This is a genomic window from Anaerosporobacter faecicola (assembly GCF_012070565.1).
Lineage (GTDB): Bacteria > Bacillota > Clostridia > Lachnospirales > Lachnospiraceae > Anaerosporobacter > Anaerosporobacter faecicola.
In genome coordinates, this window is sequence record NZ_JAAQRO010000011.1 from 57,672 (window position 1) to 115,342 (window position 57,671).

58 protein-coding genes (2 of these 58 cut by a window edge) are annotated in these 57,671 nt (G+C 35.5%); all 58 read right to left on the reverse strand.

Annotation, left to right across the window (positions count from 1 at the left end):
* Window positions 1-693 carry the 5' portion of a flagellar biosynthesis protein FlhF gene (gene flhF / locus HBB17_RS07415; RefSeq protein ID WP_167956859.1) on the reverse strand. Its footprint begins 546 nt before the window's first position, so only the first 693 of its 1,239 coding nucleotides appear in the window; it begins with the start codon at window positions 691-693; its stop codon lies beyond the left edge, outside the window.
* Window positions 693-2,726, reverse strand: coding sequence for a flagellar biosynthesis protein FlhA (gene flhA / locus HBB17_RS07420; protein ID WP_167956860.1), 2,034 nt, complete (start codon window positions 2,724-2,726; stop codon window positions 693-695). Before flhA ends, flhF begins: the two co-directional genes overlap by 1 nt.
* 17 nt (window positions 2,727-2,743) lie before the next feature.
* Window positions 2,744-3,916, reverse strand: a complete 1,173-nt coding sequence (flhB, locus tag HBB17_RS07425) for a flagellar biosynthesis protein FlhB (RefSeq protein ID WP_330588179.1) — start codon at window positions 3,914-3,916, stop codon at window positions 2,744-2,746.
* A 17-nt stretch (window positions 3,917-3,933) separates the two neighbouring features.
* Window positions 3,934-4,704 (reverse strand): flagellar biosynthetic protein FliR, encoded by a 771-nt coding sequence (gene fliR / locus HBB17_RS07430; protein WP_167956861.1) that lies wholly within the window; start codon window positions 4,702-4,704, stop codon window positions 3,934-3,936.
* A gap of 37 nt (window positions 4,705-4,741) precedes the next feature.
* The gene (gene fliQ / locus HBB17_RS07435) at window positions 4,742-5,011 is read right to left on the reverse strand and encodes a flagellar biosynthesis protein FliQ (RefSeq protein WP_167956862.1); all 270 of its coding nucleotides are present in this window, start codon (window positions 5,009-5,011) and stop codon (window positions 4,742-4,744) included.
* A 33-nt stretch (window positions 5,012-5,044) separates the two neighbouring features.
* Complete coding sequence (gene fliP, locus HBB17_RS07440; RefSeq protein WP_167956863.1) at window positions 5,045-5,926, reverse strand: flagellar type III secretion system pore protein FliP; 882 nt, start codon at window positions 5,924-5,926, stop codon at window positions 5,045-5,047.
* A 10-nt stretch (window positions 5,927-5,936) separates the two neighbouring features.
* Window positions 5,937-6,368: a flagellar biosynthetic protein FliO gene (locus HBB17_RS07445; protein ID WP_167956864.1), complete on the reverse strand. Its 432-nt coding sequence runs from the start codon at window positions 6,366-6,368 to the stop codon at window positions 5,937-5,939.
* Between the two features lie 3 nt (window positions 6,369-6,371).
* The gene (locus HBB17_RS07450; RefSeq protein WP_167956865.1) at window positions 6,372-6,734 is read right to left on the reverse strand and encodes a response regulator; all 363 of its coding nucleotides are present in this window, start codon (window positions 6,732-6,734) and stop codon (window positions 6,372-6,374) included.
* A 28-nt stretch (window positions 6,735-6,762) separates the two neighbouring features.
* Window positions 6,763-7,971, reverse strand: coding sequence for a flagellar motor switch phosphatase FliY (gene fliY, locus HBB17_RS07455; protein WP_167956866.1), 1,209 nt, complete (start codon window positions 7,969-7,971; stop codon window positions 6,763-6,765).
* Between the two features lie 4 nt (window positions 7,972-7,975).
* Window positions 7,976-8,953, reverse strand: a complete 978-nt coding sequence (gene fliM / locus HBB17_RS07460; protein ID WP_167956867.1) for a flagellar motor switch protein FliM — start codon at window positions 8,951-8,953, stop codon at window positions 7,976-7,978.
* A 206-nt stretch (window positions 8,954-9,159) separates the two neighbouring features.
* Window positions 9,160-9,675 (reverse strand): flagellar basal body-associated FliL family protein, encoded by a 516-nt coding sequence (locus tag HBB17_RS07465; protein WP_167956868.1) that lies wholly within the window; start codon window positions 9,673-9,675, stop codon window positions 9,160-9,162.
* Window positions 9,676-9,708: 33 nt separating this feature from the next.
* Window positions 9,709-10,518: an OmpA/MotB family protein gene (locus tag HBB17_RS07470; RefSeq protein WP_167956869.1), complete on the reverse strand. Its 810-nt coding sequence runs from the start codon at window positions 10,516-10,518 to the stop codon at window positions 9,709-9,711.
* Window positions 10,511-11,326, reverse strand: a complete 816-nt coding sequence (locus HBB17_RS07475) for a motility protein A (protein ID WP_167956870.1) — start codon at window positions 11,324-11,326, stop codon at window positions 10,511-10,513. The genes HBB17_RS07470 and HBB17_RS07475 overlap by 8 nt, the downstream gene beginning before the upstream one ends.
* A gap of 78 nt (window positions 11,327-11,404) precedes the next feature.
* A complete protein-coding gene (locus tag HBB17_RS07480; protein WP_167956871.1) occupies window positions 11,405-11,593 on the reverse strand; it encodes a flagellar FlbD family protein in 189 nt (62 codons plus the stop codon).
* A 147-nt stretch (window positions 11,594-11,740) separates the two neighbouring features.
* Window positions 11,741-13,207 (reverse strand): flagellar hook protein FlgE, encoded by a 1,467-nt coding sequence (locus HBB17_RS07485; protein ID WP_167956872.1) that lies wholly within the window; start codon window positions 13,205-13,207, stop codon window positions 11,741-11,743.
* A gap of 98 nt (window positions 13,208-13,305) precedes the next feature.
* Window positions 13,306-13,716, reverse strand: a complete 411-nt coding sequence (locus HBB17_RS07490; RefSeq protein ID WP_167956873.1) for a TIGR02530 family flagellar biosynthesis protein — start codon at window positions 13,714-13,716, stop codon at window positions 13,306-13,308.
* A gap of 56 nt (window positions 13,717-13,772) precedes the next feature.
* Window positions 13,773-14,543 carry a flagellar hook capping FlgD N-terminal domain-containing protein gene (locus HBB17_RS07495; protein ID WP_167956874.1) on the reverse strand — a complete coding sequence of 257 codons (771 nt, stop codon included), beginning with the start codon at window positions 14,541-14,543 and terminating at the stop codon, window positions 13,773-13,775.
* Between the two features lie 15 nt (window positions 14,544-14,558).
* Window positions 14,559-15,902 carry a flagellar hook-length control protein FliK gene (locus HBB17_RS07500; RefSeq protein ID WP_167956875.1) on the reverse strand — a complete coding sequence of 448 codons (1,344 nt, stop codon included), beginning with the start codon at window positions 15,900-15,902 and terminating at the stop codon, window positions 14,559-14,561.
* A gap of 86 nt (window positions 15,903-15,988) precedes the next feature.
* A complete protein-coding gene (locus HBB17_RS07505) occupies window positions 15,989-16,753 on the reverse strand; it encodes a MotE family protein (protein WP_167956876.1) in 765 nt (254 codons plus the stop codon).
* A 2-nt stretch (window positions 16,754-16,755) separates the two neighbouring features.
* Window positions 16,756-17,196 carry a flagellar export protein FliJ gene (gene fliJ / locus HBB17_RS07510; protein ID WP_238483700.1) on the reverse strand — a complete coding sequence of 147 codons (441 nt, stop codon included), beginning with the start codon at window positions 17,194-17,196 and terminating at the stop codon, window positions 16,756-16,758.
* Window positions 17,197-17,225: 29 nt separating this feature from the next.
* Window positions 17,226-18,530 carry a flagellar protein export ATPase FliI gene (fliI, locus tag HBB17_RS07515; protein ID WP_167956878.1) on the reverse strand — a complete coding sequence of 435 codons (1,305 nt, stop codon included), beginning with the start codon at window positions 18,528-18,530 and terminating at the stop codon, window positions 17,226-17,228.
* A 30-nt stretch (window positions 18,531-18,560) separates the two neighbouring features.
* Window positions 18,561-19,361 carry a FliH/SctL family protein gene (locus HBB17_RS07520; RefSeq protein WP_167956879.1) on the reverse strand — a complete coding sequence of 267 codons (801 nt, stop codon included), beginning with the start codon at window positions 19,359-19,361 and terminating at the stop codon, window positions 18,561-18,563.
* The gene (fliG, locus tag HBB17_RS07525) at window positions 19,354-20,370 is read right to left on the reverse strand and encodes a flagellar motor switch protein FliG (RefSeq protein WP_167956880.1); all 1,017 of its coding nucleotides are present in this window, start codon (window positions 20,368-20,370) and stop codon (window positions 19,354-19,356) included. Before fliG ends, HBB17_RS07520 begins: the two co-directional genes overlap by 8 nt.
* Before the next feature lie 6 nt (window positions 20,371-20,376).
* The gene (locus tag HBB17_RS07530; RefSeq protein WP_167956881.1) at window positions 20,377-21,975 is read right to left on the reverse strand and encodes a flagellar M-ring protein FliF C-terminal domain-containing protein; all 1,599 of its coding nucleotides are present in this window, start codon (window positions 21,973-21,975) and stop codon (window positions 20,377-20,379) included.
* Window positions 21,976-22,088: 113 nt separating this feature from the next.
* Window positions 22,089-22,397 (reverse strand): flagellar hook-basal body complex protein FliE, encoded by a 309-nt coding sequence (gene fliE / locus HBB17_RS07535; protein ID WP_167956882.1) that lies wholly within the window; start codon window positions 22,395-22,397, stop codon window positions 22,089-22,091.
* 16 nt (window positions 22,398-22,413) lie between these two features.
* Entirely contained in the window at window positions 22,414-22,848 is a 435-nt protein-coding gene (gene flgC, locus HBB17_RS07540; RefSeq protein ID WP_167956883.1) for a flagellar basal body rod protein FlgC, read from the reverse strand.
* A gap of 44 nt (window positions 22,849-22,892) precedes the next feature.
* Window positions 22,893-23,279: a flagellar basal body rod protein FlgB gene (gene flgB, locus HBB17_RS07545; RefSeq protein WP_167956884.1), complete on the reverse strand. Its 387-nt coding sequence runs from the start codon at window positions 23,277-23,279 to the stop codon at window positions 22,893-22,895.
* Window positions 23,280-23,879: 600 nt separating this feature from the next.
* Complete coding sequence (gene codY / locus HBB17_RS07550; RefSeq protein WP_167956885.1) at window positions 23,880-24,653, reverse strand: GTP-sensing pleiotropic transcriptional regulator CodY; 774 nt, start codon at window positions 24,651-24,653, stop codon at window positions 23,880-23,882.
* A 304-nt stretch (window positions 24,654-24,957) separates the two neighbouring features.
* Complete coding sequence (gene topA, locus HBB17_RS07555; RefSeq protein WP_167956886.1) at window positions 24,958-27,036, reverse strand: type I DNA topoisomerase; 2,079 nt, start codon at window positions 27,034-27,036, stop codon at window positions 24,958-24,960.
* A 233-nt stretch (window positions 27,037-27,269) separates the two neighbouring features.
* A complete protein-coding gene (dprA, locus tag HBB17_RS07560) occupies window positions 27,270-28,403 on the reverse strand; it encodes a DNA-processing protein DprA (RefSeq protein WP_167956887.1) in 1,134 nt (377 codons plus the stop codon).
* Window positions 28,404-29,942: a YifB family Mg chelatase-like AAA ATPase gene (locus HBB17_RS07565; RefSeq protein WP_167956888.1), complete on the reverse strand. Its 1,539-nt coding sequence runs from the start codon at window positions 29,940-29,942 to the stop codon at window positions 28,404-28,406.
* Window positions 29,943-30,392: 450 nt separating this feature from the next.
* Complete coding sequence (gene nrdR, locus HBB17_RS07570) at window positions 30,393-30,854, reverse strand: transcriptional regulator NrdR (RefSeq protein WP_167956889.1); 462 nt, start codon at window positions 30,852-30,854, stop codon at window positions 30,393-30,395.
* A 102-nt stretch (window positions 30,855-30,956) separates the two neighbouring features.
* Window positions 30,957-31,202 carry a YlmC/YmxH family sporulation protein gene (locus tag HBB17_RS07575; RefSeq protein WP_330588180.1) on the reverse strand — a complete coding sequence of 82 codons (246 nt, stop codon included), beginning with the start codon at window positions 31,200-31,202 and terminating at the stop codon, window positions 30,957-30,959.
* A 33-nt stretch (window positions 31,203-31,235) separates the two neighbouring features.
* Window positions 31,236-32,018 (reverse strand): RNA polymerase sporulation sigma factor SigG, encoded by a 783-nt coding sequence (gene sigG / locus HBB17_RS07580; protein ID WP_167956891.1) that lies wholly within the window; start codon window positions 32,016-32,018, stop codon window positions 31,236-31,238.
* Window positions 32,019-32,121: 103 nt separating this feature from the next.
* The gene (sigE, locus tag HBB17_RS07585) at window positions 32,122-32,862 is read right to left on the reverse strand and encodes an RNA polymerase sporulation sigma factor SigE (protein WP_167956892.1); all 741 of its coding nucleotides are present in this window, start codon (window positions 32,860-32,862) and stop codon (window positions 32,122-32,124) included.
* Between the two features lie 15 nt (window positions 32,863-32,877).
* Window positions 32,878-33,753 carry a sigma-E processing peptidase SpoIIGA gene (locus HBB17_RS07590; RefSeq protein ID WP_167956893.1) on the reverse strand — a complete coding sequence of 292 codons (876 nt, stop codon included), beginning with the start codon at window positions 33,751-33,753 and terminating at the stop codon, window positions 32,878-32,880.
* 399 nt (window positions 33,754-34,152) lie between these two features.
* The gene (ftsZ, locus tag HBB17_RS07595; RefSeq protein WP_167956894.1) at window positions 34,153-35,391 is read right to left on the reverse strand and encodes a cell division protein FtsZ; all 1,239 of its coding nucleotides are present in this window, start codon (window positions 35,389-35,391) and stop codon (window positions 34,153-34,155) included.
* Between the two features lie 198 nt (window positions 35,392-35,589).
* Window positions 35,590-36,321 carry a cell division protein FtsQ/DivIB gene (locus tag HBB17_RS07600; protein WP_167956895.1) on the reverse strand — a complete coding sequence of 244 codons (732 nt, stop codon included), beginning with the start codon at window positions 36,319-36,321 and terminating at the stop codon, window positions 35,590-35,592.
* Window positions 36,318-36,512 carry a hypothetical protein gene (locus tag HBB17_RS07605; RefSeq protein WP_167956896.1) on the reverse strand — a complete coding sequence of 65 codons (195 nt, stop codon included), beginning with the start codon at window positions 36,510-36,512 and terminating at the stop codon, window positions 36,318-36,320. The genes HBB17_RS07600 and HBB17_RS07605 overlap by 4 nt, the downstream gene beginning before the upstream one ends.
* A gap of 1 nt (window position 36,513) precedes the next feature.
* Window positions 36,514-37,791 carry a UDP-N-acetylglucosamine 1-carboxyvinyltransferase gene (gene murA / locus HBB17_RS07610; RefSeq protein ID WP_167956897.1) on the reverse strand — a complete coding sequence of 426 codons (1,278 nt, stop codon included), beginning with the start codon at window positions 37,789-37,791 and terminating at the stop codon, window positions 36,514-36,516.
* An 82-nt stretch (window positions 37,792-37,873) separates the two neighbouring features.
* Window positions 37,874-39,019, reverse strand: coding sequence for an FtsW/RodA/SpoVE family cell cycle protein (locus HBB17_RS07615; protein WP_330588181.1), 1,146 nt, complete (start codon window positions 39,017-39,019; stop codon window positions 37,874-37,876).
* A 57-nt stretch (window positions 39,020-39,076) separates the two neighbouring features.
* Window positions 39,077-40,438, reverse strand: a complete 1,362-nt coding sequence (gene murD / locus HBB17_RS07620; protein ID WP_167956898.1) for a UDP-N-acetylmuramoyl-L-alanine--D-glutamate ligase — start codon at window positions 40,436-40,438, stop codon at window positions 39,077-39,079.
* A 48-nt stretch (window positions 40,439-40,486) separates the two neighbouring features.
* Window positions 40,487-41,455 carry a phospho-N-acetylmuramoyl-pentapeptide-transferase gene (mraY, locus tag HBB17_RS07625; protein ID WP_167956899.1) on the reverse strand — a complete coding sequence of 323 codons (969 nt, stop codon included), beginning with the start codon at window positions 41,453-41,455 and terminating at the stop codon, window positions 40,487-40,489.
* Between the two features lie 171 nt (window positions 41,456-41,626).
* Entirely contained in the window at window positions 41,627-43,570 is a 1,944-nt protein-coding gene (locus tag HBB17_RS07630) for a penicillin-binding transpeptidase domain-containing protein (protein ID WP_167956900.1), read from the reverse strand.
* A 106-nt stretch (window positions 43,571-43,676) separates the two neighbouring features.
* On the reverse strand, window positions 43,677-45,785 hold the full coding sequence (locus HBB17_RS07635; RefSeq protein WP_167956901.1) for a peptidoglycan D,D-transpeptidase FtsI family protein: 2,109 nt from the start codon (window positions 45,783-45,785) through the stop codon (window positions 43,677-43,679).
* An 8-nt stretch (window positions 45,786-45,793) separates the two neighbouring features.
* Complete coding sequence (locus HBB17_RS07640) at window positions 45,794-46,366, reverse strand: septum formation initiator family protein (protein WP_167956902.1); 573 nt, start codon at window positions 46,364-46,366, stop codon at window positions 45,794-45,796.
* Between the two features lie 33 nt (window positions 46,367-46,399).
* Window positions 46,400-47,335 (reverse strand): 16S rRNA (cytosine(1402)-N(4))-methyltransferase RsmH, encoded by a 936-nt coding sequence (rsmH, locus tag HBB17_RS07645; RefSeq protein WP_167956903.1) that lies wholly within the window; start codon window positions 47,333-47,335, stop codon window positions 46,400-46,402.
* 86 nt (window positions 47,336-47,421) lie between these two features.
* Window positions 47,422-47,850, reverse strand: a complete 429-nt coding sequence (gene mraZ, locus HBB17_RS07650; RefSeq protein ID WP_167956904.1) for a division/cell wall cluster transcriptional repressor MraZ — start codon at window positions 47,848-47,850, stop codon at window positions 47,422-47,424.
* A 325-nt stretch (window positions 47,851-48,175) separates the two neighbouring features.
* Window positions 48,176-49,774: a bifunctional metallophosphatase/5'-nucleotidase gene (locus HBB17_RS07655; RefSeq protein ID WP_167956905.1), complete on the reverse strand. Its 1,599-nt coding sequence runs from the start codon at window positions 49,772-49,774 to the stop codon at window positions 48,176-48,178.
* Between the two features lie 406 nt (window positions 49,775-50,180).
* Complete coding sequence (locus HBB17_RS07660; RefSeq protein ID WP_167956906.1) at window positions 50,181-51,047, reverse strand: cysteine ABC transporter substrate-binding protein; 867 nt, start codon at window positions 51,045-51,047, stop codon at window positions 50,181-50,183.
* A gap of 17 nt (window positions 51,048-51,064) precedes the next feature.
* The gene (locus HBB17_RS07665) at window positions 51,065-51,847 is read right to left on the reverse strand and encodes an amino acid ABC transporter ATP-binding protein (protein WP_274380773.1); all 783 of its coding nucleotides are present in this window, start codon (window positions 51,845-51,847) and stop codon (window positions 51,065-51,067) included.
* Window positions 51,848-52,531 carry an amino acid ABC transporter permease gene (locus tag HBB17_RS07670; RefSeq protein ID WP_167956907.1) on the reverse strand — a complete coding sequence of 228 codons (684 nt, stop codon included), beginning with the start codon at window positions 52,529-52,531 and terminating at the stop codon, window positions 51,848-51,850. It abuts the gene before it with no gap.
* Window positions 52,512-53,171, reverse strand: a complete 660-nt coding sequence (locus HBB17_RS07675; protein WP_167956908.1) for an amino acid ABC transporter permease — start codon at window positions 53,169-53,171, stop codon at window positions 52,512-52,514. The genes HBB17_RS07670 and HBB17_RS07675 overlap by 20 nt, the downstream gene beginning before the upstream one ends.
* A 289-nt stretch (window positions 53,172-53,460) precedes the next feature.
* The gene (gene lgt, locus HBB17_RS07680) at window positions 53,461-54,345 is read right to left on the reverse strand and encodes a prolipoprotein diacylglyceryl transferase (protein WP_167956909.1); all 885 of its coding nucleotides are present in this window, start codon (window positions 54,343-54,345) and stop codon (window positions 53,461-53,463) included.
* Between the two features lie 60 nt (window positions 54,346-54,405).
* On the reverse strand, window positions 54,406-55,503 hold the full coding sequence (gene ychF, locus HBB17_RS07685; RefSeq protein ID WP_167956910.1) for a redox-regulated ATPase YchF: 1,098 nt from the start codon (window positions 55,501-55,503) through the stop codon (window positions 54,406-54,408).
* 119 nt (window positions 55,504-55,622) lie between these two features.
* Complete coding sequence (locus HBB17_RS07690; protein ID WP_167956911.1) at window positions 55,623-56,291, reverse strand: thiamine diphosphokinase; 669 nt, start codon at window positions 56,289-56,291, stop codon at window positions 55,623-55,625.
* Between the two features lie 13 nt (window positions 56,292-56,304).
* Complete coding sequence (gene rpe / locus HBB17_RS07695) at window positions 56,305-56,961, reverse strand: ribulose-phosphate 3-epimerase (protein ID WP_167956912.1); 657 nt, start codon at window positions 56,959-56,961, stop codon at window positions 56,305-56,307.
* Between the two features lie 40 nt (window positions 56,962-57,001).
* Window positions 57,002-57,671, reverse strand: partial view of a ribosome small subunit-dependent GTPase A gene (gene rsgA, locus HBB17_RS07700; protein ID WP_167956913.1) — the 3' portion only. The gene runs 209 nt beyond the window's last position; 670 of the gene's 879 nt are visible here — the last part of the coding sequence; the start codon falls outside the window, past its right edge; it ends in the stop codon at window positions 57,002-57,004.

Genomic DNA, 57,671 nt, shown 5'->3' on the forward strand with positions numbered 1-57,671 from the left:
AGTAGTTTTTCCTACACCAGTTGGTCCAATGAAAAATACAAACTTAGGTTTTTGTTCTCCCAACTCAATTGTCTCTGGTTGTCCTAACTTTAACACAATTTTCTGATAAATGCTAGTCAGAATATTGTCTACTGGAGCCCCTTTTTGTAACGTTGACTCAATTTCACTAATTATTTTATTCGCGAATTTTTCATCTACTTCATTCAACAGCATCTGTTTATAGATTAACTTAATGTATTCATTGTCACTTGAAGAATCTATTTCTTCTTTCTTTTCTTCTTCAGGTTGTACTGTTGGTTTAATCTGCTTTTCTATAAGATTCTGTAAATTATCCAAACGCTTCTCTATTGCAGAGGAATATGTTGATTTAACATCTTCAAAAAGTGTATTGTCTGACTCCCTTTTCTCTTCTGCAACTTTTACGTCAAATGTACTTCCCTTACCTTCTCCTTGTGCGGCATTTTGATTTTCGCTTATTAACTTTTGAAAAGAGGATAATAAACTATCCTCTTCATAATTCACTGTATCATCAACAGCTGCCGTTATTTCAACTTTTGAAGGTTTAAAAAACTTATAGATTCCTTTCGGTTTGATCGTCTTAATGTTAGTCACAATGGCATCTTTGCCTAATTCTTCTTTTGCAAGTAATATTGCTTCTTTCTCTGTTTCAGCTTGAAATTTCTTAATAATCACTACGCTGTCACCATCCCTACTGATTGTAATTCAACATTGGATTCAATTTCGCTATAAGAAACGACAACTAAATCCTTAAAATAATCAGAAGTAAGTTTTTTAAAATACATTCGTACGATTGGAGATGTTATTACAATCGGATTACGACCTAGATTCTCCAATTTCGCTACTTCTTCTTTTACTGAATTCATAATACCTTGTGTCTTTTCAGGATCTAATGTTAAGTATGCACCCTGTTCTGTTTGCTTCACAGAACCCATAATTTCCTGCTCTACTTGAGGATCTAAAGTAACTACACTAGTAGTCTCTCCATTTGGAAAATACTTATTAGAAATTGCACGTTTTAAACTTTGACGTACATATTCTGTAAGAACGTCCGTATCTCTTGTAACAGGTGCATTATCTGCCAATGTTTCAAATATCGTAACAAGATCTCGAATGGAAATTCCTTCATGTAAGAGATTCTGTAGTACTTTTTGAATTTCGCCAACTCCAAGTTGTTTTGGTACTAACTCTGTAATGAGTGTTTCGTTTGCTTCCTTCACATTGTTGATCAGGTTCTGAACATCCTGACGGCTTAACAATTCACTTAAGTTACTCTTAACAACTTCCGTCAAATGTGTTGCTATGATTGAAGGTGGATCAACTACCGTATAACCCAAAGACTCTGCACGTTCTCTTTGATTCTCTGTAATCCAAATTGCTGGTAAGTGGAAAGAAGGTTCAAACGTTGGGATACCCGTGATTTCCTCTTCTACATATCCTGGGTTCATAGCCATATAATGGTCAAATAGAATTTCCCCATCACTTACTGGAATTCCTTTAATCTTAATAACATACTGATTTGGATTCAACTGGATATTGTCACGTAAACGAATGATTGGTACAACACAACCAAGTTCCAAAGCAATCTGCCTACGAATCATAACAACTCGATCAAGCAAGTCACCACCCTGATTTACATCAGCTAATGGGATAATACCATATCCAAACTCCAACTCAATTGGATCAACTTGCAATAAAGAAGTAACATTCTCTGGTTTTCGAATTTCATCTGCATTGTCTTCTGTTGCAGCAACCTCTTCTTCAATATTGCTCTCTTCAATCTTCGCATTAATCATACGACCACAGATAATAAATACAACACCATATGCACAGAAAACAACTACATTCAATGGAGTCGTAATACCCAAGAAGATTAAAGCTCCACCAACCATATAAAGTACTTTTGGTATAGAGAATAATTGCTTAACAAGTATATCGGAAATATCTGCTTCTTTGGAAACCTTTGTTACAAGCAAACCAGTTGCTAATGAAATCATAATAGAAGGGATCTGTGAAACAAGTCCATCACCAATTGTCAAGATTGTATATTTTTCTAAGGCATCTGCAATTGGCATACCTAGTCGAACAACACCCATGATGATACCACCAACAATATTAACTGCCGTGATGATCAAACCAGCTGTTGCATCTCCCTTTACGTACTTCGTAGCACCATCCATCGCTCCAAAGAAAGCCGATTCATCTTGTAACTTCTGACGTCTCTCTTTTGCTTCCGCATCTGTAATGGCTCCTGTATTCAAATCGGCATCAATTGCCATCTGTTTACCAGGCATTGCATCCAAAGTAAATCTTGCTGTTACTTCTGCAACTCTCTCAGAACCTTTATTGATTACCATAAACTGAACTAAAATCAAAATCATGAATACTACTACACCAATTACTAGGTCCCCACCACCAACGAATTTACCGAATGTCTCAACGACATTACCCGGTTCTCCTGATGATAAAATTAACTTAGTTGATGATACATTCAATGATATACGGAAAATCGTTGTGAACAACAGTACAGTAGGGAAACTAGACATATTTAATGCTTCCCTTGAGAACAATGCATTGAATAATATTACCATAGCAGTTGCTATATTAAGTGCTAGTAATATATCCAATATAAAAGAAGGTATTGGTACAATCAAAAATACAATGGCTGCCATGATATATAACCCAAGTACCAAATCTGACTTTTTCATTCACCTAACCTCCTAAACTAAATCTTATTTTTTATTCTATATACATAAGCTAATATCTCAGCCACCATCTGATATAGTTCCTGAGGTATCTCTTGTTCGATTTCAACATTAAAATACAACATTCTGGCAAGAGGTTTGTTTTCTACAATCTCTACTTTATTTTCTCTTGCTACATCTTTTATCTTCTGTGCCATGAAATCAGCACCTTTTGCCACTACTACTGGAGCGGAAGCAGATTCTCGATCATACTTTAACGCTACCGCAAAATGTGTAGGGTTTGTAATAACTACGTCTGCATTCGGTACTTCACTCATCATTCTTCGTCTGGATGCTTCTAACATCTTCGATTTAATCTTACCTTTGACTTGCGGATCTCCTTCTGAATTTTTCCATTCATCTTTTACTTCTTGTTTTGACATCTTCATGTCTTTCTTAAACTTTTTCTTTTGGTAAAACAAATCTGCAAATCCGATCAATAGGAAAAGCATACTAATCTTTAATCCAACATCGATTACCATTGTACCAACTACATTAATTGCCTGAAATAAAGTAAAGTCATATAACTTTAAAATCAAAGGCCATTTGTCCTTTAACGTATTATATACAAGAATCATAATCATGATAATCTTTGCTACGGAAAAAAGCAACTGTATTAATTTGCTTTTTGAAAACATATTCTTAAATCCTTTTAATGGATTCATTTTACTTAGTTTCGGTCGTAATGGTTTCTTTGTGACTTTCCACTTAATCTGAACTTTATTAATCAAAAATCCAACCACCATACCAACTAAAAAAATTGGTAAGCCAATAAGAATAATTGACTTAATCCCATAATTTAAAATAGATAAGATAATATTTTGAGACATATCATCTTTGACAACTACGGGAATATTGTTAAAAACCTTTGGAAATATTTCAATAAATTTCTCTCCAATTGTCCCTACATAAACTTTCAACACCAAAAATAAAGACATCAGCATAACCGCTGTGATTAATTCGGTACTTTTTGCTACCTGTCCTTCAGACCTCGCTTTATTTAACTTTTTAGGCGTAGCATCTTCAGTCTTTTCCCCACCTTCATCATTTGCAAACAACTGTAAGTTGTATGGAAGCAATATGGGTTTGACTGTCTTTATCTTATTCTCTTCTATATCATTTTTATCTTGCAACCTTGTAAACCTCTGCATCATAGTCCACTACTATCCCATCATTCTACTAGATTACCTACTACCATCTGAATTATCGTTTTCATTTCTGAAAACAGAAAATCCGTTACTTGAGGCATTAATCCCATAACCAAATACAGAATAAACAATCCCACAAAAACTTTTAGCTGCATACCTATAACGAACATATTCATCTGAGGTGCTACTTTCGCCAATATACCTAACACAATATTAACAATCAAAATAGTAGCAAATACAGGAAGAATGATTCGAAAACCGATAACAAAATAATCTGTTATAAACTTTAATACATTATCATAAAGTCCTGACTTAAATACCGTATGACCCAACGGTATCAAAGTAAAGGTATCCATTATTGCTTTAAACAGATGTAAGTGTAGATCACTAAGTAACATGATTAACATAACAATATATGTATATAGATTTGCAGTAATCGTTGTTTGAATTCTTGATACTGGATTTAATTCCATAACCATAGAGAAACCAATCTCCATATCAACCATTTGTCCAGCAAAATTTAATATATACATACACATGTTTGCGCTAAAACCAATTAATATGCCTGTTATCAATTCTCTTGTTATCAAGATTGCATAATCTAATACGCCTGTGTATTCTAGTCGAGCACTTGGCATTGTACTGAATATGATAAGAGCCATAAATACACTTAATCCGACTTTAACTTTTCTAGGTACACTGGTTAGACTAAGAAAAGGCGCAGTATATATAAATCCTGATATTCGCACTAAAATTAATAAATATACTTCTAAATCCTCTACTGCAAAATTCATATCATCTCATCCTACCTAGTTATACCGTGCATCCCATTTATTTTATATACGTTCCGAAATTAGAGAATAATTCATACGTAAAGTCTACAATATTCTTAAAAATCCAAGAACCTGCTAACATGATCACCATAAAGATTGCAATCAGTTTTGGAACAAATGTCAATGTTTGTTCCTGTATAGATGTAATCGTCTGAAATATACTTACGATTAAACCTACAATCAGCGATACAAGCAACATTGGTGCAGAACACTTAATGATTACTAATAGTGTCTGTCTCGCTATATCAATAACTACATCTACATTCATAAAACACCTCTTCACCAAACATGAAATCTATCGTCAATAGAACGTCTTAACTACATTGCCAATAATCAAATTCCAACCATCTGCTAATATAAAAAGCAAAATCTTAAATGGCATAGAAATCGTAGTTGGTGGTAACATCATCATACCCATTGACATCAGCGTTGACGCAACAACCATATCGATTACAATGAATGGAATGTACAATAAGAATCCAATGATAAATGCAGTTCTTAATTCGCTGATCATAAATGCTGGAATTAATACTGAGTTTGGTATATCATCTAACTCATATACCGTAATATTGGCCTCCCCTAAGTTCGCAATATCCATGAATAACTTAATATCCTGTGGACGATCCTCTAACTGTTTGTACATAAATTCACGTATAGGTTCCATTCCACGCTTGAATGCCTCTTCCTGCGTAATTTCCCCTGCAGATAATGGTTTGATTGCTTCATCATTGATCTGAGTAAAAATTGGTCCCATAATAAATACCGTTAAAAACAAGGATAATCCGATTAAGACTTGGTTTGGTGGTGATGTTTGCGTTGCTAAGGCTGTCCTAACAAAATGTAATACGACAATTATTCTTGTAAATGAAGTCACCATCAATAGCAAAGAAGGTGCAATAGATATAATTGTTAAAATTATTACAATTTTTAAGGTAGACGCTACCCCATTCCCTTCTCCATTGGTAGAGAGATTTAAGTCAAATCCCAGTGGTTCATTACCAGATGAAACCTTTATATCAGAATCACTTGACTGATTAGCTGTTTGACTATCCGTTTGACTACTTGTCTGACTACTTGCCTTAACTGGTACAGAAAAAACCAGAATGACGATAGACAGAACAAACAGAGCAACAAATGAATTTAGGATTGCTTTACCAACTTTATTTTTTTTCTTTGTGCACATCTTTCAACCTCTATACATCATTCTTATCTTTTTTTGTCTCTTTTTTAGTCTTTTCATCATCGATCGCTTTCATATTTGTATTTGGTTTAATTTTCGCCAATATCTCTTTAAAGGAAGGTGTTTCACTCACGCCTTCATTTATCTCTAATTTGCTTCCATCAACCTCTGTCAAATACTCAACATGATCCTTTGATACAGCTATAACAATATACTTATCTGAAATTTTCAAAATCTGTACATACTTTGATTGGCTTAATCGCAATGTTTCAATAACTGTAATATTGCGATTTTTTGTTGTCATTCCAACACCAGTTTTTCCAATCCACCTTGATGTAAAATAAGCCAATACCAAAATTAGTACAAACACCACTAATAGTCCAAACAGTTCTGCAATATTTTCTATCGTAGAACTGCCTTGGAATAAATAAATATATGATCGCATATATTAGCCTATCGCTTTTTTTACTGCTTCGAGTACACGATCTGCTTGGAATGGCTTAACGATGAAATCTTTTGCTCCAGTTTGAATGGATTCAATTACCATTGCTTGTTGTCCCATTGCTGAACACATGATAATATTTGCAGCAGGATCCATTGATTTAATTTTCTTTAACGCTTGGATTCCATCCATCTCAGGCATTGTTATATCCATCATTACTAAGTCTGGTTTTGTTTCATTATATTTTTCTACTGCTTTTGCGCCGTTTTCTGCTTCTCCAGCAATTTCATAACCATTCTTCGTTAAAATGTCCTTAATCATCATTCTCATAAAAGCTGCATCATCACAAATTAAAATTCTCTTCGCCATTTTTACCTCTCCTATCTATACTTCTCTTCTATTTTATGATTTCTGTCACTCTGATACCAAAGCACTCTTCAATTACAACGACTTCTCCTTTAGCAACAAACTTGCCGTTTACTAATACATCAATTGGCTCACCAGCAAGTTTATTCAATTCAATAATTGTTCCAGGGGCAAAGTCTAAAATCTCTTTAATTGATTTGTTAGTTCTACCGAGTTCAACGGTAACCTCAAGAGGTACATCCATGATCAAATCAATATTCTCCTGTCCAGGTAATTGGGCAGCAACATTGTTAAATGGCTGGAATTGTGCAGGCTGAACATTAATATCCTGCATAGGCATCATCTGACCCATATTAGGCTGCATATAAGGCATCTGTCCTTGATACATTGGAACAGTTCCATAACCTGGCATAGGTTGATTCATCATTGGTTGTTGCCCCATCATCGGTTGAACTGGAGGCATCTGTTGCATTTGTGGTTGAACCTGTGGTGCTGGTTGTGGTTCTGGTGCATTACTTTGTACGTTGCTTTGTTCATGTGTATCTGCATTAGATCCTGACTCAGAGAATTTCTTATATAAATCTCTTGCAAAATCAAATGGATACAATTGCATAATCTGACTATCTACCAAATCTCCGATTTCCATCTTAAATGCAACTTTTACAAATGGATGCTTTAAGAAATCAGAAATCTCAGATTCATCAATTGTACTATTCAAATCGACAAGACTAGCAACTGGTGGGCTGATATCCACTTTCTTTTCTAACATAGAGGAAAGAGATGTAGATGCTGAACCCATCATTTGGTTCATTGCTTCACCGATGGCACTTAAATGTAAGTCAGATAATTCACCTGCTACATTGGTTCCATCTCCACCCATCATTAAATCTGTAATAATCTTTACATCTGATTCATTCAGAATCAGAATATTGTTTCCATCTAGACCTTCTTTATATGAAATCTGTATGAATACACATGGTTTTCCAAATTCCTGAGATAATTCTTCCCATGTAGAATAGGAAACAACAGGAGTTGTAATCACTACTTTATTGTTTACCAAGGTAGACAATGTTGTAGCCGCAGTCCCCATGCTTATATTCGATATCTCTCCTACTGCATCTTTTTCATCAGCAGTCAATGATTCCGATGAACCTGAAGCAGTATTATTTGCAGAAGAATCATCATTATCAATGCTACCTAGCAACGCATTGATTTCTTCTTGCGATAACATACCATCCATACTGTTACTCCTCCCTAATAATTGATGTTAATCTTACAGCATACGAATCCGAAGAAGCTCCCGGAAGTGCAGTAAATTTTTTTATATTACCAACATAGATATCTAGTTCTTCATCGACTTTGGTATTCAGTCGAATAATATCACCATTCTGAAGATTAAGGAAATCATTAACCGATATCATACTACTACCAAGTACTGCTTTAATTGGTATCTTCGCTTTTTCTATAGCAATTTCAATAATATCTTGATATGCCTTATCATCTTTCACTTGCATTGTAGAGTACCAATACTTCGTATTCAACTTGTCGATTACCGGTTCTAAGCAATTGTAAGGTAAACAAACATTCATTAAACCTTCTACATTGCCAATTCGGATATTCATTGTTATGATCGACGTCATTTCACTTGGTTGAATAATTTGAGCAAATTGAGAATTAGTTTCAATTCTTTCTAGTCTTGGTTCTATATTGATAACATTTTGCCATGGCTCGATCAACAAATTCGTACATATATTAAATATTCTCTCGATAATTATTAACTCAATTTCTGAAAAATCTCTTGCTTTTTCAAGAGGTAACCCATTACCACCAAGCATACGGTCTACAATAGCATAACCAAGATTTGCCGCTAGCTCGATAACAATGTTTCCTTCTAGTGGAGCAAAATTAACAATACCTAATAGTACTGGATTTGATAATGCATTGGAAAATTCGGAGTATGCAGCTGCTTCTGAGTTCATAACTTCTACCTGAACATTCTTTCTCAAATAGGCAGGTAAGTTTGTTGAAAGCAATCTACCATAATGTTCGAATATAATCTCTAAAGTACGTAGATGTTCTTTCGAGAATTTTGATGGTCTTGCAAAATCATAGTTTTTAATTTGCTTCTCGCCTGTGTCTTTTATCTCATCGGCATCTAATTCACCACTACTTAACGCAGCAAGCAAATTATCTATCTCATTTTGCGATAAGACGTCACCCATTGTTTCTCACCTCCTAGGTGATATTATAGTCATAGTAAATCCAGAAATTTTCAATATAAAGAAATGGTTGTCGTAAATTTCTACATTCTATTACAAAAATTATCATAAAAAATAATTATAACTAATAATATCACATTTTTCGTTTAATATAAAGTAATAAATTAGTATTATTTAAAAACTGCTTATAGTAAATTATAATTAGTAATTTATTGATATACTAAACTACCAAAGGCAATATCTTGCACTACTTTATCACCATATTTCTCATTCAACATCTTTATGATATTTTCTTTGATCACATCTTCATTTAATTTTGCTTCGTCTTTTGTATAGTTACTGAAGCTTTTACGAATAATATCATATACATTTGAAGTGGAAGCTTCGATATTTTTCTTTACTTTAGAAAAATCATCTACACCTTTATAAAGAGATATCGATATTTTACTAACTACCGCATATCGTTCTTTAGAAGAATCGGAGTCTTTCTTTAGATTGATAACTAATTCTTCATCTAAATCATAATTCTCCAAATCATCGACTGTAATTACTTTTTCATTGCCATTCTGTGCTTCCAAATCTAAATTAATGATTTGTGCAACTTGATCAATTAAATTATTCGTCTTGTTGACATTTGGTACTACTGAAAAAACAATAACTGCAGTCAGTACTAAGTTAACGATAGATAATGCTAAAATAACGATTGTTAAGATGTTTCTTTTCATACATGTCACTCCCTATTTGTAATATAGTAATTGTTACTTGCTTAATTCATTATATATCTTGATTTCCACTCTTCTATTCTTTGCCCGTCCTTCTGGTGTATCATTGGAAGCAATTGGGTCAAACTCACTTCTACCAGAAGCTTCAAGAGTGGAAGGATCCAAGCCCTTTTTATCTGTTAAGTAATTCCATACAGATATTGCTCTTGCTGCAGATAAATCCATATTATCTGCATATTTAATATTACTTGATATCGGAACATTATCTGTGTGACCTTCGATCTTAATCAAACAATCACTATATTCCTTAAGGATATCTCCAATTTTATTTAGAATAGGAAGTGCTTCTTCTTTAATTTCAGCTACTCCTGAATCAAATAATACGGAACCGCCAATTGAGAGTTTAATATATTGATTTTGTCCGTCAATCTTGACATCAACTTTCTTATCGATATTATACTTCTCAGTTAACTCGGTGATTTCATCATACATTTCCTCAGAAATTTGTTTTCTTTGCTCTTCCAAATACTTCATAGGATCTGTTTCATCTGAATCAACTTCTTCCTCCGCTTCATAACCCATCTCTGAAATGTAATTAGACAGCTCATTTAACTGGCTTACACCACTGGATATTAATTGGCCTTCACCAATTGCGGATCCTCCACCACTGAAGATACTAAAGGAATTATTCAATGATGCTACCAATTGTTCATATTTATCTTCATCTACGGAAGACATGGAGAAAAGTAAAACGAAGAAACAAAGCAATAGATTCATCAAATCACTAAATGTATTCATCCAAGCAGGAGAACCTTTTGGTGGATCTTCTTGCCTCTTTCTAGCCATTTACTTCACCGCCCTCTTCTTCCGTCATATCATTTCTCATTGAAGGAGAAAGGAAGGATTTTAATTTTTCTTCAATAACACGAGGATTTTCACCTGCTTGAATGGATAATAGTCCTTCAACCATGACTTCCTTCGTCATAACTTCTGTATCATTGTTTAATTTTAATTTAGATGCGATTGGTGTACAGATCCAGTTTGCCAGCAATGAACCATACAATGTCGTAATTAAGGCTAAAGCCATCTGTGGTCCAATGGAACTTGGATCATTCATCTTTTTCAACATGTTAATAAGACCGACCAAAGTACCAATCATACCCCAGGCAGGACCCATTGTGGCCAAATCTTCCCAGAATGCTATTGTCTTTTTATGTCTTCCTTCAATCGAAATTAATTCTGTCTCCAGAATACTACGTACTAATTCAGGATCAGTACCATCTACAATTAATAATATACCTTTCTTTAAAAACGCATCTTCTATATTATTCGCTGCTTCTTCCAAAGCCAGTAAACCTTCTTTACGTGCTATATTGGATAACTCGATAATCGTTGTAATTGTTGCAGATTCATTAGAAGGTAATATCTTTAATGCTAATTTAAAACTCTTTAAGTTGTTTAAGAATGATTTGATGCTTTTTGAAGCTGTAAATACAGCCATGAATGATCCACCAAATGTAATCAGCATGGAAGGATAGTTAATAAAATCACCTACTCTTCCCCATAATAATCTCATATTATCTTCATCAAATATAATACCAAATATCAATAATATAAAGGATACAATTAAACCGCCTATAGTTGCTATATCCATATCACCACCGCCTATTCTATGTAATTATTTATGTGAAAAGTTTATACTGTAATAAACTCTATTGTTCTAGGTTAAAAACTAAATTTTAGCATATATTTTTCTTTTAAAATCAATTATGCGATCATTGATTTTTTCCATCTTCTCTGATACAACAAATTTTTTCCCATTAGTCAAGGTTATTACTGTATCTGGAGTTTCCTCTACCGTTTCAATTAGATCGCAATTAATCGAAAACCTTACTCCATTCAATCTAGTTAATTCAATCATAAACGTCCTCCTTGTTTTCTTTACTTAAAGATAATCCTGCTCCTTACAGCAAGAAGCAGGATTATCTTGTAACTCTGATTCTTCCCTGAATCTTGTAAAAACTTATTTATTTATTCTATTCCATCTATGATTTTATACTATCCGTTACTATCTCTTAAGATTGATCAATTCCTCAAGTAATGTATCTGATGTTGTTATTATTCTTGAGTTTGCTTGGAAACCTCTTTGTGTTGTAATCATGTTCGTAAACTCGGAAGAAAGGTCAACATTTGACATTTCCAATACACCAGTTGAGAACTTACCACCATCGGCAGTTACATCAACACCTTTTCCGTCGAAATCGCCAGAGTTTTGTGTTGCAGCAAATAAACTTCCACCAATCGCTTCCAAACCAGCTGGGTTTGAGAAACTAGCTACGGCAATTTGACCAAGTAATTTTGTTGTACTGTTATCATATGAACCGTAAATCTTACCATCTTGCTGAACAATTACACCAGACAAGTTTCCTACTTTTCTACCAGCACCTGTATTTGCAAGACTACCTCTACTAGAACTGATGCTACAAGCACCTGTTGTAGAGTATTGTGTAATAGAAGAACAATCGTACTTAATCGTACCTTCCTTACCAAATAAAGAAGAACCTTCTACTGGAGGAGTTGCTGTTGGTGCAGCTGCTACGTCAGATGCAGTCTTTAAAACAAGATCTAACGTATTAGTTGTAGTTCCCGCTGCAGCACCTGTTGCTGTAGTAGTCATAAAAGCACCTGTTACTGGATTAAAGGAAACGGTTGGTGCTGTTCCTGTCGTTTTTAATTGTTTTGTTGTAGCATCATACGTATATGTTGATCCTCCAAATTGAATGGAATTAATCAAGGAAGTATCTTGTACAACCGATTTACCCGTTGCATTTGAAGTAATATCCAATAGGTTCATTGTATACTTTTGTTCTGTAGCAGTTGAAGTAGTTGAATTCAATGCAATCTTAGCTGTATATGCATTACCAAGATTATCATAGAATTCAGAACTTATGATATAACCATCTCCAGCTAACGTACTATCTGTTTTATCAATATTACCTTTTAATGTACAATCTGATGTTGCTTCTGGAGGAGTTGATGCATTCTCAGGAGTTTGAATTGCAATCTTACCTACTGTATCTTGTTTAATCTTGTTTGGATCATCCGGATCGGTTGACCAACCCATTACATAGTATCCAGTTTCTGTTGCAAGGTAACCTGCTCCATCAATTGTAAAAGAACCATTCTTTGTAAAGTAATTTCCATTTCCATTATTAACAATGAAGAAAGAATTACCAGTGATCATTAAGTCTGTTGCATTATCTGTTCTTTGTGAACCACCTTGTGTAGTCATTGCTGCGGTAATTGATGCTAAAGAAGTACCTAAACCAATCTGTTTTGCATTGGTACCAGCTGTTCCCGTTAATTCATTTGCACCACTTGCATTTTGTGTTGTTTGATAGAATATATCTGAAAATTGAACAGTACTTGCTTTAAAACCAATTGTATTAACATTTGCAATATTATTACCAATAACGTCCATTTTTGTCTGGTGAACTTTAAGTCCAGAAACACCAGAGTAAAGTGATCTCATCATAATACATTTCCTCCTTAAATTCGCATGTTTCGCAATTTGGTATTCCAATAACTTTATCTGTCATTCAAAAGTTATAAGCCTCCATTAAGGTCCAGCTTTTATGCGATAACAGCTCCATCAATATTCGTGAATATCTTGTTTTCATTTTCTGTAACCGCTGTTACTACTGTGTTGCTTGGCACATTGACGATGAATGCCAAACTGTCAATCATAACAAGCGATTCTTTTATGCCTTTTTCTTGTGCTTTTCTTGTGCCATCTTCTAAACGTTGTAGGACTTCTCCTGACAACTCAATATTCCTGCTCTCTACTCTCTGATTTGCATGCTTTGAGAATTTTAATGTAACTTCATATGTATCGCTACTTGCTTCATTCTTTTTGCTTTCAAGTAAATCAGAAAAGGATACGGAATTAGCTGAGTTTGTCTGATCGAAATTCGTTTTCCGTTTTTGAAGATATTGATTCGTAATCTGCCCAATAGAAGCATATTGACTATTTCTGATATCCATATCTTATCACCTCACCCAGAGAAAAGTTCCATCTTATCTCTAAACTACGAAATCAATTAGGTTGTACTACCTGAATCTTTACTTGCATCAGAGCCACTTGTATCTTCCACAGGTTTATTAACAACCGTAACTGTAACTTTATTCGATGCTGTTGTCTCAATTGTGTTATTGAAAGATACAGAAACACGATAAGTTCCTTCTTTTAAGTCTGCAAAAGCTTCTTTCTTAATTGTCATAACACCATTTTCAATACGAATAAATTCCTCATTGATTTCATTGCCATCAATTGATACGATTGCTTTTGATGCAGAATAATTACCAAATCCTAAGCTAATCTTAACCGTTGCATCTTTTGGATCTGCGATATTATATGAGATATCCGTATCGGCTACTTGTGGCAACTGATTCATATAATTTTCATCAATAACTGTATCAAGATTTTCTGCAGCATATAATTTACCAGCAATTGAAAAATATGCTTTTCCATTCGTTACTGTTACAAAGTCAACGGTACCACTATAATATGTTGTATTACCAATGGAATCCTCTGATTTCATAATGACATCTTTACCTACCAAACCAAAAGCTTGGGAGTTTGTCATTGTTGTTCCAAGATTCTGCAATTGTTCCAATTGAGAGAATGTTGCTAACTGCGAAACAAACTCTGTATCCGTAGATGGATTCAATGGATCTTGGTATTTCATTTGTGTAACAAGTAATTGTAAGAATGCATCTTTTCCAAGTGAGTTACTATTTGCTGTGTCTGATGTCAACGACGAAGTCTTTTGTAATACCCCATCCGTAATTGAACTTACTAAATCTGCCATAGTTGTTCCTCCTTGTTAAGCACTATAATCGATGCTGTTACCATTCTTTTGCATCATATCAACTTTCAATTCTTCTTCCTCTGAATAATCACTTTCAGAAAAATCTAAATCTGCTAAATTGATATTTCTCTTTTTGCTTGATGATTTCTGTTGTTCCTTATTTCCATCTGTAAAATCATCTTGAGAAAATGGGAAATTGGAAACGGTTACTTCAACTGCATCAACCTTAATGCCTTGTTGCGAAAAGTTATCTTTTAATGTTTGGATCTGGCTTTCCAAGGCTTCTTTAGCAATATCATTTTGCACGGTAAACTGTGCAGTTAATACGCCTTCTTTTTGAGCCACAAGTAAATTAACTTTTCCTAGACTTTCTGGATTCAAATGCATCTCCATGCTCGTTTGCTCTGGTTTGATTACTACTTTAATCTGCTCAATTACTTGATTCGCTATATCTCGTAGTTGTTGTACCTGAACAAGTTCATCACCAAAACTCTCTACTGTTGTAGATTTTGCGATATTGTTTACAATTGTGGCTGCATTTGCTTGTTCTATTGCACCCTCAGATTTCTGTTGTTGTTGATCCGATGATTGAGTATCTGCATCTGTCGAATACTTTTCTACTTCCACTTTGATATTCTGTGTTTCTGCATTTGTATTCGTCTTCTCTGCATTCTCATTCACAACATCATCTTCTGTGTTTGTTTGAACTTCTGCAGTCCCTACAACTTCTTCTTTTGCACCAGTTTCTACTTTAGGTGCAGTAAGTTGTTCTAGGTATTGATTTACCTCTTCATTCGTAAGACCATAATCCTCCAACTTCACATCATTCATCTCTGTAATTAATTGACTGAATTGATCTGACAGTTGCTGATCTGTCAACATCTGCGTTGGATCTGTCAATCCATTTACTTCCATGAATACTTGTGCTAAATTACTAGGTTCTAATAATTGAAGGTAGTCTAATCCAAGTGCTGTCATAATTGATTCAAGCTGTTCCTCCGTAATATCAAGGTTCTCCATAAGAATATTCTTTATTTCTTTTGTTGCTTGATCAATCTTATCTGCAATTGGATTTTTCTGTGTTGTTTGTGCTTCTGTCTTCGTAGCACTATCTTTCTTTGATGAATTAACAACCTTTTTGTCTGCATCTTTTGATGTGTTTTGCTCTAAGTTGCTCATCTTCGATGCATTCTCAGATTTTTTATCAACTGCAGCACTTGTCTTTTTATCATCTTGCTTTGACTGAAGATTGGTATCCATTACATCTTGAAAACATGTGCTCTTTGCATTATTTGCTTTTGCAGAAGCCTGATACGTTGTCATTGTAGATATTTGCGACATTACTTCACTTGCTTTCATTCTTTTCCTCCTTTCATAGTTTGTTATATATCTAAAATAGATTTTCAAGTGAAATCTACTCTAGTATCAAATTCATAGGAGATTTCCTATTCCTCTTCTAATGTAGAAAGTCGTTTTACAACTTTTGCATTAAATAAAGGATCCATTTCATTCATAATTGCAGCACTTTGAGCAGGTTTCATTGCCTTAAGTATCTGACAAACTAATTTAATATCGCCTGTCATCTCCTGCATTGTCTCAGCAGCAACCTTTGCATCCATCTTTGCAAATCGATCTGCTTGTTCTTGTACTAATTCATCAGCAGCTAACTGTTCGCATACCTGACGATAGATCTCCTCTGCATTAGCAGGATCAATCTGCTCATAAAATTTCTTATATTCTTCAATATCCGGTGCCTGTTTTGCAAATACAACTTCTTCGTTGAACTCTTTCAATTTCTTTTCATAATCAAGTTGATTATCTTCAAACACCTGTAGTCTTGCAACTTCTGCTTGTAGATCAAGAATTGTACTATTAGTTGTTGAACTAGACGTTTGGCTTAATTCCAATTGTCTTTCTAATTCTTTAATTCTCGCATTTGCTTTTGCGATATCGCTATATGCATAGTCATTCTCTTCTGCAATTTGTTCATCGGATACATCTGGTAAGATTTTATTAACAATCGGTACATCTTTTAATATAGGACGTAACACACCCGAACCAAATCCACCAACATCGAATTTAACTAATAAAGCAAAGATCGCAAGCCATATTAGAACAATAAGTACAGCAATAAGTACTGTAACAATTCGACTTCCGCCTTTTTCTTCGTTATCCAGTTCAATCTCATTTCCATTATTGTTTTTTGCCATACTTAATCTTCCTCACTACTTACCGTATTATTGTTATATTTGAAACTAACTAACTCATCAACTTCCTTATTTTCAATGGAATTTAGTTCTTTTTTGAACTCTTCAAACTCATTTTCTTTAAGTTTTTCATGAGTTTTTCGATCAACCATAATTTCGGTTAGCCTGACCCTTACAGCTTCTAATTCATTTTCTGCTCTTTTCACTACAAGAATCTGTATTTTTATCTTGTATTTCATTGTTTCAACTGCATTTTCATACCATTTTATATTTTTGATATCCAGTGCAGATTGAACTCTCATTTTCAGCTCATTCTGATAACTGTTCTTCTTTTCTTGAAGAAGTTTCAGCTTTTCTTCTTCTTTTGTTAACTTCTGCATTGCCAAAGAAAACGCCGTCTTCTGTTGCTCTTCTAATTTATACTTAATATCTAGTATATTCTGCATTGTATAAAGGAATTTGGCCACTTGATCACCTATTCTTCAAATATATTGCCTAGCAAAGAGACAACTTCGTTAAACTCATACTTTTCATCTACATTCTGCATTAAGAATCCATTAACAGCATCAATCTTTTCAATTGCATAGTCAATATTCTTATTGGAACCTGATTTATATGCACCTATATTAATTAGATCTTCCGCTTCACTATAAGTTGCTAGTACATTCTTAAGTTTTCCTGCATTCTGTTTGTGTTCTTTTGTTGCTATTGAACTCATAACACGGGATATACTCTGTAAGATATCAATTGCAGGATAATGATTTTTATGTCCTAACTTTCTAGATAAAACAATATGACCATCTAGAATACCTCTCGCCGTATCTGTGATTGGTTCATTGAAATCATCACCATCTACCAATACAGTATATAGACCTGTGATTGATCCAACATCGGAATTACCCGCTCGTTCAAGAAGTTTCGGCATTTCAGAATATACACTTGGTGGATATCCTCGGGATACTGGTGGTTCTCCAGATGCAAGTCCAATCTCACGTTGTGCCATTGAAAAACGTGTTAAAGAATCCATCATTAATAGAACATCTTTCCCCTGGTCTCTAAAATACTCAGCAATTGCTGTTGCTGTTTTTGCAGCTTTATTACGAATTAATGCTGGTTTATCTGATGTTGCTACAACAACGATCGACCTACGCATTCCTTCCTCACCTAAATCTCGTTCAATGAATTCTCGTACTTCCCTTCCACGTTCTCCAATCAATGCAATCACATTAATATCTGCTTTTGTATTGCGGGCGAACATACCAAGTAACGTACTTTTTCCAACACCACTACCTGCAAATATACCAATTCTTTGTCCCTTACCAACCGTAATCAATCCATCAACCGCTTTTACTCCCAGTGGTAGTACAGAATCAATAATCTTTCTTTTCAGTGGGTCAGGTGGCTCCGCAGCTACAGGATAAGACTTGCCTGTATATAGCTGTGTCCCATCAATCGGAATTCCTAAACCATCTAAAGTCTTTCCAAGCAGATCATCACCTGCTTGTACTTGCAATGGTTGATGTGTACTTTCAACCATACTTCCAATTCCAACACCTTCGACATTCCCATATGGCATCAATAAAATTCGATTATCCCGGAATCCTACTACCTCCGCCATAATTTTCTGTGTTTTGTCTTGCGAGGTAATCACACACAAATCATTAAGATTTGCACTTGGACCAATCGATTCAATTGTAAGACCAACAACTTTAACAACTTTTCCAAGTCTTCGCTCATACTTTCGGTCAAGCAATTCCGTGTATTTATTAAAGTCTATCATGCTCAATTGATTACCTGCTTTCCTCTAATTCTATATTCCTGCTAACATACGTAAATCAGTAACTAAGTTCTCTAACTGTGCATTCAAACTACAATCAATTACACTCGTATCTGTTTCGATAAAACATTGGGATTTTTCCAACTTATTATCAATCACAACTTCAACGATTGCATTTTCTTTTAACATTGCTTTGATTGCGTCAACTTTTGTCTTAACGTACTCATAATCTTCTCTTGATACACGAATACAGTAATTTTCATCATTGGTATTATCATCAAGTGCTTTCTGAATCAAATGCAAGATTACTGATTTATATTCAGATGAAACAACACCTGTTAACTTTTCTAGCAATTTAATAAGAATACTTGTATATTGTGGTTCGATTGACTGCAAAAATTTTTGTTGTTCTTTTGCATTATCTTGAATTTGTTTTTTTAGATCTTCTTGCAGTTTTCCAATCTCTGCTTTTCCATCTTCATATCCTTGCTGATAGCCGTCTTTCTTTGCTTCTTCCACAATTTGATTTGATTCAACCTGTGCAGCATGAACAATGTCTGCGGCTTCTATTTTTGCTTTTTCAAGAATCTCATCTGCTTCTTTCTTTATTGCCTCCATATCAACCTGCTCTATCTGGCTGACTGGCATAGCTTGTAGACCTGGAACAAAATTGTCCAAGCCTTCCTCAGCTACTGTATTCTGATCCACATTTAACACTTCAAGATGATCAAAACTTAGAGGTTTAAAATAAGGAAGCTTAGAGTCAGAGTCGATAATAATCTTCTCTTCTTTATCATAGTTAACGTAATTATACTTTATTAAATTACTAGACAACGATCTCGTCACCTCCGCCTCTGGAGATAATTATTTCACCAGAGTCTTCTAACTTACGTATGATATTAACAATCTTCTGTTGTGCTTCTTCAACATCCTTCATACGAATTGGTCCCATAAAGTCCATATCTTCTTTAATCATGGCAGATAAACGTTTTGATAGGTTATTAAAGATAACCGTTTGGACTTCTTCTGTAGATCCTTTCAACGCAACAGCTAATTCATTATTATCAACTTCTCTAAGTACTCTCTGGATTGACTTATCATCAAGAGAAAGAATATCTTCGAATACAAACATCTTTCTTCTGATTTCATCAGCAAGTTCTGGTTCTTCAATTTCAAGAGTTTCCATAATATGTTTTTCAGTTCCACGATCAACTGTATTTAAGATTTCTACGATAGAATCCACACCACCAACAATCGTGTAATCCTGATTTACTAAAGAAGATAACTTTCTTTCCAATACTTTTTCCACCTCTTTGATTACATCTGGTGATGTACGGTCCATCTGAGCAATACGTTTTGCTACATCTGCTTGCTTATCCGGAGCAAGAGATGATATGATTGCTGCTGATTGATTTGAGGACAGATAGGATAAGATCAAAGCAATCGTTTGTGGATGCTCGTCTTGGATAAAGTTTAATAACTGACTTGCGTCTGTCTTACGAATAAACTCGAATGGACGTACTTGTAAACTTGCAGTAAGTTTTCCAATAACATCTCTCGCTTTATCTGTACCAAGAGCTTTTTCAAGAAGCTCTTTTGCGTACCCAATACCACCTTCGGCAATATACTGTTGCGCAAGACAAATCTCGTAAAACTCATCTAATACTTCATCTTTTACACTTTGCGAAATGCTTCGTGTGTTGGCAATTTCAAGTGTCAATTGTTCAATTTCATCTTCTTTTAAATGTTTGAATATATTAGCTGATTTTTCTGGTCCTAAAGCGATTAGTAAAATTGCAGCCTTTTGAACGCCTGATATTTCACTATTTTTTTGTGTTGCCATACACGATCACCCCCAATCATCGTTGAGCCAATTTCTAAGCAATTGTGCAACTGCTTCTGGATTCTCATCGACGAATTTCTCTATCATCTTTCTAGTTTCAGATTTTTCACTGAACTCAATATCTTCAAGTGTTTGATTTTCTTTCGTTGTAGCTAATAATTGCTCAACTGAAAGTTCTGGTTCCTGTTCTGTAACTTCCACAGGTGCCGTTCCTTTGAATACAACAAATAATAATAATGCTACAATAAGAACAAATAAAATAATTGCAAGATAATTCGTAGCTTTCGATTGTCCCTCTTCTGTTGCTTGGAATACTGGAACTTCGAATGCTTGTACACTTATGGAATTTGATGAGATTCCTGTTGTGTTAGCTACAGTAGTAATGGTATCTTCATCAACCTCTAATTTTGTTCTTGTATTATTCGCTTTAACATATTCATCAAATGACATATCATCAAGAAGACCTTGATTTTTCAAATCCTCTTCTTTATAAACTACATACTTCGTTAGGATAATTGCAATCGAAGAATCTTCAGGAACAATAGCCCCTACTTCTTTCTTCGTATTCGTTGATCGTTCATTTGGCAAATATTCAATCTGAGAAGTTTTAGTTGATGAATCAGAACTTGTAGAATCACTTGTTAAATAATCTGTTCCGTCATTAGAATCCGTTCCAGGAACTCCACCTGATGAATTTGTACCAGTTGACTCATAATTATAGCTTGATTTGTATACACCTTGTTCTTGTCCTTCAGCTGGCGTATATTCATTCTTCAACTCTTCTACAACATCCATATCCAATTTTAGATTAAGACCAATCTCTGCATCGTCATATCCTAATTTCAACATCATCATATAAATGTTATTTGATATAGTTGCATTTAATTTTTCTTTATATTCAAAATTCGTTTTAAAATTGCCTACTGAATACAAATCGCTTGTACCATTAAACAATACATTTCCATTTTGATCTGTAACTTTAATTTTTTCTGTTGATTGATTTCCAATGGCAGAAGCAACCATCATTGCAATTGCTTCAGCTGAAGTTGTACTGAAATCATCATTTACAGTAAGTAGTACACATGCGGGTTTTTCTTTTTCATCTTCAAAGATTGTATATGAACTTGAAGAATCTCCTATGTATACAACCGCATCTTTCACGCCTGTCATATTCTCTCGAATAGAACGTGCAATATCATCTTGTAGGTAAATTACAGCTTTTAAATCTCTCTCACTCTGTGTTGTCGTAATACTTGTATCAAACAAATCATCTGTTGTCATTCCAGTCGTCATTACGTCCGCAGATCCTAATTTCAATAACGCATCCGTATACTTCTTCTCGTCTACATAGATTGTTAATCCATCATCTGATTCTTTATGAGCAATTCCATCTTCATCAAGCAAAGTAACTATTTCATTTGTTTGTTTTGTATTCTCACAATTCGTCAGTTTTTTCCATGTTGTACGAGATAGCATGTAAACTAGTATGACAATCGTTAAAAACACAGCCAAGACAACACTAATAATCAGTGTTTTCTGTTTGCTCGTAAATTTGTTCCACGTTTCAAGTAACGTGGTAGGTATTTTTTTTAATCTTTCTACCATCGTAACGCTCCTCTAATCACCCTTACCTAATATGAGTTAATAAGTTTATGGGTTATTTTCTTTCTAATATGAGCATAAATCTTATGTCACACTATAAGACTCAATTTTATCCGCTAAAATTGCATATTCATAATTTCTTTGTAAGCCTCTAAAACTTTATCTCTCACTGCAACCGTATATTGTAAGGATGTATTAGCTTTTGTCTGAGCTACCATTAAATCAAGTGCACTGTCAGAATAACCCAAAGAATACTTTATCGCTTCCTCTTCTGCTTGGTTGGATAATGTATTCGTTTCATCAATCATGTTTAACGCAGACTGGAACAAGTTTTCAAAACCTGTACCTTTGCTTGTCTTCGTAACCGCACTTGTACTCGTCGTACCTAGCACACCCGAAATACCGCTTATTGCATTAATATTCATCTCGTAAGCCTCCTAATTATTTACCAATTTCCAACGCTTTGGATTCCATCGCTTTTGCCCCATTGAAGCAGGTGATATTCGCTTCATAAGCACGGCTTGAATCAATAAGATTGGTCATCTCAGTTACTGTATCAACATTAGGATAGCTCACATATCCATCTTCATCTGCATCCGGATGAGAAGGATCATAAACCTTTCTCATTGGCGTATCTGTATCTTCTACAATCTTCGTGACTTTAACACCATTGCTAGAAGCTAGCACATTCTTTAAAACACCACTAAAACTTCTCGTATCTTTTTCCTCAAATACTACTGTTTTTCTAACATATGGTTTTCCATCAGCACCACGAGTAGTGTTTACATTCGCGATATTCTGAGAAATAATATCTGTTCTCAATTGCTGTGCTGTCATACCACTTGCACTTACGTTCATTGCATTAAATAACGACATGCTATTCCTCCATCCTAGGTTCATTATCTATCTATTAATTGCGATTACTTGCCCATCGCGATCTTAATTGCACTAAAACCGCGTGTCATATAATCTACCAACGTATTATATCTTAATTGGCTTTGTGCATAATATGAACTTTCCGTAGAAATGTCAACATTATTTCCATCCAACCGATAACTCAAATTTGCATTATCAGTATATACTCTACCGTTCAGAACTGATAAATTTGTATTCGCTACTTTTGAATCCAAACTACCGCCCCCTGCTAATTGTGAAGCTAATATTGATTCAAATTGCACATCTTGTCTTTTGTAATTTGGTGTACTTACATTTGCAATATTATTTGCGATAACCGTGCTTCTCAACTTACTAGCCGTAGCAGCTTTCTCAGTTATGTTGATGTAATTGTATGCATCTGATAATATCATTTCCTTACACTTCCTTTCAAAGCATCTCTTATAATAATTATATAGATTTTTGTCAAAAAGACAAGTTTTATTTCTTTCTTGTACAATTTGAAATATTTCTTTGTTCTTTTCTAAAAATCCTTTATTTAAGCCATTTGTCGACTATAATCTGTTTTATTTGCTCCCTATATTTAAAGTAAATAGGATTATTTTACTAGCTTATGTGTATTTCTTCGACCAAACATCTATTTTTTCGATATTTACAAGCTTTTTTCTTCTACAAATAATTATAGTATTAATAAGTATATATATTCAACCCTTTTTTTTATAAATATAAACTTTTTTTATTTTGTAATTTTCAAAAAATTTATTTTATCCCCTTTCGTTTTCATACAATTTCTTTTAGAGCCTTTTCTTATGTACTCCAAGGATCTGTATATTGGTGATCCTATCACATTTTACTATATTCTCTCATGCCAAATGCTTCTCATTAACTATACTTTAACGCAAAAAAGAATTTGCATTCTTCAATGCAAATTCTTTACATAGTGAATGAATTCGCAATAAACAATTCTATGTATCTAAGAAAGAATCCCCCGCGATTTCTATCCATTCTACTCACTATTTATATTTTAGTTTTTTAAGTTCATCAAAAACAACGTCATTGAGAACTTTAATATACGTGCCTTTCATTCCAGATGATCTTGATTCGATAACACCGGCACTTTCAAACTTTCTAAGTGCGTTTACGATAACTGATCTCGTAATCCCAACGCGGTCAGCAATTTTACTTGCTACTAGAATTCCTTCATTACCATCTAATTCTTCAAAAATATGTGTAATCGCTTCTAGTTCAGAAAATGATAATGTACTGATCGCAGATTTTACAATCTGCACTTTTCTATGTTCTTCTGCATTTTCTTCATTTACAGAACGCATCATCTCTAATCCAACAACGGTTGTTCCATACTCACTAAGAATAATATCATCAATGATATATTGTGAATCATTCTTATATAGGAATAAGGTTCCTAATCGTTCTCCTGCAATCTCAATTGGAGTAATCATTGCCTGATAATCATTAATGTTTTCAAATTCAAAACCAAGCGTCAATAGATTCACATTTTCTTTGGTAGATAATACATTGAGTAACCTTTCATTTAACAAATTATCAATATGACCACCAACACTATCTTTGATCAATTCCTTAATTTCTTTGAAATCATTGCGATTCTTAATTCCTAGAACTTTTCCTTTTTTACTTATAACCAATATGTTAGATTCAAGAATCTCACTAAGCACATCACAAATATCATTAAATACAACTTTATGTGAATTATTATTGTGAAGTAACTTATTAATTTTTCTTGTTTTATCTAATAATTGCACGCTCATATTGTCAGCCCTCCTGCTTTTAATTACATAAACTCAAAACCCTAACATCACGTACTTCATTGTAAATAGTGAGATTCCTTTTCAACATTACACAAAAATCTTCTAACAAAATTCGGCCACATTCTCAAAAACGTCAGTATTTAATTCACTATTTACAGAATTTTTCTTGATAAGCCAAGTTTATCATACATTTTGAATAAAAACAATAGTTGTTTGACAATTATAGCACAATTCTTTTAAATAATACTGATTTTATATAAAAAAATAGTATTTATTAATAATTATATGGTATTAGTTATTACCATTAATCTTCTTTTTTCTTTTCCTTCTGTTTTGTGAAACCGCAAGTTTCGCCAAGACAAACCAAATTATTACCTCGTTCAACCATGACATTGTCGCATTTTGGACATTTCTCATTGGTTGGCTTTTGCCATGTCATGAAATCACATTCTGGATTGCTTTCACAACCATAGTACTTTCTTCCTTTTTTCGTCTTACGGATTACTACTTCTTTGCCACACTTTGGACAATTTACGCCTATTTTCTCTAGATACGGTTTCGTATTACGGCAATCTGGAAATCCAGGACAAGCAAGGAATTTTCCATGTGGTCCATATTTAATTACCATGTTACGTCCACATTCCTCACAAACTACATCAGTTACTTCGTCTTCTATCTTGATCTTCTCAAGCTTTTCTTCGGCATTTTTTACAGCCTCATCTAAGTCAGGGTAGAAATTACTTACAACAGTCTTCCAATTGACAGTTCCTGTTTCTACACAGTCCAAAAGCATTTCAAGATTGGCTGTAAAGTTAACGTCGACAATTGTAGAAAATGCTTGTAGCATAATTTTATTCACAATTTCACCAAGTTCTGTAACATATAGATTCTTATTCTCTTTTGCCACATAACGTCTTGCAATGATTGTTGTAATCGTAGGTGCATACGTACTTGGACGACCAATTCCCAATTCTTCCAACGTCTTAACCAAAGAAGCTTCTGTAAAATGTGCAGGTGGTTGTGTGAAATGTTGTTTTGAATCCATTGTTTCCAGTGATAATTTTGATTCCGCATCAAGCGATTTTGACAAACTGTTATTTTCTTCTTTATCTTCTTCTGTACTATATACAGATAAGAAACCGTCAAACACAAGCTTAGAAGCACTCGTAGTAAAACGATATCCATTTGCTGCAATTTTTACAGAAGTAGTCTCATACTTTGCAGGTTGCATACGAGAAGCAATAAATCGTTTCCATATTAATTGATACAAACGGAATTGATCTCTGCTTAGAGACTCTTTAATGATTGTAGGTGTCATCTCTACATAAGTAGGACGTATTGCTTCATGTGCATCTTGGATTTTTTTCTTAGAATTCTTGTTCATATCCTCTGCTGCAACATATGTCTCACTATATTGTTCCTTAATGAAATCTTTTGCACTTGCATCTGCTTCATCTGAAATACGTGTAGAATCTGTACGCAAGTAAGAAATCAAACCAATCGTACCATGTCCTTTTACGTCAACACCTTCATACAATTGCTGTGCAATACGCATTGTCTTTTGTGTTGAATAATTAAGTACTTTAGCTGCTTCCTGCTGCATTGTACTGGTAGTAAACGGCAATGGTGCTTTTTTAATTCGTTCTCCTTTTTTTACATCTGTCACACTGTAGGTTGCATTCTCCAGCTTTTTAATGATTTCATTCATCTGCTCTTCCGATTCTATTTCGAGCTTTCCTTTTTCATCTCCATAGAATTTTGCAACAAGTGGTTTCTTTTCGCCAGCGATTTTAAGAGTCGTTTCCAATGTCCAATACTCTTTTGGTATAAATGCATTGATTTCCTCTTCCCGATCACAAATAATGCGCAACGCAACAGACTGTACTCTACCAGCACTGAGACCACGTTTTACTTTTTCCCATAAAAGTGGGCTGATTCGATAACCCACCATACGGTCTAACATTCTTCTTGCTTGTTGGGAGTTTACAAGATTCATATCAATGGTTCTTGCTTGCTTTAAAGAATTCTTTACCGCATTTTTTGTTATTTCATTAAATGTAATTCGATTCGATAATGTATCATCAAGTTTTAACGCTGCTGCTAAATGCCAAGATATAGCTTCTCCTTCACGGTCAGGGTCAGTTGCAAGGTATACTTTGTCTGCTTTTTTTACTTCCTTACGCAACTTAGCTAGAAGGTCTCCTTTGCCGCGAATTGTTATATATTTAGGTTCAAAATCATTCTCTGGATCAAAACCCAATTTACTTTTCGGTAAATCTCTTACATGACCGCTCGAAGCCAACACTTCATAATTTGAACCAAGAAATTTTTTTATTGTCTTTGCCTTAGCAGGTGATTCAACTATCACGAGATATTTTGGCATATAATCACTCCTTTAATTATTAAGCAAATCTGTATACGCCCGTACATATCAACAGATTTATTCCTTGTTATCAACAACGTCAATACCAATTATCTCCTCTGTATTACCGTGTCTAAACTTAACATAGCATACACTATTTTTTCATACGTTTCAAGCACATTATTATTTTTTTTCATATTTTGGGTATAATTACTATCTCAAAGTCATCGTATTCACTTTCTATAAATGATATGCTAATGATAAGCAAATGCTACCAATCTTATATAATAATTCGTTGAAATCTCTTTCACAAATTCCTTCGTCTGCAAGACAAATAAGATTTCCATTACCTTTGTTATTGAATAACTCGTCCGTTCCAACAGTTGTTCCAGATGAATCGGTTCAAAATCCAATTCTTTTAGTATGCATTTTTCTTCTTCCGTTACTTCCTCATCCAACAGGATCATTTGTTGTTTACTTTTCTTTCTTTTCTTTTGCAGATACGGATAACGCACACTTAGTTCTTCGATGATGTCTTCCGCAGATTGTACTAGTTTTGCCCCATTCTGAATTAGTCTGTTGCATCCTATAGATAAGGGATCCGTTATTTTTCCTGGTATAGCATAGATATCCTTCCCCTGCTCGAGACCACTATCTACTGTAATCAGTGTTCCACTTTTTTCTTTTGCTTCTACCACAACAATACTGTCAGAAAGACCCGCAATAATTCGATTTCGAATTGGAAAATGGAACGGGATTGCTTGTGAATGCATCGGGTATTCTGACAATATTCCTCCATGCTTGCTAACCTCTTCATAAAGGTATTCGTTTTCTTTTGGATAGCAATGGGAAAGTCCACTTCCAATTACGCCATACGTCCTTCCTCCGGCTTCTAACGCTCCTTTATGTGCATACCCGTCAATTCCTTTTGCTAACCCGCTGATGATCTGAATCTTTCTTGTAGCAAGTTTTTTTGCTAACTCTTTTGCAATTGTAGCACCGTATGCAGTACATGCACGTGCACCAATGATAGCTACACATGGTAAATCCAATGCTGGCGTATCTCCCTTATAGTACAAAAACCAAGGTGGATCATACATCTGTTTTAATTGTGTTGGATATGCTTCATCCTCTGGTAGAATAAAGTGCGCACCTACCTTAGACAGTTTCATATACGCATTATATTCTGTTTCCTCTTCATATGGCTCCATCATTCGTTTTTTTGCTCGCTCAGATATCCAAGGGATCTGGGTAATCTCCTCCTTGCTCAGCCGATATAGTTCCTCTATGTTTCCATAATATAAGAGGAGTTTTCTCGTTTCTCCATAGCCAATCTCCTCTTTTTTTGACCAAGCATACCACATTAGTCTTTCCCGTTCTGTTATCATCTATAGATCCCCCCAATATTTCTTGTCCAAACTACGATAACTGATTGCTTCGTATAAATGCTCTTTTCGTATTCGTTCTTCTCCTGCCAGATCTGCTATTGTTCTACACACTTTCAGAATACGATGGTATGCTCTAGCACTTAAATTCAATGTTGAGAATGCATTTTCTAATACCTTTTCTTCTTCTCTTTCCAGTCTGCAATATTTCTTGATCTGTTTTGCATTCAGTAGCGCATTATAATAGATTCCCGCATCTTCATATCGTTCCCTTTGCAACTTCCTCGCTTGAAGAATTCGCTTCTGTATAGAAGCTGATGATTCCCCCTGAACCGTATTCGTCAAATCTTGGTATTCTACAGGACTAGTTTCTACACATATATCTATCCGATCCAAAAGTGGACGCGATATTTTCCCCAAATATTGTTTCACTTGTTCAACGGAACAACTACAGCGATTTCGATCTGGATAATACCCACACTTACATGGGTTTAATGCCGTTACAAGCATAAAGTTCGCTGGATAAGTATAGTTTCCCTGTAATCTCGTTATCGTAATATTCTTTTCTTCTAACGGTTGTCGTAATACCTCCAATGTTCTTGTTTGGAACTCCGGTAATTCATCCAAGAAAAGCACACCTCCCGAGGATAGGCTAATCTCTCCTGGCGTAGGTATTCTTCCACCACCTACTAAAGCAGTTGGCGTGATCGTATGGTGTGGAGAACGAAATGGACGTTGTTGGACCAATACTTGATCTTCTCCTAACATCCCTGCAATACTATATACTTTTGAAATTTCCATACTTTCGTTCCATTCTAAAGGCGGCATAATACCAGGAATTCGTTTTGCTATCATTGTTTTACCCGCTCCAGGTGGACCGATTATCGCTATATTATGCATGCCTGCTACAGCAACTTCTACAGCACGCTTCATTAGTTTTTGTCCCACCAAATCTGCAAAATCTTCTGTTTGTATCTTCTCGGTAGTAGCAAATAAAGTATCCACATCTACAAAAGTTGGTTCAATGATTCGACCCCCCAATAGGTATTCAACCGCTTCCTGTAACGTTCGAACGCCAATAACATCAAGTTCAGATACAACTGCACCTTCTTTGGCATTATCATATGGAAGAATAAATCTCTTAAATCCATGTATTGCGGCGGAATATGCAATGGGTAAAACTCCATTTACTCGTTGCAGATGACCATCAAGACTTAACTCTCCGACCATCATACAATCTTTCACATTTTCTTGAGGAATATAGCCAGATGCGACTAGAATCGCGATTGCGATAGGAAAATCAAATGCAGTACCTTCTTTTCGAATGTCTGCAGGCGATAGATTAATTGTGATTCGTTTTGGCGGAATCCGAAACTCTGAATTTTTTAAAGCAATTCGTACGCGTTCCTTTGCTTCTTTTACTTCTGAAGCCAAAAAACCCACCATATCAAAACATGGTAGTCCATCACTGACATCTGCTTCTACTTGAATCGGTATACCTTCTATACCATGGGTAGTAGCACAAAATGTTTTACTAAACATAAATATGATCCTTTCTCTCTCTTCAAGACTCAAGAACCATTCTTTACCAATATATCACATATTTCTCAGTATGACAAGATTCGTTCGCATTTACTCTTTCGCCCTTCAATTTCTCTAACTTCGTTTTCGTTTTGCATGTCCTTTCAACAGTCTACAAAGTGTCGTATTATCAATTTACTTGATGACAATGAATCAACTCGTCCAATCAATCTCTTTTCCCAACTGTACGTCCATAGGTTGTCATAAGTAATCAAAACATTGGCCAACCAATAGGAACTAGTATAGAACAAAGTCTGCTTTAGCTGACATCTACCTTATGTGCGAGTGCGTATCCCTCGGAGGGTTTATTTAGTAGGAAAGTTGGAGGACTTTCCCAATATATAAAAAAGACTACATAACATGTCAAAGCACATTACATAGTCCTCTTAATTCATCATTCTACTAACTTCCTTATTCTTCTTTATTATCAAGAATCTTCTTCAGTTCGTCCATAAAGGTATTCACATCTTTAAATTCTCTATATATAGAAGCAAAGCGTACATATGCTACAGGATCTAATTCCTTTAGCTTATCCATAACGATCTCTCCAATTAAACTACTGTTAATCTCATTTTTATCCAAATTGAATATGGTATTCTCAATGTCATCCACCACTGCTGTTATATTATCTACAGAAATTGGTCTTTTATGACAAGAACGGAATACACCTGCTTCAATTTTAGAGCGATTGTATGGTTCACGGTTCAAATCTTTCTTGATCACCACTAAAGGGATTACTTCTATCTTCTCATAAGTCGTAAAACGTTTCTTGCATTGATCACACTGCCTCCTTCTTCGAATGGAGCTGTTATCATCTGCTGGTCTAGAGTCTATTACTCTTGTATTCTCTTCTCCACAAAATGGACACTTCATAAAAGTCCCCCCTCAATTACACATTTGTCATAGTTTTAATTATAGTAATTGATTTTATTATGTCAAGAACTTTTCGTTTAAAACAGCATTTGCCGGCATTTATCAATATTTGCATCCGACCAAGCAGCGTTCTTCATCAACATCAACTAAGATTACATCTGATCCTATTTGTTTCACACATGCAATATCAATAATATACTCGCTTTCTCTACCAAGGATTCCCCAGATCTTACATGGACCAGGAACAATCAAACATCGTATCTTTGCTGTACAGGAATCGAAATCAAGGTCACATACATATCCAAGGCGTTGACCATTCCTACAGTTTATTACCTCCTTTTCTTTCAACTCACAGAAACGCAAACGAATCGCCCCTTTGCTTTATTTTCCTACCAGATAATTCTTCATATTCTTAAGTGCAGTTTTTTCTAGTCGGGATACTTGTGCTTGTGATATGCAGATTTCATTTGCAACTTCCATCTGTGTCTTACCTTCAAAAAAGCGGAGCTTAATAATATTATTTTCTCGATCGGATAATTTACTCATTGCTTCTTTTAAAGCAATCTCTTCTATCCAATTCTCTTCTTTATTCTTTTTGTCACTAATCTGATCCATAATATACAAAGCATCTCCACCTTCTGAATATACAGGCTCGTATAAAGAAACGGGACTTTGTATCGCATCAAGAGCAAATACAATATCTTCTTTACTTATACCAATTTCATTGGCAATCTCACAAACAGTTGGCTCTTTATCATTTCTTTTCATCAAAGCTTCTTTTGTATAGATTGCTTTGTATGCTGTATCCCGTAACGAACGACTTACTCGTATACTATTATTATCACGCAAATACCTTCGTATCTCACCTATGATCATGGGCACAGCGTAAGTACTAAATTTTACATTTTGTGTAACATCAAAATTATCGATTGCTTTCATTAATCCAATACAGCCAATCTGAAATAAATCATCCACGTTTTCATTGCTATTGGAAAATCGTTGAATGATACTTAACACCAATCGAAGATTTCCCCTGATATAGAGATCACGTGCTTCTTTATCCCCTTTCAGAATTCGCTCAAAAAGTTCTTTCTTTTCTTCATTCTTAAGTAAAGGTAATTTTGCTGTATTAACACCACATATTTCAACTTTGTAAAGAGCCATTTTTCATTAACCTCCACATCAAATATATACATAAATGATGTGCTAATTACTGGCACTTTATACTTATTATATTTTTCATTATTTAGTACTTTTTACCATCATTCTATTCTAGTCGAACGATTTCTTTCTTTAGTCGTTTCATAATCTTTTTTTCCAACCTAGAGATATAGGATTGGGATATTCCTAATAGATCTGCAACTTCTTTTTGTGTCTTCTCTGCACCATCTTTCGAATTCAATCCAAACCGTAACTGAACAATAACACGTTCCCGTTCACTTAATTTTTCCAATGCTTTATTCAATAGTTTTCGGTCGACTTCATCTTCAATATTCTTATAGATGATATCTTCATCTGTTCCAAGAATATCCGAAAGAAGCAACTCATTTCCATCCCAATCCACATTCAATGGCTCATCAATCGAAACTTCTAATTTCGTTTTATTATTTCTACGTAAATACATCAAAATTTCGTTTTCGATACACCTAGAAGCATAGGTTGCTAACTTAATATTTTTATCTGGCTTGAACGTATTGATTGCTTTAATTAACCCAATCGTTCCAATAGAAATCAGATCCTCGACACCAACACCCGTATTATCAAACTTCTTCGCTATGTACACAACTAAACGCAAATTATGCTCGACCAATATCGATTTTGCTTTTGCATCATCGTCTGTTCCCAATTGCGAGATAATATCTGATTCACGTTCTGTATCCAATGGTGCAGGTAACACTTCCGCACCACCAATATAGTGAATATCGCCTCTTTGCTTAAATATAACATTGCGAAAATCTGGTATTACTCGAAATTGAAATTTATTTGGTATTGATACCTTTAACAACATGCTCCATTCCTCCCGCTATAATAATTCCTTGTGTAAGATTACATGATACCCATTATCCACCGTTAGTTTTCCCTGATAAATTGCAACTGTTATATTCGGATTATGTATGACGGTTTCTTCTTTCAGAATATTAACTTCATCAAATACGATCCCTGGTAAGATTCCTTCCTCCGTTCCCACAGCATGATAAGGAATCCATTTTATCTTTACAGCATAACGGTCAATATTCTTATGCTTCGCGTCACAGGAAAAGCATTCTGCATAATCAATTAACTCTTCAGGTAGTATTTCTTTAATTCCCGCCATATCAGCAATAACAACAGGTTTCATTGATATTGGCTCTCTCAATTGATTTCCTGTATCCAAAAAACCCTTACAATTTATCTTTTTGTCTCCAAATACCAACTCCACATCATAGAACAACTCCCTTGTTCCTTTCATCTGCTGTAATACCTGTTTAAATATATGGATAAAACCACTTGCGATACCAAATAAAACAAATAAAAAGGTAAGATCAAGTGCTTTTTTCGGCAATCCACGTATAAACTCTGTAAGATAATATCCTACGCTCGTATAGTAATAGAAATAATTAAGGATGCCTCCTACTAAAAAAGTAATCGCATAGTACATGAAGATATCCTTGGCAAGTGATTTTACCGTTTTGTATCGAAATGCAATACATAGCATTCCACCTGCTATTATAATTCCTATAAGTATAGCCGATACACCAGAACGAAAAATCGGTATGCAAATGCTTAGACAAGCTCCCAACCCGCCTAGTACCGCCGCCAAGATTTTTCGACCTCTTTTACTCTCCCGTTTTACTATCTTTTGCATCATTCCAAGAAGCAAGTAATCCATAATAAGATTTACTCCAAATACTACATCCATGTAAATCTCAAGTCTCAATGTTCACCCCCACCTGTTATTCAAATTCAAATACCGAAACGACGTGATCATCTCACGCACTCAGTGATTTTATTATACCTCACACTTCCTATGTTTTTTGTCACTATTTGGTTATTTTTTCCATTTACTTTTCATCATAGTGGAACACAATCCTACAGAATATAGGCAGATACAACATAATAGGAAAAACTTTTTGTATATATGTGTGTTTTTCCCATGTTTCCTGTTGTTTTAGAATACTTTTGAAGAGTAAACAGAGAAGAGCTTGTTATTCGCATAAGCGATAACAAGCTCTTCTCTGTCTTGTATGTTCAAAAATCATGTGCAAGCGATATCCTTAAGCACATGATTTTTGAACCATCTCCTAATAAGGAGCTATATTTATTTACGATTTTTCTTTAAAAATTCAGGAATCTTGATTCCTTCATGATCTGTATCTTGTGATACTGGTCTCGTATATGTTTGTGTAGGTCTTGTTGCCGCAGTCTGTGATTGTAATTGCTGCGTATGTGATAACGATCCAGTTCTTTGGAAACTTGTCGTATTCGTTGTTGTAGAGCTTGTACTACTATTCATTCCTGTTCCAAACTTAGGAGCTTGTGTTGTTGTAGTCGTACGATTTAAACCTTGATTAATAAAGGATGGTGCCTTCACTGGTTCTTTTTGTGAGGATTCTTCCAACCCTGTAGCAATTACCGTAATTGTACATTGATCTGGAGTCGCTTCATCATACATTGCACCAAAGATAATATTCGCACTTTCTCCTGCTAATTCTTGAACATAGGTAGCTGCTTCATTTGCTTCAATCAAACTAATATCTCCAGATATATTGATGATTACATGGGAAGCACCTTCGATCGTTGTTTCAAGTAGTGGACTAGTGATTGCCTGTTTAACAGCTTCCACACATTTGTCATCGCCATGTGCAACACCGATTCCAATATGTGCAACACCTTTATCTTTCATTACTGTTTGCACATCGGCAAAATCTAGATTAATTAAACCAGGAACATTAATCAAATCGGTAATACCTTGAACACCTTGCTGAAGTACTTCATCTGCCTTACGTAACGCATCAGGCATCGTTGTTCTGCGATCAACAATTTCAAGAAGTCGATCATTTGGAATAACGATCAATGTATCTACATTTTCTTTCAAACGTTCAATACCAGAAATGGCATTATTCATTCTTGCTTTTGCTTCAAATTTAAAAGGTTTTGTTACGATACCAACGGTAAGGATTCCTAGTTCTTTTGCAATCTGAGCTACAACAGGAGCTGCACCTGTACCGGTACCACCACCCATACCACAAGTAACAAATACCATGTCTGCACCCTTTACGATTTCCGTAATGTCTTCGACATTTTCTTCAGCGGCTTTTGCACCAACTTCAGGTTTAGCACCTGCACCTAAACCTTTCGTAAGTTTTTCACCAATTTGTAAACATGTAGGTGCCTTACAAGTTTTTAAATGTTGGTTATCTGTATTAATACAGATGAATTCAACTCCCTTAATGTTTTCTTCTATCATTCGATTAACAGCATTATTGCCAGCACCACCAACTCCAATGACAAGTATTTTCGCAGTTGAATCAGATTCGTTCGTTCTTATTTCAAGCAAGGTACTTCCTCCTTTATACTAATATCAATTTTCATAAAATAAAATCACTCCCCTAGGCGATTCTATTAATCCCCCTTAAGAAATACGCTATGCGTATGCTTTGCGCCATGCTATAAAATTACTTACAATGATAACATCATAACTATATAATATAATATCTTTTCTGAATTAAATAATCAACCCTTAATTAAAAGAAATTTACTTTGTAATCTCAAAATAGGTCTTTTTTCCTGTTGTGAAATCTTCCATGTGTAAAATACCTTTTTTTCCCTCAATATTCGGCAGCATATTCTTTAATTCGGCAACAGTTTCGTCATACATATCACGTTTTCCAAGTAGAATCTTAATGTCATCGTTATACATAACAACCTCGTCATCTGATTCAAACTGGATCGTATCAATTGTAATTTCGTATTTATGTATGAGCCTAGTCAAATCTTTGATCACATCAAAAAGCTTGTCCTTTTGAATGGCTAATTTCTTTGTTAGAATCATTTCATTAAAAGAAAGACCCGTAACAATTGGGATTCCCTCATAGCGTTCATTCGAACTATCAACAATAATTCCATCCTTATCAAAATACATATAATCTCCAAGATATTTGATACAACCAAAGATCGCTTTTTCATATACATGTACCTTAAGTGTGTTAATACTTGTGAGCTGTACGTCCATGTATTCAATAAATGGAACATCTTTTGGTTTACCGTATTTGTATTTTAAATAGAGATATAAACTATTATTGTATTTTGTATCTGCTTTCAATATATCTTTGATTTCTTCCTTCGAATACCGTTCACAACCAACAACAGTGATACTCTTGATCTTACTCATCTGCAAGAAGATTGCGATTCCTGCAACCAAGACCAATAGTAAGATTCCTATGATCTTTTTCTTTATCTTTCCTTTTCTTTTCGGATCGTTTTTCATACTTTATCACCATTTTCTTCATCTTGTTTTTTCAAACATATTCTATTTTCCCACCATAAGATGATTGCTTTCTTATGGTGGGTTGTTTCTATATTAATGAATACGTTGTGTTCGACTACATTCTGTTCATTTACTATTATTTTCTTTTTTATATTTTCTTTCCTTTTTACTGTTACGTTTATTGCATTCATGTTATTCCTGATCTGCTTCCTCTTGCCTATATAGAATATTTGCACCAAGCTTCTGCAAATCTCCACAGATATCTTCATATCCTCTTTGTATATATGAAATGGAATGAATATTGGTTACGCCTTTAGCAACAAGACCTGCAATTACAAGCGCAGCTCCACCACGTAATTCATAGGACCGTACCGCCGCCCCCTTTAAAGCATTCACTCCACGAACAATCGCGACTTTCCCATCAATCTCTATATTGGCCCCCATCGCTAATAATTCTTTCACCACTTTATATCTTGCTTCAAAAATATTCTCAATCAAGATACTATTTCCTTTCGCAATAGACAATGCCGCCATGAATGGTGACTGTAGATCCGTTGGGAATCCTGGATACGGTTTTGTTCTCAATAGATCATAAGCGTTGGGTCTAGCTTTCTGATTGATTAAAATTCCTTCTGGAGTAGCTTTCGTTATGCACCCCATCTGATCAACGACTTGAATTACCTCCTCCATATGCTCTTTGACAGCCCCACGCAGGAAAACCTTTCCACCAGTTGCTGCTACTGCAGCCATATACGTGCCTGTCACGATTCGATCTGCTTTCACTGTAAACTCACTATCATGTAAATCTGCTTGTTTCACACCTTCTACAACAAGTGTATCCGTTCCAATTCCTTTAATCTTTGCTCCCATATTCTGAAGGAATCGGCACAGTTCTTCAATTTCAGGTTCTTTGGCAACGTTATTAATACATGTTGTTCCTTCTGCAAGAACTGCAGCTAATAGGATATTCTCCGTTGCACCTACACTAGGGAATGACAAATTCACTTCATTTCCCTGCAATTTGGTTGTCATACATGTAAGTAATTCATTCGCTTCCACGATATCAACATTCAATCGTCTCAGCCCTTTCACATGCAGATCAATTGGTCTGGCACCTATCGTACAGCCACCTGGATAGGAAATCGTAACAAAATGTTGCCTTCCTAACAAAGGTCCTAACAGAATGATGGACGATCGCATTCTCGAAACATACTCATCTGGTATACGATAACTATTCAACTGTGAAGCATCTACGATTAAAGTAGAATGTTCCTTCTTTACTTTACAGCCAATACATTCCAAGATTCGAATCATACATTCTACATCAGAGATAATCGGACAATGGTGGATTGTTGTAACACCATTATGCAACAAACTGGCAGCCAAAATAGGAAGTACCGCGTTTTTCGACCCCTGTATTTCAATATCACCGTGAAGCTTTTTGCCTCCAGTAACCTGAATATAAGTCACAGCGCACACCCCTAACAGTCCATAAATATAATATATTATATGACCTGATAAAATATGTGTGCAAAATGAAAAACATTCCCTCTTATCTTTCGTTTCTAATCTGGTTGGATACACTAAGTGCCACTCCAATCTCTGCTAATAATACCGATACCGATGTTCCACCATAACTAATGAATGGAAGTGGAATACCTGTGGAAGGAATGGAATTCGTTACAACGGCAATGTTAAGAATTACCTGAATCGCAATATGTGCTAATATACCAACTGCGATCAACCCTCCAAATAAATCAGGTGCATTAATAGCGATTATGAACAATCTCCATAACAGGAGTACAAATAGCAAAATGACTGCGATTGCTCCGAACAATCCTAGTTCTTCGCAGATAATTGTAAAGATCATATCATTGTGTGCCTCTGGTATAAAACCAAGCTTTTGCATACTTTCCCCTAGGCCGGTACCAAAGATTCCTCCAGATGCAATCGCAAACAGTCCTTGCAAAATCTGAAATCCCTTTGGATGTGTTTCAACATTTCTCCATACATCCACACGCTCACTTCGATACCCTACTCCGAATACATAGAGCGAACCAACAAGGACACATATAATTCCTACCACGATGAAATACAGCTTCTTACGACTGGCTACGAAACATACCGAAACCATAATACCAGCAATTACGATTGCAGTACTTAAGTTTTCCTTGGCAATCAATCCAAGCAATGGTGCCATATAGACTGCCACACGAAAGAATCCTGTTATTTTATCCAGTCTTCTTGGGGCAAGATTTACCACATATGCAACAAAAAGTATGGTAGCGATCTTAGAAAGATCGGACGGTTGGAATGATATGAAGCCAAGATCAATCCACCGTTTTGCACCTTTTACTTCTCTACCAAAGATAAGAACGGCAACCTGAAGTCCTACAGCACCTATGTAGATTAATGTAACCAAACGAACTGGTAAACCTAATACTCTTTTCAAAAAGATTCGATAATCAATCTTAGAAATTATCAGCATGGCCGTGATTCCCAACAAAACTGCTAATGCTTGTTGTTTCAAAAAATGCGTCTCATCACCGTACATTCTTTGTGCATTAAATGAACTTGTACTGTATATCATTACCAACCCAAAACAAACAAGAAACAAGGTTAGAAACAGTAAACTATAATCATAATAGCTATGCCTTTTTCTCTTTTGTGTCATTCTTCTATTTTCACTTTGTGCCACTTTCTATCCTCCTGCCTTTCTCGTTTTGAGTCTTTCCCAGAACAGGAATCAGCAAAACTATTCTTCGATCTTATACACTAATTCTTTGAAGATTTCTCCTCTTTGTTCAAAGTTCTTAAACATTCCCCAACTAGCACAGGCTGGTGATAATAAGACTGCTTCTCCAGGTTTCGCTTCATCTATACAAATTGCCATTGCTTCTTCGAACGTATCTGCAAATACATAATCTGTAAAGCCACATTCTCTTGCTGTCTCTGCAATCTTTTCCTTTGTCTGCCCAATCAATACTAACTTCTTAACTTTCCCGTCAAATGCTTCAATCCACTCTTTGTAATCCGAATTCTTATCATAACCACCACCGATCAACACCGTTTTTGTTGACATCGATTGTATTGCCTTAATTGCTGCATCCGGATTGGTTCCTTTGGAATCATTATAGTACTTTACACCACGTTTTGTTGTAACATATTCTATTCTATGTTCTACCGCTTCAAATGCACAGATTGCTTTCTTAATGACATCCATTGGAACATCCAGTGAAATCGCAATCGCAACTCCTGCCATGACATTTTCATAGCTATGTTTTCCAATTAATTTCAAATCATGAACGTTGCAAATCAACGTCTCAATTCCATCAAAACGGCTAAATATCTCTTCTCCTCTTAGAAAGATTCCCTCCTCTAGTTCTCGTTCCGAACTAAAGTAGATTACATGAACATTTAACTTTTTCCCTACCTCTCGAAGAATCTCGTCTTCATAATTCAATACACATGTATCATATGGGGTCTGATTCTTTGTAATATTAACTTTAGCTTGAATGTATTTCTCCATTGTATGATGTCGGTTCAGATGATCTGGTGTTATATTCAAGATTGCACTAACAGATGGTCGAAAATCCTGAATGGTTTCCAATTGGAAACTACTCATCTCCGCTACTGTAACAGAATCATCCGTTGTCTTCGATACCGAACTGGTATATGGAATACCAATATTTCCAACAACAAACACCTTCTCAAAATACGCTTTCATTATCGCACCAGTCAATGCAGTTGTAGTCGTTTTGCCATTCGTACCAGTGATTGCTGCAACATGGCCTTTTTCAAATTGATATGCTAATTCAATTTCACCCCAGATCACCACTCCCGTTTTACGAATTTTATTCACGATTGGAAGATCCGTTGGAACTCCAGGACTAATGACCATAAGATCCAATGTACCAATTACTTCATCGGATAAATCTCCTGTTATGATGGTTACACCTTCTGTATTACCAAGGCGTTTTTCTACTTCTTCCTTAGCTAAGTCCGCATTCGAATCAAAAAGAATTACATTCGCTTTTACTTTTTTCAATAGATTGGTTGCCGCAATTCCACTTATTCCTGTTCCCATAACTAATACATTTTTATTCTCTAATTCCATACTTTTCTCCCATCTGTACAAGACTATTTGCCTGTGTACTTAATATATTTACATGGCACCAAATGCTATGATGCAAAGGATTGCTGTAATTATTGAGAATACAGCAACTACCCTTGTCTCTGACCAGCCACACAATTCAAAATGGTGGTGGATTGGCGCCATTTTAAAGATTCTCTTGCCCCCAGATAATTTAAAATACAGTACTTGAATAATCACTGACAAGACTTCCACAAAATAAATTACGGCTACGATTCCTATATATAAGGGCATCTGTAACACGAATGCAGTGGAAGCTACAAAACCACCCAAAGCAAGAGAACCAGTATCTCCCATAAAAACTCTAGCTGGATATACATTATAAATTAAAAAACCCAATAAGCTACCAGCAACAGCACAAGTTATTGGTGATATCCCACTATTTTCTCCGATTGGAGCAATCATAGCAACAACAGAAAAGAATGTGGCAATTAACACCGTCACACTGGATTCTAATCCATCAAGTCCATCTGTAAAATTAGAACCATTTACCGTACCTAGCATGATAAGAAAGAACATCGGTATAAACATCCATGAGCTCTCTACCATCTTTCCTCCCGAAAAAGGGATGAGTACTGCTGTTCCAATTTCTGTGTCATTCATTAAGTAATACCCAAAAATAGCAGTAACAGTAATCTGTCCTAACATCTTTTGCCATGCACGTAAGCCTAGATTTCGCTTCATAACGATCTTGATGTAGTCATCTAAGAATCCAATTAACCCGAAGCCCAATGTCACAAAAAGGATTGGGATTATATTGGGGTAATCTTTGATATAGAATAAGCATGTGATTACAATACTGACTAGTATTACGATACCACCCATTGTAGGAGTTCCCGATTTTTTCTGGTGTGACCTAGGTCCTTCATCACGAATGTATTGCCCAAATTTCAGTCTTCTTAGAAATGGAATTACAATTGGGCACAATAGAATCGTTATTACAAACGACAACAGTACCGGTAATACTATTATAGTATTCATGCCATTCACCTCGTATTTTCATACGTATATCTTATATTTTCAAGCTTCAAGCATAAGAACACAAGATCACAAGATCACTTGTATACTCTGTCATTTTCCTTATAGACTTTCAGCCAGAAGTTTGAGTCTTCTCTATAATTTAGCAGACTCGCCTAACTTATTAATTATAATCTAATCAAGATATAGAATCAAGTCACTATTTTTGTTGACTTGCTCTCCCTCTAGTGGAAATTGCTCCGCTACGGTATCGCCTTCCCCTATATAGTATATTTCACCGAATTCATATATTTTAATCAGTTCTGCTACCTCTTCTTTTGTTTTCCCTAAAAAATTCGGTACCTGAAAACTTCCAATTTCGAATTTCTCCTTTTCCTCTTCTGAATAGTTTTCTTCAATTCCTAGATAAGGAAGTACATTGCTGAATACATCTGCAATTACAGGAGCTGCTATTGTACCACCATAATAAATTCCTGTTGGTTCATCAATTAAAACGATTGCAATTACTTTTGGGTCATTGGCAGGGGCAAAACCAATAAAGGATGAGATATACTTACCGGTTCCTCTTGGTAATTTTTCAGAAGTTGCTGTTTTTCCACCAATACGAAATCCGGGAAGGTATGCATTCTTACCACTTCCATCTGCTACAACAGCTTCTAACAACTGTTTCATTGTCTCTGACGTTTCTTTGGACAATGCGCCTTCTTTCACATCATACTGTAGTTCCTGTACATAACCAGTCTCTGGATTCGTAACGGAAACACCAAAATGGGGAGTGATTAATTTACCTCCATTAATGATAGCGCTAGCAGCACGTAACAATTGAAGTGGGGTAATCTGAAAGGATTGCCCGAATGATATGGTGGCAAGTTCCACTGCTTCAATATCTTCTATTTTATGCATGATCGAATTTGCTTCTCCAGGTACATCAATTCCTGTTCGATTGAACAAGCCAAGTTTTTTAAAATTTTTATATAAATTTTCTGCACCAACTCTTGCCCCAACTTCCATGAATACTGGGTTACATGAATTCATTATTCCATCCACAAATGTTTCTGCTCCATGTCCGCCTACCTTATGACATCGAATCTTTCGATCCTCTACAATCTTATAGCCCGGACAGAAGAAATTATCTGTTAGTTTTACCACCCCTTCTTCCAACGCAGAAGCTGCGATTACTGTCTTAAATGTAGATCCTGGCTCATACGTATCACTTATGCATGGATTTCTCCACATCTCGTTCAATAAATCATTTTTCTCTTTATCGGTTAATGTGTCTGTGTCCACCCCCGTTTGCACTGTCAAAGTATAAGGGTCATTAAGATCAAATTCCGGATAGTTCACCATAGAATAGATTTCTCCATTCTGTGGATTCATCAAGATCATCTTCACACTTTTTGCTTCTTTTTCCTCCAGTACCTTTTTTGCAGCTTGTTCACAATACTGTTGGATGTTTACATCGATACTTAATGTCAGATTATTCCCTGCAATGGGTTCCACACGATCTTCTGCTGCATTTTCAATCTCTAATCCCTGTGCGGTGGTCAATGTTAAAATTGTACCATCAATTCCTTGCAGTACTTCATCATAATCTACTTCCAATCCGATAATTCCTTGATTATCACTACCGGTAAAACCGATTACTTTGGATGCCAGCGAACCATATGGGTAATATCTTTTATAATCCTCATCAACCATTACTCCATCTAAATCAAAATTACGGATCTTATCTGCCGTTTCTTTGTCTACATTGGATTTGATTCTTTCAATAGAAGAAACTTTTTCTACACGTTTTCTTACTTTTTCTTCACTTAATCCCAATGTTTCCGATAACAGGCGAATTACTGTCTCTGGGTCTTTAATCTGACTATGGATTACGGAGATCGTACAAACTGGTTTATTAGACGCAATTTCAACTCCATTTCTATCATAGATGATTCCTCTTTCCGCCTTGATTGGCCGTTCTCTTTCGTGCAATTGTTGTGCTCGTACGCCATAATAATCTGCTCGATATACCATAATATATGCAAGACGAACAATCAACAAACACGCGATCAACATTATAATTGTATAAACAACAAAAATATTTCTCCGATTATAGGTTCGATTGGTTGCCATAGTTAACCCTCATTCTGTTATTAATTCATTGTATTACTAATAACAACGGGTTATTCCTATAGAAAGATAGGTCGACAGCGTTTTAGGGCACCGTCGACCTATCTAGTTATTCTACACCTTCCTCGTCCGTATCTTGGTTCTGATTTGATTCAATTTCTTTCTTGATTTGCTCATCTGCACTGTCATCTAAGAAATTGTAATTTTCAGTATCATTTTCCTCATCTGAATCTTCATTGGAAGACTCGGAAGAGGTGTCTTCTTTCTTCGTCGATTCTTCTTCCGTTTGAGCCGCATCTTCTTCTGTATCTGTCGTATCATCTGCTGTTTGTGTTGAAGCATCGTCTTTCTTACTCTTGTCATCAGAAGCTGTTTTAGCATCATCTGTACTATCTTTTAAGATTCCAAGGAAAGGAAAGATTTCATCCATAATATCATGAGATAATTTTAATGCATAACTGCTTTGTGCTTGGTTTTCATCATTTACTTCATCAACGATTGTATAGATTACCACTTGAGGATTATCATATGGTGCATATCCCAGAAAGGATACCAAGTAAACCCCTTCTTCACCCGTATGTTTCTCTGCTGTTCCTGTCTTTCCACCAATGGAATACCCTTCTACACCAGCAACTTTTGCTGTTCCTTCTTCCACTGTATTATACAGATAGCGACGTAGCAAATCACTTGTCTTCGTACTGATCACTTGCTTCGATAATACTGCATCTTTCGTTTCAACCGTAGCACCCTCTGCATTCTGGATCTTATTCACAACATGCGGTGTATAATAATAACCACCATTTACAGTAGCACACATAGCAGACGCCATCTGTACCATTGTTACGGTTAAACCTTGACCAAATGAAGTTGTAGCAAGCTCAAATGCGTTCAATTGCTCTTCTGCAAATGTCTGTCCTTTTTCTTCTCCCGGTAAGTCAATTCCTGTCTTTCTACCGAATCCGTAATTTGTTTGATATTTCCAAAGTGTTTTTCTACCCATTTTAGCTGCCACTTGCATCATAACGTCATTACACGATTTCATGATTGCTTCTTCAATAGTAAGATCGCCATGCCCACTTCTGTTTACGCATCGAATCGGCTTTATTCCTTCTACAATTGTTTGTTTTCCATCACAATAATAATGGTCTCCATCTTCCACTATATCTTCTTCTAGTGCAGCCGCCATGACAAATGGCTTAAAAGTGGATCCTGGTTCATAATTTTGTGCGATTGCAAAATTCTTCCATATATCATAAAGCGCATTCAGTCGTTCTTCTTCTGTCATGGCTTTGATTTCTTTTTTGGTATAATATTTTGTCAGATCAAATGGATCATTCAAATCATATTGTTTATCAGAAGCCATGGCAAGAATCTCCCCATTATTGGGATCCATAATAATAACAGCTGCATTCTTCGCCCCTATATCCTTCATGAATTTATCAATATGTTTTTCAACGATTGTTTGAATATTCAGATCAATGGTTGAAACAACGGTGTCCCCATCTACTGCTGGTTTTACTGTACGCTCCAGATTTAACTCATTATCAAAATACCCGTATTCTCTACCATTAGTTCCATTCAAATACGAATTATAAGTCTGTTCAATTCCCCAATTCCCCACATTTCCAGCAGAAGTAAATCCAATGATATCACTTGCTGCTGTGTTATTCGGATATATTCTCTTATATTCTTCTTCAAACCATACCCCTTGAATCTTACTACCCTTGGCAGCCATTGCTTCTTCAAAATCTTTAATTTCACTATATTCTAATTGTTTTAATAAAACCGTATACTGATTCGTCGGTTTATCGGTTAAGATTTGATTAACCTCATCATAATTAACATCAAAATATGTAGTTAATGCTTGCAATGTTGGTTCTCGGTATGGGGTCGTTTTCGCACCGTCTACTGTTTTTGTTTCTAATATAGTTTTCGGATCAAGGATCAAATTATATACTTTTATTGAAGTTGCCAATACGGATCCATTTCGGTCAATGATATCACCCCGACGATAAGGTATAACACTGCTGCTATATGTTTGCTGTGACAACACCTTTTTTGAATATCTCTCTCCATCTTCATTTCGTAAATATGTTAATCGAACAACCAGTGCTAATAATAATAGCAAAACGACACCAAACACAAGCAATGTCTTTGCCTGCATCTGGTGCGTAAACTTTTTGATTTTCTTCGCTTTATTTCGTTTTCCTCTAATCATAACGTCACCTACTTAACATCTTCATCACTTGGGATTTCTTCGAACTGTTTTACATAATCACTCTTTTGACTATCATACTTGATTACTTGATCTTTTTCTGGGAATACCATGCCTAATTCTTTCGTAGCAATTTTGTAAACATAGCTCAAATCGTAGGTTCTAGAGATTTCCTCCATTGCAGCATTGTTATCCTTCTTTAACTTGATTACTTCACTTTCCTTTGCTGCAATACTCTTACTGAGAGCGGTCATATCAGCTTGTACTCGTATATATTGGATGCACACAAAGAACGTCAATGTTACGGCTCCTACAAGCAAAAGTAAGGACACCCCATCCATCGTCTTCGTCTTCTCTCTTCTACGTTTTGCAGCTCTTTCTCTTCTCTTTCTCTCTTGATAAGTCTGCTGTTTTCTTCTTCTTTCTTCTTCGTAATCATAGTCATCATAATCGTCATAATCACTTTGATCATTGTAATCTGGGACAGCTTGCAATTTTCTTGCAGTAGTTCCATCAACGTAATGGTCTCTTTGATAGTACCTGTCTTGCACGTTTTTTGTTCTTTTTATTTGTTGTCGTGCCATTTGTCCATTCTCCTTCCCAGATTTTTTTATTCACTAAATTCTCTCAAACACTCTCAATTTCGAACTTTTTGACCTTGAATTTTCTTCCAATTCTTCTTCTGATGGAATGATTGGTTTTCTTGTTATAACTTTACCCTTTGATTTTTTCCCACATACACAAACCGGAAAACTTGGTGGACAGGTACATGGATTTTCATTATTCCGATATATACTTTTTACAATACGATCTTCTAATGAATGGAACGTTATAATACAAATTCGTCCTTCTGGATTTAATAGATCAATCATATCATTCAAGGTATCATTGAGCACTTCTAATTCTTTATTCAATTCAATACGAATCGCTTGAAATGTCTTCTTAGCTGGATGCCCTGTATTCATACGAACTTTCATCGGTATTGCCGCTTTGATTACTTCCGTTAATTCATCCGTTGTTTCAAGTGGCTTACTCTCTCTTGCTTTCACGATATGCTTTGCTATGTTTTTCGCAAATTTATCTTCTCCATAATCTCGAATGATTCGATAAAGATCATATTCGCTATAGCTATTCACGATATCTTTTGCTGTCTGTTCATTCCTCTGATCCATTCTCATATCTAGTGGAGCATTCTCCCGATATGTGAATCCTCTCTCTGCTGTATCTAACTGGTATGACGATACCCCTAGATCTAACACGATCCCATCAACTTTTTCGATTCCAAGTTCTTGTAATACCTGACGCATGTTACAGTAATTACTTCTTACAATTGTCACTGTATCACCAAACTCTTTTAGTCGTTCGGATGCTGCTTCAATTGCTGCTGCATCTTGATCGATCCCTATGAATCGTCCTCCCTTATCGAGCCTTTTGCACACTTCATAGGCATGTCCACCACCACCAAGTGTTCCATCCACATAGATTCCACCTGGCTTAATATGCAAGCCATCAATTGTCTCTTCTAACAACACTGATTTATGTTTAAATTCCATCCTACGACCTCCATTTCGCTGATGATTGCATATCTTTATCTCTTCTTATTATTTCTGCACATTGCAAAGCTTATGATTACGTATTTTTAAAAACTTAATCCAAATTCCGACATGTGTTCGGCTATTTCATCCATATTTTCGTAAGTGTTGTTGCTTTCCCAACGTTCCTTACTCCAAATCTCGATCTTATTCAGCACACCAACGAGTACTAAATCTTTATCCAGACCTGCATGCTCACGTAATTTCTGTGGTACAAGGATTCTTCCCTGCTTGTCCACTTCACAGCTAGCTGCACCAGCCATAAAGTAACGCTGCAATTGTCTTGCTTCTTTTGTTCCAGGAAGTCCTTTTAGTTCATTCACGAAGTTCATCCACTCTTCATTAGGGTATACAAATAAACACCCATCAAGTCCGAGAGTCATAACAAACTCGTCACCGAGTTCCTCTCTGAATTTGGCGGGAATTATAATTCTGCCCTTGGCATCAATTGTATGATTATGTTCACCCATAAACATATAACACACCTGCTTTCGTGTTTCATCAGCAAAGAGAACGTCTGATCATTGGAATTCGCCTTCTTTTTGTTGATATTGATACCACGAAGTGAAGAATGGAACCACTTTTTCACCACTTTGTACCACTTCACACCACTTTGCACCACTTATGATGTAATTTTATCTCATTATTGGGATTTAATCAAGCATTTCTACAAACAAAAAGACGACAAATTATGGTATCATAATTTGTCGTCTTTTAATTAGTACAAGATATTGTACTTATCTTGACATATATTTATTTTAATACAAGATATTGATTTTTTATAAAACAAGTACTTTAGTCCTATTTTGCAATAGAAACTCTAGGGCTTTCTTCATCGATCTTCTTAATTCCATCAGATCCAATCTTTGAGATATAATTAATCAAAGCTTCATCTAACGCAGAGAATTCATTTACTACAGGTTGTGCTAACATTGTATAGTCATCTCCACCTGTTGCCATGAAATCATTGGTTGCAACAACAAAGCTATCTGTATCTTTGATTGCTTTTCCATTTTTCGTAATTGTAACAATTCTGCTACCTTTTGGTGCTTCTGGATTGTAAGTAACTTCAATACCTGCAACTTGTGCAATACAAGCTAATGATTGAATCTTACCATCTACCATTTCAGGTAATCCGTGTTCAATTGCTTCTTTTAATTCTTTTCCAGTAACTTTCACTGTTACGATATAGTTACCAAATGGTAATACAGTAATTGCTTCTCCCTTAGTAATATCACCCTTATCAATGGAGGCACGAATTCCACCACCATTGGTGATTGCTACATCTGCTCCAGTTTCATTCAACATTGCTGATGTGATCAAACGAGATAGATTTGTTTCCTGTGTACGAACATATTCTCTTCTACCTTCTAATTCAATTGGTGTTGAAGCTACTACTTGATTTAGAATTGGTTCCTGTGCAGCGGTAATACTGTCAATAACAGATTGCACATATTCGTTGTTCGTGATCATACTTGCATTGTAATCGCTTGCTTTGAAAGATGATGCTTGTACATCAACATTCTTATATTGATCAATCGTAATTGTTACCATACCAGCAGTTTCAAGATACTCTCCAGTACTTGTGATTAACGTATTATTTACTTTATGGTAATCACCTAATTGGCTATGGCTATGTCCATCAATGATCAAATTAATTCCATCAACTTTTGCTGCTACATTGTAGCTTTCATTAGCACCACTTGCTTCATCAATTCCAAGATGCGCAAGACATATTACAACATCAACGTCTTCTTTATTACGTAATTTCTCAACAACAGATTTTGCTGTTTTAACAGGATCAGCAAATTTGATTGCTGAAACGTTCTTTGGATTTGTCTTGTATGCTGTTTCTGGTGTAGATAATCCAAATACACCAATTTTTACATCATTTACTTTGTATGTTATGTACTCTTTGTAGCCAGATGCAATTTTTCCAGTTTTCTTATTCAATACATTGGCACCTAATAATTTAACGCCTGCATCTTTTGCTAATTTTGTTGTTGTAGCAGAACCATAATTAAAATCATGATTTCCAGCTACCATTGCATTGTACCCTACTGCTTTTAATACTTTTGCAATGCTTTTTCCTTGCTCTAAAGTTGCAAAGGATTGTCCATGGAACGTATCCCCTGCATCAAAAACGAAGACACGATCTGCATTTTCACGATTGTTATTCACTAAAGTTTTAAACTTTGCATACCCAAAACGTGACAACGTTCCATCACTGTTTGTTGCTTCGTTATACCTAGAATGGACATCATTGGTGTGAAAAATCTTAACAACCGTATCTTTATTCTCTGTCTTTGTTTCTTCTGCAAATGCAGTACCAGGTAATAAAGTTACTACCATCATGACGCTCAACAGTAATGCAAGCAACTTCTTTGATAATTTCTTCATACTTTAAGAACCTCCCTACTAATATGTTGTTCGGTAATCAGAGATCACCCTTTGTTAATAAAGGGTCAAAATAAACTATTAACCCACACATTATTATATAGGTACTCTTCTTTTAATTCAACACAATATATGAAGATTTTTCATAATGAAAATCATTTCTTAATAATTAATGGTTATTGCACACATAACCTGGTTACACTAAGTAATATTTGGTAATTTTCTTCACGTTCGCACCACTAATCAAACGATGTCCAGGTTCGCTATTACCATATTCGAATCGTATTAGAATCTGTATTTTCTTACACAACTATGATAAACACGCTTTGCGAGTTTATCAAGTTATCGCGGCAGTCGCCAAGGTCTCAAGTAAACTTGGACTTTGGCTTGTTGCTCGCGTAATTTCCTTCTATTCGTTTACTTCTCCACTTTCTACCACAAGATTATCTGCATTAGCCGCATCTCCATAAACTGGTTTTAATGTCTCTTCATAGTTTTTGTGGAAAAATTGTTCTTCTCCTAATGTTTTAATCTCCTCATTAAGCCAATTTAATAATTCTGTATTTCCTTTTTGCACCGCTGCAGCAATTGTATCTTGATTTCCAAGGGCATCAACACCGACGCTATACCCTTCGTTTTCCAATGCCCACGCTAAAACTTCTGTATTATCGGTTGACATTGCATCTCCTCTTCCATCTAACAATGCATTGTAAGCATCACTATATTGGTCAAACTTTAGAAGTTTAATATCTGGATAGTTTTCTGAAAAGTAAGTTTCTGCTGTCGTACCTTTACTTACAATCAGTGTTTTCCCATTCAGCTGTGCTGCATCTGTAATCAAGTTCTCCTCTGGTGATACAATACCTAGCGAAACTTTCATGTAAGGCAATGCAAAATCTACTTGTTTTGCACGTTCCTCTGTTACTGTGAAATTCGCTAATATAATATCCACCTTTGCAGAACGAAGATATTCTACTCGACTTGCAGCTTCAACAGGAACATATTCCACTTCTACACCAAGATCATGTGCGATTCGATTTCCATAATATACATCATATCCTTGATAAGTCCCATTTTCATCTACATAACCAAATGGCTTCTTATCAGAAAATACACCGATTACTACTTTTTTGCTGTCTTTAATTTCTTGTAATGTTCTAGATTTTGCCTGTTGATTTCCATTATCTTCTTTTTTTGCGCATCCTGCAAATACCATTCCTACTAATGCTACAATTGTTAATAATGCTGTGATTTTTCTTTTCCCAATTCTACTCATATAAACACTCCTTTTCCTTATATTGCTACCTTTTCTTCTTCCTTTACTTTTTCATAAGAAAACCCTGACAAGAATCTTCTTGCACGATCCGTAGATGGATTACTGAAAAATTGTTCTGGAGTTGTTTCTTCTAGTATAACTCCTTCATCCATAAATACGATTCGATCAGCAATTGCTTTGGCGAATGCCATTTCATGGGTAACGATTACCATTGTAATTCCCTGTTTTGCTAGTTCAAGTACAACATCTAATACTTCTCGAACCATCTCTGGGTCTAATGCTGCTGTAATTTCATCTAACAACATGATTTCTGGTTTCATACACAAAGCACGTACAATGGCTACTCTTTGTCGCTGCCCTCCGGATAATTGTCTTGGATATGCATTGACTTTCTCCGATAAGCCTACCCTCTCCAAAAGCTGTATTGCTTCTTTTTTTACTTCTTCCTTATTTCGATGCTGCACTTTAGTTGGTCCCAACATAACATTTTGTAAGATGGTCAAATGTGGAAATAGTTCATAACTTTGAAACACCATACCGATCTTCTGTCGTACTTCATAGATCTTGTTTTTATTATCATGGACATTCCATCCATTAAAGGAAACCAATCCACCCTGTATCTCTTCTAATCCGTTAACACACCGAAGAAGGGTACTTTTTCCACAGCCAGATGGACCTAAAATTACAATTACTTCCCCTTTCTTCACTTGCAAGGAAACTTGATTTAAGATCTTACGTTCCTCATATTGTTTTTCCAAATGATCAATTTCTAAGATTATTTCTTTTTGATTTATCTTCACTTAACTTCCTCCTTCCACACTCTGTTCCAACCTTTTTGCAATTCTTGTAATGGGATAACAGATCATAAAATACAGAAAAAATATAACCGAATATACCACAAGTGCCGTACCTGGTGTTGTTAATCTTGTTGCTTCAATAATCTGCTGTCCTACTTTTACCACTTCTACCACTCCGATCAAAACGACTAATGAGGTTGTTTTGATCATTCTTGTTACCAAGTTCATTGCCTGTGGAAGTAGACGACGAATCGTCTGTGGTAGAATTACCTGCACATATAATTGTCTATTTGTAAAACCAAGTGCCATTCCACTTTCATATTGATGCTTTGGAATAGATTCCAGTGCTCCTCGGAACAGATCGCCCATCTCTGCAGTTCCCCAAAGGGTAAATACTAAGATCGAAGCACTTTCACCAGATAGATTTAACTGTAAGGTTCTTGCCAATCCAAAATATACAAGAAATAACAAAACAAGTTGTGGCATGATACGAATAAACTCCAAATATATTTTGCATAGGAAACGAACCAGACGCCTTTCACTCTTCATCAGAAAACCGAAAAGCATACCCAACAGTATGGATAATGCAATGGAAATAAGCGCAATACGAATGGTTACCCATAATCCTTCCAGTAATCGTATTGCATTTCTTCCTTGAAATAGTACATCAATTGCCGATTGCCACATGCTTCAACCTCCTTTCTACCAGTGTGAATAAAATTGATATTGGTAATAGGATAATCAGATAGGATACCACCAATAAGAATAGTGCTTCCTCTGTTTCGTAATATAATCCAATTAAATCTTTTGCAACATACATTAGATCTGCCAATGCGACAACACTAAATACGGATGTTTCTTTTATTAAGAAGATTACATTTGCTAAAAATGCAGGTAAAGATACTAGAAATGCTTGTGGTAATAGGATATAGATAATCACTTGCCATTTTTTTAATCCTATACACAAACCGGATTCCTCTTGAATCTTTGGTATTGCTTCAAAACCACTTCGGAATGCTTCTGTCATATAACTACCACCTAGGAAAATCAACCCTACAATCGCACATGTTTCTGACTGCATCACAATTCCAATCTTCGGTAAGCCAAAATACAAAAAGAATAATTGAATTAATAACGGTGTATTTCTCGATAATTCTACATAACCATTTACAAACCTATGTAAAATAGGAAAATGATAATATTGAATCAAACTACACATAAGTCCTACAACTGTAGCTCCCAAAATACCAAAAAACGCTAAGCGTACGGTTAATATTGCTGCCTCTACATACAGCGGAATATATTGTTGAATCACATTAAGATCCATTTGTGCTTTCCCCGCTTTCTACTACTTTTAAAGATTATTACCTTTTGTTATATTCATATATTCATATATTTCATATAGTTTTTATATGAATTGTATGAATATAATATACTCTGTTCTCTTCCAGTTGTCAACACTCTTTTTTCTTTTGTTTTTCTCAGATGAAACAACGCATACGTGTAATCCCCGTTGTTGCTAACGTGTTGTATAGATCATGGAGAGATAAAATTCAAAAAAAGTCGGCATTTCAAGTCAATTAATTGACTTAAAATGCCGACTTTTATATTCTATTCTACTGACGATTCTTATTTTCTTTATTCTTTCCTATCTTTGTACGTTTAGCAATCCATATTCCAATTGCGACAATTACAATCGTAATCGATAACAATTCTGAAACAGCTAGATTGGTTCCCCAAAGCAAAAGTTGGTCTGTTCGGAGTGATTCGATCCAGGTACGACCTACCCCATAGCCAATTACGTAAAATATAAATAGCTCTCCATCAAATTTCTTATGTTTCGTATAAAGAAGTATAAGTATTAAAAGAATCAGATTCCATAGCGATTCATATAGAAATGTTGGATGAACCTGAATGTATTCAATACCTTTGATACGTACCACATGATCTAATAATTCCTGGGTAATATTCGAAGACGCCACTTCTGCTTTATTAATCTGCATTGCAAGTAGTCCATCACTATAACCACCAAAGGCTTCCCGATTGAAAAAATTACCCCATCTACCGAGAATCTGTCCCAACAACAAACCAACGCTACACGTATCTGCTAATAAAGCAAAAGAAACTTTTTTCACTTTCGTAAAAATGATTCCTGCTAATACACCCGCTATGATTCCACCGTATATTGCAAGTCCACCTGTACGTAGATTTAAAATACTAAGAAGATCATCTTTGAACTCATCAAAGCTAAATATCACATAATAGAGTCTTGCACCTACAATTGATGCAATAATTGCATAGATTGCAAAATCCAAATACAATTCCTTTTGTTGTCCTGTACGTTTTGCCTGCCATTCTACCAGATAAAAACCTGCTAACATACCACATGCTATGATGATTCCATAATATGCGATCTCTATACCAAACAGAGAGATACCTGTCCCTAACTGTCCAATCTCAATTCCCAAATTGGGAAATCGTATACTAGTATCTAGCAACATTTCGTGAACCTTACTCCTTTCGAAAGTGACCTTGCCAATAGGAAGGTTAACATTGGATCATTATACGTTGAAGCGGAATAATACAACATCTCCATCTTGTACAACGTATTCTTTTCCTTCTGAACGAACAAGTCCTTTTTCTTTTGCTGCATTATAGCTACCGCAAGCAACAAGATTATCATAACTAACAATTTCTGCACGAATAAATCCTCTTTCGAAGTCTGTATGGATTTTTCCAGCAGCCTGAGGAGCTTTTGTCCCCTTAGTAATTGTCCATGCTCTTGTTTCTTGCTGTCCTGCTGTTAAGTAACTGATTAGACCTAAAATTGCATAACTAGCATGGATTAATTTTTCAAGACCAGATTCTTTTAATCCCAAGTCTTCTAAGAATTCTTTCTTTTCTTCGTCATCTAATTCTGCAATTTCCTGCTCGATCTGTGCGCAAATTACAAATACTTCTGAGTTTTCTTCTTTTGCGAACGCACGAACCTTTCCAACCATTTCGTTATCTTCTCCATCAGACACTAAATCATCTTCACTTACGTTTGCAGCATAGATAACCGGTTTATATGTTAATAGATTATAGGATTGAATTAGTGCAATTTCATCTTCATCATCTGTTTGGAATCCTTTTGCAAGTTTTCCTTCTTCTAGATATGCTTTCAGACGACCGATTAAATCCACTTCTTTTGCTAGAGATTTATCATTCTTCGCACCCTTTGATGCTCTTGATAAACGACGATCCAATACTTCAATATCTGCAAAGATTAGCTCTAAATTGATTGTTTCTATATCACGTAAAGGATCGACATTACCATCTACATGAATAACATTGCTGTCTTCAAAACAACGTACAACATGAACAATTGCATCCACTTCACGGATATTAGATAAGAATTGGTTTCCCAACCCTTCCCCTTTTGATGCACCTTTTACTAAACCAGCAATATCAACAAATTCAACAACTGCAGGCACGATCTTTAATGTGTCATACATCTTACCAAGTACATTGAGACGTTCGTCTGGTACTGGAACGATACCAACATTGGGATCGATGGTGCAGAATGGATAGTTTGCAGATTCTGCTCCTGCTTTCGTTAATGAGTTAAATAACGTACTTTTACCTACATTTGGTAATCCAACAATTCCTAATTTCATTTGTGTCTCCTTTTCTATCACTTATAACAACGTATTCGTTGTTTATTCTATCATTTAATAAATTGCAAAATCATGTCGTACAAAGAAACATGAGTAGCAAGAATGGAAATCCATCCTCTTTAATCTTTGGATTCAATCACGATTAAGATTCCTTCTTCAAGCACAATCGTACCCTTTTCGTCAAGAAGTTCATTACTAATTCCCAAGCTACTTTCTTTTACCAAAGTCGCATCATGTAATGGATACTTAAATCCCTGTAAGGTAATCCCATGTACTTGATCTGTATACGCAAGCAAAGAAAGATAGTTTCCATACATCTTTCTTTTTTCCAAAGAAGTTGTCTGTTCAATGGTATAAATCGCATTATGTGCATCAATGATTCGTGCATCGATGGAATTCTTCATAAAAAGTGTTAATAAATGAATATTGGCAAGTACATGATCGAATCTTGTACCAGTAGCACCAAGAATTGTAACCGAAGTTGCTCCCTTTTCAAGTGCTGTTTCATATGCCAAATGCGTATCTGTATAATCTTTTTCCGGCGGGAATTGCTTCCACTCAAGATTGCAATTATTCGACTTTCGAATTTGCTTTAGAATATCGGAATCAACGGAATCAAAGTCTCCTACGATACAATTAATCGATAATGGAAGTAATAGGGCTGCTTCCACTCCTTTGTCCGCTGCAATGACATAATCATACGTTTTCTCCTTAAGAAAAGATTTCGCAAAATTAATATCTACGAAACCTCCTGTTATGATCAAAACATTCATCCGCTCTACTCCCATCTAAACTAGTACACTAACAAGTCTTCATCTTCTTGTAAAACTCTTTTACATTCGAAGCTTTGTCTCCCGCAAATACAGCAGTACCTGCTACTACAATATTAACACCCGCCTTGATTATCTCTTCCACGTTGTCCAGTGTCACGCCACCATCAACTTCAAGATCAATTGTAAGGTTTTTTTCGTCTATTTCTTTCCGTAGTTTTTTAATCTTTTCTAAAGTAAACGGTAAGAATTTCTGACCACCAAATCCCGGATTAACACTCATTAACAGAACCATATCTAGTTCTGGTAACACATGTTCAAGTACACCGATTGGTGTAGCCGGATTTAGTGCAACACATGCCTTCTTTCCACATGCTTTGATCTTCTGTATCGTACTATGAAGATGCTTACACGCTTCATAATGAACAGTTATGATATCAGCTCCAGCTTTTGCAAATTCTTCTATATAACGTACTGGTTCTTCAATCATAAGATGAACATCAAATACCATGTCTGTTTGACTACGAAGTGATTTCATAACCGGAATTCCAAATGAAATACTTGGAACAAACATACCGTCCATAACATCTATATGAAGGTATTCTGCCCCTGCTAAGTCAATCGCTTTGACTTCTTCTCCTAATTTTGAAAAATCTGCTGCTAGAATTGATGGTGATAATTTGTTCATACTTTCCTCTTTCCTTACCGTCGGATTTTTATGGTATTCACTAATATTTTTTCTTTTCTTTTAATTCATTGTATAATAATAGATAATTTTCATATCTGGTTTTGCTAATCTTACCTTCCGAAAGTGCTTGTTTTACCCCACATTGTGGTTCATTAATATGGGCGCACCCTTGAAATCTACAATATTCTTCATATGGAAGGAATTCTGGAAAAAATGATCTCAGTTCTTCTTTTTCAAACTGATCAATATAGAGCGAGCTGAAGCCAGGCGTATCAAATAAAAAGGAATCATCATCAATGGCAAACAACTCAGAATGTCTCGTTGTATGTTTTCCTCGCTTAATTTTTTCGCTTATGCTTCCAACTTCCATCTGTGCAGAAGGAATCAGATTATTAATCATTGATGATTTCCCTACTCCTGATGGTCCTGCTAGAACTGTTGTTTTACCAGCCAATATGTCTCGAATAGGTTGCAATCCTTCTCCTTGCAACGCACTGGTAAAAAACACATGATATCCACCTAATCGATATGTCTCTTCTAATAGTCTTTGTTCTTCCTGTGAAACAATATCCCGTTTGTTAAAGCATACATAGGTTTCCACGTTTTGCTTATTCATCATGATCAAAAATCGGTCAAGTAGATTTAGATTGGGATCTGGATTAGCCGCAGCAAAAATTACCAATGCTTGGTCCACATTAGCAACTGCTGGA

Coding starts and splice junctions, on each gene's coding strand:
- flhA (WP_167956860.1), bottom strand. CDS start 2,726: ATGAAAAAGTCAGATTTGGTACTTGGGTTATATATCATGGCAGCCATT.
- flhB (WP_330588179.1), bottom strand. CDS start 3,916: ATGATGCAGAGGTTTACAAGGTTGCAAGATAAAAATGATATAGAAGAG.
- fliR (WP_167956861.1), bottom strand. CDS start 4,704: ATGAATTTTGCAGTAGAGGATTTAGAAGTATATTTATTAATTTTAGTG.
- fliQ (WP_167956862.1), bottom strand. CDS start 5,011: ATGAATGTAGATGTAGTTATTGATATAGCGAGACAGACACTATTAGTA.
- fliP (WP_167956863.1), bottom strand. CDS start 5,926: ATGTGCACAAAGAAAAAAAATAAAGTTGGTAAAGCAATCCTAAATTCA.
- HBB17_RS07445 (WP_167956864.1), bottom strand. CDS start 6,368: ATGCGATCATATATTTATTTATTCCAAGGCAGTTCTACGATAGAAAAT.
- HBB17_RS07450 (WP_167956865.1), bottom strand. CDS start 6,734: ATGGCGAAGAGAATTTTAATTTGTGATGATGCAGCTTTTATGAGAATG.
- fliY (WP_167956866.1), bottom strand. CDS start 7,971: ATGGATGGTATGTTATCGCAAGAAGAAATCAATGCGTTGCTAGGTAGC.
- fliM (WP_167956867.1), bottom strand. CDS start 8,953: ATGGGTGACGTCTTATCGCAAAATGAGATAGATAATTTGCTTGCTGCG.
- HBB17_RS07465 (WP_167956868.1), bottom strand. CDS start 9,675: ATGAAAAGAAACATCTTAACAATCGTTATTTTAGCATTATCTATCGTT.
- HBB17_RS07470 (WP_167956869.1), bottom strand. CDS start 10,518: ATGGCTAGAAAGAGGCAAGAAGATCCACCAAAAGGTTCTCCTGCTTGG.
- HBB17_RS07475 (WP_167956870.1), bottom strand. CDS start 11,326: ATGGATATAGCAACTATAGGCGGTTTAATTGTATCCTTTATATTATTG.
- HBB17_RS07480 (WP_167956871.1), bottom strand. CDS start 11,593: ATGATTGAATTAACTAGATTGAATGGAGTAAGGTTTTCGATTAATTGC.
- HBB17_RS07485 (WP_167956872.1), bottom strand. CDS start 13,207: ATGATGAGATCACTTTACTCTGGTGTTTCTGGACTTAAAGTTCACCAG.
- HBB17_RS07490 (WP_167956873.1), bottom strand. CDS start 13,716: ATGGATATCAGAAATAGTCAATATGCTTCTATTGGGCAGATTACGAAT.
- HBB17_RS07495 (WP_167956874.1), bottom strand. CDS start 14,543: ATGGCAGATTTAGTAAGTTCAATTACGGATGGGGTATTACAAAAGACT.
- HBB17_RS07500 (WP_167956875.1), bottom strand. CDS start 15,902: ATGAAAGCAAGTGAAGTAATGTCGCAAATATCTACAATGACAACGTAT.
- HBB17_RS07505 (WP_167956876.1), bottom strand. CDS start 16,753: ATGGCAAAAAACAATAATGGAAATGAGATTGAACTGGATAACGAAGAA.
- fliJ (WP_238483700.1), bottom strand. CDS start 17,196: ATGCAGAATATACTAGATATTAAGTATAAATTAGAAGAGCAACAGAAG.
- fliI (WP_167956878.1), bottom strand. CDS start 18,530: ATGATAGACTTTAATAAATACACGGAATTGCTTGACCGAAAGTATGAG.
- fliG (WP_167956880.1), bottom strand. CDS start 20,370: ATGGCAACACAAAAAAATAGTGAAATATCAGGCGTTCAAAAGGCTGCA.
- HBB17_RS07530 (WP_167956881.1), bottom strand. CDS start 21,975: ATGGTAGAAAGATTAAAAAAAATACCTACCACGTTACTTGAAACGTGG.
- fliE (WP_167956882.1), bottom strand. CDS start 22,397: ATGAATATTAATGCAATAAGCGGTATTTCGGGTGTGCTAGGTACGACG.
- flgC (WP_167956883.1), bottom strand. CDS start 22,848: ATGTCGTTATTTAATGCAATGAACGTAAGTGCAAGTGGTATGACAGCA.
- flgB (WP_167956884.1), bottom strand. CDS start 23,279: ATGATATTATCAGATGCATACAATTACATCAACATAACTGAGAAAGCT.
- codY (WP_167956885.1), bottom strand. CDS start 24,653: ATGAGCGTGCAATTATTAGATAAAACAAGAAAAATTAATAAGTTACTT.
- topA (WP_167956886.1), bottom strand. CDS start 27,036: ATGCCAAAATATCTCGTGATAGTTGAATCACCTGCTAAGGCAAAGACA.
- dprA (WP_167956887.1), bottom strand. CDS start 28,403: ATGATAACAGAACGGGAAAGACTAATGTGGTATGCTTGGTCAAAAAAA.
- HBB17_RS07565 (WP_167956888.1), bottom strand. CDS start 29,942: ATGTTTAGTAAAACATTTTGTGCTACTACCCATGGTATAGAAGGTATA.
- nrdR (WP_167956889.1), bottom strand. CDS start 30,854: ATGAAGTGTCCATTTTGTGGAGAAGAGAATACAAGAGTAATAGACTCT.
- sigG (WP_167956891.1), bottom strand. CDS start 32,018: ATGGCTCTTTACAAAGTTGAAATATGTGGTGTTAATACAGCAAAATTA.
- sigE (WP_167956892.1), bottom strand. CDS start 32,862: ATGTTGTTAAAGGTATCAATACCAAATAAATTTCAATTTCGAGTAATA.
- HBB17_RS07590 (WP_167956893.1), bottom strand. CDS start 33,753: ATGGATGTAGTATTTGGAGTAAATCTTATTATGGATTACTTGCTTCTT.
- HBB17_RS07600 (WP_167956895.1), bottom strand. CDS start 36,321: ATGAAAAACGATCCGAAAAGAAAAGGAAAGATAAAGAAAAAGATCATA.
- HBB17_RS07605 (WP_167956896.1), bottom strand. CDS start 36,512: ATGAATGCAATAAACGTAACAGTAAAAAGGAAAGAAAATATAAAAAAG.
- murD (WP_167956898.1), bottom strand. CDS start 40,438: ATGGAATTAGAGAATAAAAATGTATTAGTTATGGGAACAGGAATAAGT.
- mraY (WP_167956899.1), bottom strand. CDS start 41,455: ATGAATACTATAATAGTATTACCGGTACTGTTGTCGTTTGTAATAACG.
- HBB17_RS07630 (WP_167956900.1), bottom strand. CDS start 43,570: ATGGCAACCAATCGAACCTATAATCGGAGAAATATTTTTGTTGTTTAT.
- HBB17_RS07635 (WP_167956901.1), bottom strand. CDS start 45,785: ATGATTAGAGGAAAACGAAATAAAGCGAAGAAAATCAAAAAGTTTACG.
- HBB17_RS07640 (WP_167956902.1), bottom strand. CDS start 46,366: ATGGCACGACAACAAATAAAAAGAACAAAAAACGTGCAAGACAGGTAC.
- rsmH (WP_167956903.1), bottom strand. CDS start 47,335: ATGGAATTTAAACATAAATCAGTGTTGTTAGAAGAGACAATTGATGGC.
- mraZ (WP_167956904.1), bottom strand. CDS start 47,850: ATGTTTATGGGTGAACATAATCATACAATTGATGCCAAGGGCAGAATT.
- HBB17_RS07655 (WP_167956905.1), bottom strand. CDS start 49,774: ATGAAGAAATTATCAAAGAAGTTGCTTGCATTACTGTTGAGCGTCATG.
- HBB17_RS07660 (WP_167956906.1), bottom strand. CDS start 51,047: ATGAGTAGAATTGGGAAAAGAAAAATCACAGCATTATTAACAATTGTA.
- HBB17_RS07670 (WP_167956907.1), bottom strand. CDS start 52,531: ATGTGGCAATCGGCAATTGATGTACTATTTCAAGGAAGAAATGCAATA.
- HBB17_RS07675 (WP_167956908.1), bottom strand. CDS start 53,171: ATGGATCTTAATGTGATTCAACAATATATTCCGCTGTATGTAGAGGCA.
- lgt (WP_167956909.1), bottom strand. CDS start 54,345: ATGTTGCTAGATACTAGTATACGATTTCCCAATTTGGGAATTGAGATT.
- ychF (WP_167956910.1), bottom strand. CDS start 55,503: ATGAAATTAGGAATTGTTGGATTACCAAATGTAGGTAAAAGTACGTTA.
- HBB17_RS07690 (WP_167956911.1), bottom strand. CDS start 56,291: ATGGGAGTAGAGCGGATGAATGTTTTGATCATAACAGGAGGTTTCGTA.
- rpe (WP_167956912.1), bottom strand. CDS start 56,961: ATGAACAAATTATCACCATCAATTCTAGCAGCAGATTTTTCAAAATTA.